The following is a 56,192-nucleotide window of genomic DNA, read 5'->3' on the forward strand; positions in this document are numbered from 1 at the left end:
GTGATGCATCGGCTGTAGTTGGTGTGCCAGGATCGCTTACCGTTACGGCAACAGCAAGTCTTACAGCGCTCTCACAATTTGTCGCCGGATCTAAGATCGAAGCATAATAGGTAGTAGTTATTAAAGCTGTTGTAGAAGCTATTGGAGCTCCTCCTGCAGCTGCAGTGTACCAAACGATACTTCCTGTAGCTGGTGTATCGATCTGGATATCGGCAACAGTAGGCGCATTAACTAAACAGAACTCTTGTGAAGCGTCTGCTGTAGTTGGTGTGCCCGGATCGTTTACCAATACGGCAACGGCCAATCTTGTATCGCTTTCACAGCCAGTAGCGGCATTTAAAAGAGCAGCATAATAAGTAGTGCTGCTAAGTGCGGTAGTCGACGCAACGGCGCTTCCGCCTGTCGCTGCTGTATACCAAACAATAGTGTTTCCGGCAATCGGTGCATCTACCTGGATGCTGGCAATAGTCGGTGCATCTTCTAAACAGAATTCTTGTGAAGCATCGGCTGTAGTCGGAGTGCCCGGATCGCTTACCGTTACGGCAACAGCCAGTCTTGTATCACTCTCACAACCTGTAGCAGCATTTAAGAATGCGGCATAATAGGTAGTGGTGCTAAGTGCGGCAGTGCTTGGAACTGCGGCTCCTCCTGTCGCTGCGGTATACCATACAATGGTGTTTCCGGCTGATGGTGCATCAACCTGGATATCGGCAATTGTTGGTGCATTCACTAAACAGAAGTCTTGTGATGCATCGGCTGTAGTTGGTGTGCCAGGATCGCTTACCGTTACGGCAACAGCCAGTCTTACACTACTTTCACAACCTGTAACAGCATCCGTAGCTGCTCCATAATACGTGTTAGTTGTTAAAGCTGTCGTTGAAGCTATTGGCGTTCCTCCTGTAGAAGCACTATACCAAACGACACCGCTTTCATTTACCTGGATATCGGCAATAGTTGGTGCATTAACTAAACAGAAGTCCTGGGAAGCATCTGTAGTAGTTGGTGTATTTGGATCGCTGATGATAATAACGGCATCTTGTAAGGTTCCTGCAAGATTTTCACAGGTAGTATCACTTGAAACGGCAACATAATAAGTAATCGGGCTCATCGCTTTTGTTAATCCAACTGCTGTTAAAACACCAGCGGCATCAATTGTATAAGTAACTCCCCCTATAACTGAACCATCTGTAATTGGCTGGGTTTTAGCGGCATCTAAATACCAGGTAAATACCCCATTCGTTAAAGTTGGTGCTGTTGGTGTTAATGAAGCCGGAACACTATGACAAACAGTCAAATCGTCAACCAAAATATCATTTACATTCGAAGGCGGCAGTATTGTAAAGGTTATCTGTTTTCTGTCTGCTTCAGCAGTTTCACAAAACTGATCACCACTAACTCCTGCATAATAGGTGTAAGTTCCGGGAGTTAGTCCACTTATAATTAATTCAGAAGTAGTTTCTCCCGGAATTAAGTCACTTGTAGTTCCATTAAAACTATACCAGTAGTAAACCGGATTTGTTAAAACCGGTGTTCCGCTTAAGCTGGTAGCTAACGTTACGGTTCCTGAAGGAGAACAAATTGATGTATCTGCTCCTCCATTTAAGGTAATATCAGTTAAAGTATTTATCGGAGAGGATGCTTTTACTTCGACAGTTACTTCTCCTCTTGTAAAAGTTTCACAGCCGTAACGTACTGGCTGGACATAGTATTTATAAGTTCCTGCTGCAAGGTTTGCCGGAATTGTGTAAGTAAGTCCTGTAGCAAGGGCTGTTCCACCAGTTAAGGCATCGTACCAAATATAGGTTGAACAGGCTTCTTCAGGGATCTGAAGCGTGATATCTGTTCCAGGACAGACTGTTATTTTGTTATCCAGATCAGCTCCTACGACCGTTGTATTGGCTACTCGTTCTACAGTATGTACACGCAGGAATTCCAAAACTCCTGCTACTCCTCCAAAACGAATTCTCACTCTGTCATATACTTCCGTTGGTGAAGAAACTAAAACCATTGCCATTGTATTCCCCGGCAATAATCTCAGACTTAACAATGTACTTGTATTTTGAATTGGAGCACCAACTGCAACACTTCCTAAATAGCGCTGAATTGTAAATCCTGTTAGCACATTAACATCTAAAAGAGTTCCCGGTTTTGAAACCACGATTCTCAAAGTATCACTTACTACAGATGGTGTTTTAAATTCTACTGTCAGGTCTGCGGCAGCAGCTACTCCTGCCCCGCTGTACATGGTAGCAAAAGTCGTGATATCATTATCTGCAATATGCCATGGCTCACTTACCCCTACGGCTGCAGTAACAGCTCCAACCGGAAGTCCTACATCTGTAGCTCCGTAGAAAATATCACGAATATCTCCCGGAGTACAGGCAACACTCGAAACAGTTTTGTTATAATGAGCATCAAATACTTTAGTATTCTGAGCAACACTTACAACTGAAGCTGACTGAATACGAATTCCGTCATAATCCTGCGGACCTGAAGCATCTGAAGGTACAAAAGTAAATTCATACGTATTGTCTCCGGAAATTAAATTCAATAGTGAACCTGATACGGACTGCATAGCTCCTATAGGAGTACCTCCCATCATACCTACTACTGATAAATTCTGGCCTACTGCCAATAAACTGTACTCTGATCCAAGTTTAATCGTAACCGGCGTTCCTTTAGTAATTGGTGCTGACCAGGTTAAATCCTGCCAGGTTGTCCCTACTCCTAAAAGTCCTACACCAGTTTCAATGGTAGAATACGTCTGTGGATTTCCATCTATTGCATTGGGTCCGTCTGCTACATTTCCTGTAATAATTCTCCCGAAGGTCTGTGCATCTGCATACACTCTTTCTGTTAGAGACTGACAGCTGCTAAGATCTATTACATTAATTACTTTGACAGCTGTAGCTGTACAGATTCCATTACTCGCTACGGCTGTATATGTATAAACGCCCGGAGTGTTTAATACTCCTGTTGATGCACCTGGTAAAAGATTCCCCTGCGGATCATACCAGGTTACTGTTCCGTTTGAAACAGCCGCTAAAGTTACACTCAAACCCACATTTACTGATTCCTGCGGGTTAGTTATAGTCAACGTTGGTAAGGCATTAATATTTACTGTTATATTTTGTCTTGCCGAAGTACAGGTGTCTCCATTTTCAAGAGCTTCAACTGAATAAACGCCGCTCACCGTGATATTGGCTGCAGCATCTGCTGTTATCACATTGTTGGAAGGATCATAGAAGGTATAGGTTGTATTTCCGCTGGAATCAAAATTAGTAATACCATTTCTTAAATTCGCACTTCCGCAAGCTTCTAAAGTGCCAGGGATTACCGTTACCACTGTAGTTGCCGGAAAATTAACGGTTACTTCTTTTAAATCTCCGCTTACATTTTCGCAGGTACCTCCATTCAAAATAGATACAAAATAAGTATAAGGGGTTCCTGAGGCACTTAAACCAGTTATTGTCAAAGCTCCGGTACCGGCATCTTTTGTAAAACTTACTCCCGGCTGACCAGGTAAATTAGTTCCGGTAATTATTTCCTGAGCTTTAGTATCGCTTGTGTAATATTTAAACTGAGCTCCTGTAATAGTCGATGTAGGAGCTATAACAGCAGTTCCGGCACAAGTGGCCTGAATAGGTGTTGTTACTATAACATCATTTTCAGTAGGAATTGGCAGTACTGTAACTGTTACCGCCTGACGTAAACTATTAATACAGGTACCTCGTGCACTTTCTAAATAGAAAGTTGTAGTCGAAGTTAAAGGAGCTGTTGGATTAACAGCTGCGATCGCTCCTCCTGTTGGAGCGTCATACCATGTAAAAGTTTCTGTTCCTGTAGAAGAAGCTGTAAGCGAAGCGGTCTGTCCCACACAAATTGGATCTGACGCTCCTGCTATAACTGCATTTGGAAATCTATAGGCTGCCTGATAAACATATAGACTAGTCAATAATGAAACTCCTGCATTATATCTTACCTCTATCCTGTCAAATGGAGCTGTCGCTGTAAAACTTGCTTTAAACTTATTCCCGGACAACAGCTGAATATTCAATAAATTATTATTGATTGCTTTTCTGTCGCCGTTATAAGTTCCTCCATTATAAGTTGCGAGACTGATATACGATAAAGCGTCAATATCAAGAAGCCCGCCCGGAACTTCTAATTCGACATCAATAATATCTCCTGTCTCACCTGGATTAGCAAAAATTAATTGCTGCTGAATATAACCTCCAATTCCAACTGGTACTACAAACTCTGAGTAAGTATCAATATCACCGTCAACCGAATCATTTTGATTATTAACAATACACCCAATACATAATGATACCGGTACAGTAGGATCATAAGATGTTATCTGGGTACCTGCCTGTAAACAAGTACTTGTATTAGCTATAACGGTAACATTTATTATCCCTCTTACCGGATTGGTACAGTCCGTTAAAATATCTACAGCTTCTACATAATACGTTTTGTTAGCTGTTAAAACCGGACTAGGTGTATAAGAGGTCGCATCAAAAGCTATTGAAGCACCGCCTGTTGGTACATCATACCAATTGTATCGTACTCCTGTTACCGGATTCAAAACTGACAATGTGATCGTCTGTCCCGATTGTATCATAACATCAGATGAAGCAAATGTAGGAGTAGCCGGCAGTGCATTTACGATAAGATTTACCGCCGCACGTGTTGGAGTAGAACAACTTCCAATTACAGCTTCAACGTAATAATTTGTATTAGTAGTTAAGACTGGTGTCGTATATGATGTTCCTGTAAATACTAAATTTCCGCCGGATGCGGCATCGTACCAATTATAAGTAGTCCCTGCAACAGGAGACTGAACTGTTAAAGTTGTTGACTGTCCGCTGCAAATAGTACTTGGTGATGATGCTACTGTTGGAAGTACAGGATCATTGACAAAAATCTCAACCGGATTTCTTTCACTATTAACACAGCCATTTCTTGTTATTTCTACATAATAAGTAGTGTCTGCTGTTAATGCCGGAGTTGTAAATGCCGCCGTAGCAGCTAATGAAGGCCCTCCTGATGCAGCACTATACCAATTAGCAGTTTCACCAACAGCAAGAGAAGCTGTCAATGTGGTAGCTGAACCGCTGCAAATGGTTTTATTTCCAGTAACTATCGGAACTTTATATCGATAAGCTGCCTGATAAATATCGACACTAGTAAGAACTGTTGCCAAACCTCCTAATCGAATTTCTACACGATCAAAATTAGCTCCGGCTACCACACTCGCTCTAAAACGATCTCCTGCTAATACTTGTAAAGTAATTAAAGGATTGTTTACAGATACTCTGTCATTATTATAAGTAGCTCCATTATAAGTAGCCAGACTAACAGCTCCCAATAATGAAAGATCTGCCAAACCTCCAGGCAGTTCTAAATCAACATCAACAATATCACCCGCTTTTCCCGGATTAGTAAACTGCAGAGTCTGTTGAATCCATCCGTTAATTAATCCAACAGGAACAGTAAGCCGGGCTGCTGTTGCCGGATTTCCATCAACAGAATTATTTGGACTTGTTGTGCTGCATAATAAACACAAACCATTCTGAGTTGTCAGCTGGCTGCTTGCTTCAAGACAACCTCCTAAAGCTGCCGGCTGAACTGTTACTGTTACCGGAACTCTCGAATTACTTACACAGCTTCCATTTGGACTCTGAGCTTCTACATAGTAAGTTTTTGTAGCTGTTAAAATAGGAGTAGTATAGGTAGTAGTGTTGACTGCGAGAGCGGTTCCGCCCGTTGGCACATCATACCAGTTTAATTGTACTCCCAATTCAGAAGATGCTGCACTTAAGGTAGCATTCTGTCCTGATTGTATGGTAACACTTTGGGTTAATATTGTTGGTGCAGCCGGAACAGCTGTAGAAACAACGTTAACCTGTGTACGGGTTGGACTTATACAACTCCCTATTACACCTTCAACATAAAAAGTTGTTGTACCTAAAGGAACTGTTGGAGAATACGTTGTACCTGTTGCCAGAGCTGTCCCTCCTGATGATGAGGAATACCAGGAGTATATTGTTCCCGGTATTGGATTTAAAAGTGATAACGTAGTCTGCTGAGTGGCTCCTGTAGAACAAATAGAAGTTCCTGAATTATTAACCGCCGGAGCTACAGGATTAGAAACGTTTAAAACCACTGGTACGCGAACATTTCCTTCACAGCCTGCGGCTCTGGAAATTCCTATATAATAAGTAGTAGTTGCTGTTAAAGCAGGTGTCGTATAAGTATTTCCTGTTGCTAAAGGAGTGGTCGACCCTATAGAACTATACCATGCCAATGTAGTTCCTGCAGCAGGCGCTGCAGTTAGAGTAGCCGCCGAGCCGGAACAAACTGTCTGTGACAAACCATTTGTTACGACAGGCTGCGCAAATTCTAAGCGAACGTCATAAACTCTTAAGCTTACGAGTAAACTTACAAGGCCGCCAACCTGAATCTGAATCTGGTTAGCATCTGCCGGCAGCGTATATTTCACAACTGCAACGGTATTACCAGATAATAAATTAAGGTTCAGCAGCGGACTATTCAGAGCCACACTGGAACCTACATTTGTGCCTGACATTTTAGCCTGGATAGAAGCATTGGATAATAATCCAAGATCCAATAAACCATTCCCGGTGCCAAAATAAACAGCAATCTGATCTCCGGCCCTCGCCGTCTGATTTAAGGTCATTGTTTCTTCAACGAAACAACCCACCCCAACAGCGTTTGTCAGAGTAGCATAGGTCGTTAAGCCAGCGCTGTCATAAGCATTGGCAGGGCTATCAACATTTAATCCTACACACAATAACCCACCCTGACTATTGGTTTGAGACACAGGTCTGCAAATAGTCTGCGAAAATGCATTATTGTATAATAAGAATAAAAACAATAGTCCAAATAATCTCTTCTGAAGAAGGAGATCATAAAAAGTAAAATTTTTTTTCATAATTTGGAAGATTAGAAAATGGACAATAAAATACCTCTTGCGATAAGTACGTATACTTAGGCAATTAAAAAAACGCTAAAAATCAATTAGTTAAACCCTTAAAAAAAATCCTTAGTTCATAAAGACTGTAATTTAAATTTGTATAAAAAAATCCTGATATTTATGTGTACGCATATCCCAAACAGGTAGGTCCCATTCGTTTCGCTAAAGCAAAAAGAGGCCTGAACCTATTAGGAAATACAAGTCTGAACCTGACTTCCAAACGGAGTTGATCTGATAAATTTTCGCAGTGAAAATTTTTAGTATAGGGAAAATTCTAAGCTTACAATATCTAATCTGTTTACTATCTTAAAAGAAAGTTGATTAGTCTTTCTTACTGAATTTTACTTTTCGGCATTAGGCTTACTCGCACCATTAAATTCAAAATAGTAAACGCATTAAATTAGTCTGACTGTATTACAAAAATTGTAAACAGAAAAAAAACACCAAAGTCAACAATGATATCGACTAAATTTTAGATATTGAAAATTGGGTAACAAAGACTTTAGAAAAAAGTCTGTAATAAAAGAAAGAAAATCAAAAGGGAGAAGAAGTTTAGTTTTCTTCAGAATAATAAAAAATAAAGCTAAAATATGAATACTTAATGTAAACTTGATAATAAGAGTAACTGTCAGTTCCATAAGCAGGCGATTTAAGTTATTATTTAAATTCCTATTAGTTAGTGCAAAAAATGTTTTTGGAAAAGTTAAAAAGCTTCTGTGTTTTTTACACCATCAAGTTTGTTTAACTTTTGTATTCTAAAATTAGAAAAAAGAAAACAATAAAACAAGTATAAAATTCTTATTTTTTTGAAATAAAAAATAAAAAGCAAATCAATAAAGAAGCTTCAACTTAAGAAAAAACAATACTTTTCAAATAAAAAAGCCCAGTTTACGGAGCTTCATAGAACAATTCCTTTTATATTAAATCTATCAAAATAAAAGAAAATTACTACAAAATATTCATTTCAAACGATTGAAATTTAACATAATAAAGCACTGGAATCTAATAACTTACTATTTTTACCTAAAATCTTAAAATTTTAAACATTCTAAAAAAAACACGTAGAAATACGGGTAAAAAAAGACAAAGAAGTTTAAACAAAAGTTAAAAAAAACAAAAAAGGGTAAACAATTTAACACCATCGTTTACCCAATTACTAAATATTTGAAAATGAATTAATTAAATCTTAAGATTTCAGAATTGAATTAATCTGAACAAACAACTGCCCGTCACTTAAGAAAGCCCCCTGCCTGATCAGTTCAAATACAGACGCATTCCGTTCCTCTGTAAACACTTTTTTCCCCACCTTCATTTCAATATTCTCTGTAAACATATTATCACTAAGCCACTGCAAACCTTCTGTTGTTAAAAAATCGGTATCGGAGACCAGCGATTTCAAAACTATTGATTCTACATAAGTATCAAAACACTGAAACAAAAAGATATGATTCTTTGAAAAATGCTCCAAAAATTCTGCTCTACCTAAAACCCCTTCCCAAATTAAATCTGAAAACACATCCAGCTCTTGTTCTGCCACTTCCGGCTTATTCTCTTTAAGCTCTTCCCATTCTTTCCTGTCTATTGCCTGAGCTGCTAAAAAACTGGCAAATTCAGCATGTAATTCATCAAACTGTTCTTTTGTTAATCTGGCGTATTTCATTTCTTTTTAAGCTTTATACTTTTCTCTGGAAGCTTTAAACAAAATGCTCAAGCTATCAGCTGCAAGTCTAATTATTACTATCTAAAATTTCTTTAAACAAAAAAATCCCGATTTTCATCGGGATTCCTGTATCGTGTATAAAACTATTACTTTTCAGCAATAATTTCGTATGGTAAATCAACGATAACATCTCTGTGCAAACGGATAGTTGCGTTGTATTTTCCAATTCTTTTAACAATACCGCTAGTGATGAATTTTCTATCGATCGCATTTCCTGATTTCTCAAGAGCTTCCGCAATATCGATGTTAGTGATAGAACCAAAAAGTTTCTCTCCACCAGCTTTTGCAGTAATTTTAATTTCAAGAGCTTTGATAGTTTCAGCTAAAGCTTTAGCATCAGCAACAATCTTAGCTTCTTTGTGTGCTCTTTGTTTTAGGTTTTCAGCTAAAACTTTTTTAGCAGAAGGAGTTGCTAATACAGCAAATCCCTGAGGAATTAAAAAGTTACGTCCGTAACCTGGTTTTACAGATACTACATCATCTTTAAATCCTAAGTTTTGTACGTCTTGTTTTAAAATAAGTTCCATGTTGTTGTCCTTATAATTTTAGAAGTTAGGTTCTGAGTTAACAGAAACCAGCGACTAGAGTTTTTAATTATTTTAATAAATCGGCCACGTATGGCAATAAAGCTAAGTGACGAGCTCTTTTTACAGCTACAGAAACTTTTCTTTGGTATTTTAATGAAGTACCTGTTAAACGACGAGGAAGAATTTTCCCTTGCTCGTTAACAAATTTCAATAAGAAATCAGCATCTTTATAATCGATATATTTGATTCCAGATTTTTTGAAACGGCAATACTTTTTAGTTTTGTTAGTTTCAATGTTTAAAGGCGTTAAATATCTGATATCTCCGTCTTTTTTTCCTTTTGCAGATTGCTCAATTGTAGACATAATAATTACGCTTTAGTAGATTTTAATTTTGCTCTTCTTCTTTCAGCCCATGAGATAGCATGTTTATCTAAACTTACAGTTAAGAAACGCATCACTCTTTCGTCACGTCTAAATTCAGTTTCAAAAGCCAAAAGAACTTCTCCAGCTACTTTGAATTCGAATAAATGGTAAAAACCACTTTTTTTGTTTTGGATTTCGTAAGCCATTTTTTTAAGACCCCAATCCTCTTTCGATACCATTTCAGCTCCTCTACTAGTAAGAAATTCTTCAAATTTCGTTACTGTTTCCTTTACCTGAACTTCAGATAAAACGGGATTTAAAATGAAAACAGTTTCATAATGATTCATAATAAAAACTTTATTTGTTAAAATTGGGTGCAAAAGTAATTATTATTTTTAAATATACAACACAAAATCTCTATTATTCGTTGTAACGCAAAAAATGTGTAATGTTTTTAGTTTTTTTTACAAAAAAATAATACATTTACTACTGCTATCCTGAATTTATTCTAAATTTAAAGTTATGAAACTAAACTGTGTTGTTGTAGATGATAGTTCTATACAAAGGACCATTATTGCAAAATTAGTTAATAATCACCCAGGCTTGCATTTAATTGGGGATTTTTCTAATGCAATAGAAGCAAAAAGTTGTATCTCATTGAATAATATTGACTTAATATTTCTTGACATAGAAATGCCTGTTATTAACGGCTTTGACTTTCTTGATGGTTTAAAATCTAAACCTCAGATAATATTTATTACTTCTAAAGCTGAATATGCTTTAAAAGCTTTTGATTATGACGCTACGGATTACCTGCAGAAACCAATCGCTGTAGACCGTTTTAATGCTTCTGTAAAAAGAGCCATTGATATGCATTTACTTAAAAAAGAAGTAAAAGAAGAAGAAGGTGAACATATTTTCATTAAAAGCAACCTTAAGAAGCTTAAAATTTTTACCGCAAAAATCAAATGGATTGAGGCTTTTGGAGACTATGTAAGAGTAGTTACCGAAGACGACAGCAATTTGGTTCTTTCAACCATGAAATCTTTTGAAAATGACCTGTCAAAAGACAAATTCATTCGTGTTCACAAATCCTATATCATTAATATTGATAAAGTAGAACGCTTTAACAGTAAATTTGCCGAAATCGGAATTACTAAAATTCCGCTCAGCCGAAACAAAAAAGAAGACCTGGTAAAAGCGTTATCAACACCGTCTTAACTTTTTTAATAAAAATCGACGTTTACCACCACCTTAATAGCTCTGTACTGAGCCACAGCCTCAAAACTATTCAACATTTTCTGAATAGTTTTTTTTGTGTTTCCTAAATGCAGGTTTTGCGGAATTTTAATGAGTATAGTTCGTATATATTCATTCCGTATCCTGCTGATTCCCGGTTCTTCAGGCCCCAGAACCGGCATAGCCAGATTCTGACTTAAAACCTTATACAGCCACATAGATCCTTCTTTAAGTTTATCGTAATCACGATGCTTCAAAGTCAGCTTTATAATCCTGAAATAAGGCGGGTATCTGTAAATCTGGCGGTCATACAACTGTTCTTTATACATACCTATATAATTATGGTCTGTAACCTGCTGAATCGTATTATGATTGGGATTATAAGTCTGAATCACAACTTTTCCCTGTTTCTGGGATCTTCCAGCCCTCCCTGCCACCTGTGTCATCATTTGATAACTGCGCTCAAAAGCCCTGAAATCCGGATGATGCAGCATATTATCCGCATTCATAATTCCAACCAGGTTTACATTATCAAAGTCCAGACCTTTGGCCAGCATCTGTGTACCTACCAAAACATCTATTTCTCTGTTTTTAAACTTATCAATCAGTTTCTCAAAACCAAATTTACCTCTTGTGGTATCCTGATCCATACGGGCCGTTTTTGCTTTAGGAAAAAGTGCCGTCAGCTCCTGTTCTATCTGCTCTGTACCAAAACCTTTTGTAGTCAGATCTACACTGGAACAGTTATGGCAATTAGTAGGCTTGGCAATGGCATAACCACAATAATGACAACGAAGCTGATTTTTATGTTTATGAAATGTCAGACTCACATCGCACTGCTGGCAATGAGGTACGTGTCCGCAGGTCATGCATTCAATTATCGGAGAATACCCTCTTCTGTTTTGAAACAAAATCACCTGTTCCCCCAAAGACAAAGCCTCTGCAATTTCTTCAATCAGCAGATCGCTGAAATGCCCTGTCATTCTTTTCCTGAAATACTTATCTTTTAGATCCACTAAAACAATTTCCGGCAGACGCACATTTTTATAGCGTTCGGTAAGTGTTACTAAACCGTACTTGTCTGTCTGTGTATTAAAATAAGTCTCAATACTTGGTGTTGCAGATCCAAGCAGTACTTTGGCATTATGAAAATTGGCAAGAACAATAGCTGCATCACGCGCATGGTATCGGGGTGCCGGATCTGATTGTTTAAAAGTCTGCTCGTGTTCCTCGTCTACAATTAAGAGTCCTAAATCATTAAAAGGCAGAAACAAGGCTGATCTCGCCCCTATCACAATTTGTGCTTTCTCTGAATTTTCAAGTGTTTGTTTCCAGACTTCTACTCTTTCATTGTTATTGTATTTCGAATGAAAAACAGCTACTTTATCACCAAAATGAAGGCGCAGACGGGAAACTAACTGCGTTGTTAGCGCAATTTCAGGCAGCAGATACAATACCTGCTTTCCGGTTTCCAGATATTCTTCAATTAATTTAATGTAAATTTCTGTTTTCCCACTGGAAGTAACACCATAAAGCAGACACACTTCTTTGTCCTGAAAACGCTCTTTTATGCCTTCAAAAGCTTTTCCCTGAGCTTCACTTAACTGAAGCTCTCTGCCTGATTTTTCGCCGTTAAATAAAACTCTGTCCTGCTGTAAATAATACTCTTCAAAAATTTCTTTTTCTATTAAAGATTTTACAGCTGCTGAACCGGCATTTGAGGCCTCAACAAGCGTTTTTACAGTTACAGGTTTCTTTTCTGCGGCAATAATCTGAAAATATGCCAGAACAATTTCCTTTTGTTTTGCGGCATTTTTTAAAACGGCAAGCAATTCTTCCAGCCCTTTATCTGATTCGTATTTTGAATGCAGTTTTACATATCGGACCAGTTTAGGCTTATAACTCTCTTTTATTTCTTCTTCCAGAAAAATAACATCCCGCGCAATAAGCTTTTGAAGAACAGGAAGTATATTTTTTTTATTTAATATAGCTGCAATTTCCTGAACTTTAAGTGAACTCTGATGCTGCAGGGCTTCATAAATTAAAAACTCGTCATCTGAAAGTTCGGAATCATTAACAATAACATCCGGTTTATGCGAAACAACCGTCTCACTTTCCAGTAATAATCCGCTCGGAAAAGCCCCTCGATAAACATCGCCTATACCACACATATAATAATGAGCGATCCAAAGCCAGTGCTTTAGCTGTATTTCGGTTGCAATAGGCTTTTCATCCAAAATCTCATGAATATCTTTAGCTTCATACAAAGTCGGGGCATTCTCATGCACCTCCAGCACCAGTCCGGTATAAATTTTACTTTTACCAAAAGGCACCGCCACCCGCATCCCTTTTTTAATAAAATGGAATTCAGCCTCAGAAACCCGGTAAGTAAACGTTTTTGCTAAGGAAAGCGGTAAAATAACTTCGATAAAAAACATGTAATTATATAATAGGAGCAGATTGTTATTTTTTGTTTACAGATTTAGCCAGATACTCATTAATCATTGTCTGAGTATGATTTAAAGATTCTATATTGATCCAGTCATCATGTCCCGGAATAATATAAACCGGATTTTTAAATCGGTCCTTTACCTTTTTAATAGATTTTTTCCATTCTTTTACATCGGCATCCCCTAAATATCCCAAATTTTCAGCATCGGCACTTTTTATAAAACAAGCCCCGTAAAGTATTTTTTCTTTAGCGAACCAAACCACAATATTGTCAGGTGCGTGACCTTTTCCGGGATAATAAACTTCAAAAGTATGCTGTCCAACCGTAAAGGTAGTATCATTTGGAATAATAAACGCTGCCCTCCCCTCTTTGTTCTTTTTGAGAATATCATCTGTTAACTGAATTGAATAGGTTTTGATTCCTTTTTTGCTGTAAAAATCAAATCCTCCTGCACGGTCATCATGTGAATGTGTTGCAAAAAGCATCACAACGTCTTTATTATGCCTTGCTTTTATACTATCCAGCAAAGGCTGAAATTGTGTTTTATCCCAGGGAGAATCAAATAAAACCACTCCTTTATCAGTTACCAGATATAGGGCATTGGCAGAAATTTTACTTCCATTATACTCATTAAAAGTCCTGTAAACATAAAAGTCACCCGTAAGATGACTTATTTGTAATGGCGAATTCTCAGACTGTCCAAAACTATTTGAAATGAGGCCTAAGAATAAAATAAACGATACTACTCTTCGCATTTAGCTTTTAAAAATTAATTTTTTACTCTTGCCCAATACTGTGTTCTTCCCATTAAAGAGATTCCCACATAACCTCTGAGCTTCAATTTATCGGCAGACTCCAGAGAAATATAACATTTGTATTTTTTACCGCTGGTAGGATCTAAAATAGTACCGCCGTTATATTCATCACCATCTTTCTTTAGGCCGTTTATGATTACCATTCCCAGAATAGGTTTATTTTTTTCTGCTCCTTCACATTTTACACATACGTCTTTTTTATGACTGTCTCTAAGAATATCTACGATCTTACCATAGATTTTTCCTGATTTCTCATAAATCTCTACTATAGATTTTGCTTCTCCAGTTTCGTCATCAATAGTTTTCCATTTTCCAATTACACCCTGGCTTTGCATGGTCAGCGCAAAGAAAAACACTCCGATAGTCAGCATCAATTTTTTCATACTATTTATTTTTTTTTTGTTTTAATTTTCTGATAGAAGCATTCAATTCGAACCCTAAAAGCAGAATCATACAGTTTATCCAAATGTAAAACATTAGAATCAATAATGTCCCAATTGAACCATAAAGTTCGTTATATTTTGAGAATTTTATAACCCAAATCCCAAAAAAAAACGAAGATATAACAATTAAGACCGTAGTAAAAACAGAACCAATGCTTATAAAAGGCACTTTATTGTACTGCTTTGTACCATAACGTAATAATATTGAAGATGTTATCAAAATCATCAGAATAACAAACAAATACCGTCCTAAAATAATTAACGGTATACGGTCACTTAGCACATCCTGGATGATTGTTTTTTGAATAAAAACCTCAAAAACAACAATTGTAGCCACTGTAACAAACAAGATCACAGTCATGAGCAGCGATATAGCCAGCGCTACCAGATACTGTCTGAAAAAACCGCGTTTATCAAAAACATGTTTAGACGATTCAAAACCACTCAAAATTCCATTAATACCATTGGCCATTAAAAAAATAGAAAGTAAAAAACCCGATGACAATAAACCGGAATGACTATTATTCAGGATATCGCTGATAATTTTACTAATGGCATCAAAAGTGTTAGGAGGCACACTCTGCTGTACAAACTGCAGAAAATCTTCCTGAAAATTATCTATCGGAATAAACGGAATTAAATTCAGAATAAACAGTGCAAAAGGAAACAAAGCCATAAAAAAGCTAAAAGAAACCGCACTGGCATGATAGGAAAATGCACCTTCCAGAATTCCTAAAGTGTACATTTCAAGTAAATCATATAGTGAAAAACCTTCTAACCAGGGAAGCTTTATTCTTTTTAAAAGTCGGGCTGCATTGCGAATTACAGGCAGTTTTTCAATCCGATCTTCTATCTCTTGCGACATATCTTTTTGATTTTAGATTTTAGTCCCGAAGTCTCGGGATAGATTTTTAGATTTACACCTAAACTGAATATGTTTCAGAACCAAACTCATAACTTATAACTCATCCCGAAACTTCGGGACATAACTCCCTAAAAAGCTTTTAAACTCAAATCCATATTGTAAACCGAATGGGTCAAAGCTCCCGAAGAAATATAATTAACACCGCATAACGCATATTCACGGATCGTTTTTTCATTGATATTTCCTGAAGACTCTGTCTGGCATTTCGAACCAATCAAATGGACTGCCGTTTTGGTGTCTTCGTAATTAAAATTATCAATCAGGATTCTGTGAACACCATTACTCTGCAGAATTTCCCTGATTTCATCTAAACTGCGGGCTTCCACAATTATCTTCAAATCAAGATTATTTTCTTTTAAATACTCTTTGGTCTTAGAAATAGCACGGGTAATTCCTCCCGCAAAATCAATATGATTATCTTTCAGCATTACCATATCATACAAGGCAAAACGATGATTTTCTCCTCCCCCAATTTTCACTGCCCATTTTTCAGCCACTCTAAAATTTGGCGTCGTTTTTCGGGTATCCAGAATTTTTGCTCCGGTTCCTTCTAAAAGCTGTGTATATTGATTGGTTTTAGTTGCAATAGCAGACATTCTCTGCATGGTATTTAAAACCACTCTTTCGGCTTTCAGAATAGACTGCGAACTCCCCGAAACCTCAAAAACAACTTCACCGTACTCTACATGTGTTCCGTCTTCAATATAAGTTTTTACTTTTAGTTTCGGGTCAACATGTTCAAATATCATTTTAGCAAGTTCAACACCGGCAATAATGCCCTGGTCTTTTACCAATAATTTTGCCTGTCCGTGAGCCGTATCCGGAATGCAGGCCAGTGAACTGTAATCTCCTGTCCCCACATCCTCTCTGATGGCATTACGTATTAAAAGTTGTAATTCTTCCTGAAATTGAGCTTCGCTTATCATTTTCTTATTTTTAATAATACGCTAAATTAGGACATATTTTATGGAATTAAAAGTTTACTTTTTGCGAAAAATTACTTAAAACATTAAATATCTCTCTTTAACCCCTTAAGATCGCATAAAAAATAAAGTTACAATTCTTAACAAAACTTATCCTCTTAATAAGAAATCAATTAAATATCTTTGAGGTTTATTCAAACAAAAATCATGGGATTAATTAAAGATATTTACTCGGTTTCTTTTTACGAAAATTTCAGCAAAGCTGTCGCTGAAGTCCATCCGGCATTCGAAAAACAAAAATTCATTGATGCCATTTTCGATGGCCGTTTTGCTCAAAAAGAATGGAAAGAAAGAATGAAACACACTACTGTGGTTTTTCATCAGTTTATACCTCAAAATTTTCCTGAAGCCGCTGCTTTAATCGATAAAATCATAGAAAACTTAAGAAAAAACAATTTTGCAGACAGCAATCTGGCTTTCATTTTCTTTGCCGATTATATCGAAATGTACGGTTTAGACGATTTTGAAACTTCAAAGAAAGCCTTTGTTTCGATAACCCAGTTTATAAGCTGTGAATTTGCCGTTCGTCCTTTCATTTTAAAATACAAAGAACAAATGATTGATGAAATGATTAAATGGTCACTGCATGAAAATCATCATGTACGACGTTTGGCAAGCGAAGGTTCACGTCCAAGATTACCATGGGCCATGGCGATTCCGTTTCTCAAAAAAGATCCCTCTTCTATTCTTCCTATTTTAGAAAATCTAAAAAACGATCCTTCAGAATATGTTCGAAGAAGCGTTGCCAATAATTTAAATGATATTGCCAAAGATAATCCGCAGATTGTACTTGAAATTGCTTCGAAATGGAAAGGTCACAGCAATGAAACAGACGGAATTATCAAACACGGATGCCGGACTTTATTAAAACAAGGACATCCCGAAATCCTGAGTCATTATGGTTTAGAAAGCAGTAATATCGAACTTTCTTCTTTCGAAATCAAAACACCAACAGTAAAAATTGGGGATTATCTTCAGTTTCAATTTCATTTAAACAATACAAACGAAGAACCAAAAACCGTTCGTTTAGAATACGCTGTGCATTACAAAAAAGCAAAAGGTCATTTGGCTAAAAAAGTCTTTAAAATCAGTGAAAAGGTCTATCATCCGAATCAATTAACTAAGATTGAAAGAAATCAGTCTTTTAAATTGATTACTACCCGAGTTTTTTACACCGGAATGCATCAATTGTCGATTATTATTAATGGAACAGAGAGTGAGGTTTTGGAATTTGAATTGATTGATTAAAATACAAATTTTACAAATTATTATGATTTAACCGTCGAGTTTGTCATTTCGACGAAGGAGAAATCTCCACAAGTAGCTCCGCAACGAGAATCCAATCTCTGTAGAGTTTCTTACGAAGATTTCTCCTTCGTCGAAATGACAAAAAAAAAAAAGTAAAAACATAAAAATCAACCATTTGAATTATCCTACATTTTCCCTACTTTTATAGCTAACACAAAAAACAAGCTTTCTTAATCTAAATTAAGTTACAGATTTCTATCACCACTGTAATTTTGTTTTCAAATCAAATAATACCACATGTCAAATATCAGTTTAATTATCGAAGAACGTGCTGCCAATATTGGTAATTTTATGGTAGGTCGTTTGCTGCCTTTCCGTGAAAAAAGAGCTGTCGGACCATTTGTTTTTATCGATCATATGGGGCCTGCACATTTAAGTGACCACGAAAATATGGATGTTCCTCCGCATCCGCATATCGGACTTTCAACGCTTACTTTTTTGTTTGAAGGAAGTATTATGCACCGCGACAGTTTAGGAACCGAATTGGAAATAAAACCAGGCGCCGTAAACTGGATGACAGCCGGAAAAGGAATCGTTCATTCTGAGAGAACTCCTGAATATTTAAGACATTCAGATAAAATGCTTCACGGATTACAAATCTGGGTGGCACTTCCAAAAGAATTAGAGCAAATGGATCCAAATTTCACCCATGTTGAAGCAGATGATATTCCGGCTTGGGAGGAAGATGGCGTTTCATACAAATTAATTGCCGGTGAAGCTTTTGGGAAAAAATCTCCAGTTCCAGTTTATAGTCCGTTGTATTTTATTGAAATCAAAAGTAAAGAAGCTAAAAAAATCAATATCGGAAGTCATTTATTTGGTGAAAGCGGTTTGTACATTTTGGAAGGAAGTATCAAAAATGGCGAACATGTTTATGATCCGAAACAAATTTTAATTACAACCGAAGCTTCTCTTTGCGAATTTGAAATTGCCGAAAATTCAACTGTATATCTTTTTGGTGGAGAGCCGTTCCCAGAAGAACATTTTATCTTTTGGAACTTCGTTTCATCAGACAAAAACCTCATCGAAAAAGCAAAAAAAGACTGGACAGAACAGACTTTCCCAAAAGTTCCGGGAGAAACTGAATTTGTGCCATTACCTGAACCAAGAATCAAATAATTTATGGATACGATCTCAGCAAAAATAGATACACGTTTGTATCGTACAGAAATAAAATCTGCCAGCGATAATGTTTTAATTTCTGATGAACCTCAGGAATTGGGCGGAAAAAATCTAGGCTTAAATCCAACAGAACTTTTAGCGGCTTCATTGGCTTCCTGCACCGTTATCACTTTACGAATGTACATTAATCGTAAGCAATGGAATGTTGAAGAAATCGATGTCAAAATTGATTTCGAAAGAGATTCTGAAAGAGGTGTATCAGTATTTACAAGAAAAATCGAAGTAATTGGCGACGTTGACGAAACACAAAGACAAAGATTAGAAACAATTGCTAACAGCTGCCCGATTCATAAAACATTGACTCATTCAATTGAAATCAAAACCACACTAATATAACAATCATGGAAATTCAACAAATAAACGATATAAGAAAAGGCTATTTTGAAGCAGTAGAAGACGGAAAAGAAGCTGGAAAAATGACCTATACGTGGGCAGGCGATTCAAAATTCATCATTGATCATACAGAAGTAAGCCCGGAATTCAACGGAAAAGGTGTTGGAAAAAAGTTAGTGATGGCTTCTGTAGAATATGCCAGAAATAACAATCTGAAAATTATCCCGCTTTGTCCTTTTGCAAAAAGTGTTTTTGATAAAGTTGAGGAAATACGTGATGTACTTTTTTCTTAAAGGTGCTGAGATACTAAGATGCTAAGGTTCTAAGATTTTTTAACCGCAAAGTTCGCAAAGAATTACGCAAAGTTCGCAAAGTTTTTTTAGACAAAGCTTTGCGAACTTTTGCGTTTATATTAAGTTAGCTTGGAACAAAACCTTGCGTTCTTTGCTGTAAAAATCAACAACTGCAAAAAATAAAATTAACCGCAAAGCACGCAAAGAATTAAGCAAAGTTCGCAAAGTTTTTTTTAGACAAAGCTTTGCGAACTTTTGCGTTTCTATTAAGTTATGCTTAGAACAAAACCTTGCGCTCTTTGCGGTAAAAAAACACCTCAACAAAATTCAGTTTTCAAATTTTCGCAGAAAGTCGTATATTTGCGCGTAATTTAATCTTAGAGTATGACAAGGATAATTACGCTTTTCTGTATTTTAATAGCGCAAATCGGCTTTTCTCAATCGGCTGCCAGTTATTTAGAAAAAATCAGAAATAATGAAGCCCTCTTAACCGCTTTCTTTCAACAAATGCCAAAAGGAGGCGATTTACACCATCATTTTTCAGGATCCGTTTATGCAGAACCGCTTTTAGAAAGAGCGATTGCAGAAGACTTTTATCTGAATCTGAAAACTATGGCCGTTTCTAAAACCAAACCCGCAGACGGAAACTGGGAAACTTTCTCCTCTATTCGAAACAAAGGGAAATTAGACTATTACGAACAGCAGATTATGCAGACCTGGTCGGTTAAAGATTATAATGGTTCTGTTCCTTCTGACGATCAGTTTTTTGATTCTTTTATGAAATTTGAACCTACCATTCAGGGGCATTTTGCAGAAGGAATGCTGGAATTAAAAAAACGTGCGATTGCCGAAAATGTCCTTTATATCGAAACACAATTATCTACGATTCCGTGTGATATGAATGTTTCTGATTTAGCTGATTTCAATACAAATCTACGCCAGGCTGCCAGTCAGAAAGACGAAAAAGCGGTTCTGAAACTTTTGGATGAATTGTATAAATCACTTCAGAAAAAAGAGGCTAAAAAGTACGCTGATGATTTCAATACTAATTTCATAGCAAAACTGCACAAAGACCTAAAAATGGATGACGAAAAATTTACCATGCGTTATCAAAACTTTGTACTGCGTTTTATGGAACCGGTAGATTTATTCAAAAACCTGGTGATTGCTTTTATTTCCTCAAGCGAAAGTAAATTGACAGCTGGTGTAAATATCGTTTCTCCGGAGCACGGACAAACTTCTATGAAAGATTACTGGCTTCATATGGTTATGTTTAAATATTGTCATTCTAAGTTTCCAGACGTAAAATATACGCTTCACGCAGGCGAATTGACTTTAGGTTTAGTCCAGCCGGAAGAATTAACATGGCACATCAATGATGCTATTCATGTTGCAGGCGCTAACAGAATTGGACACGGAGTGGATATGGCTTATGAAGCTAATTCGTATGATTTATTGAAATACATGTCTCAAAAAAATATTCCGATTGAAATCAATTTAGCAAGCAATGAATTCATTTTAAAAGTAAAAGAAAACAGGCATCCGTTTACACTTTATAAAGATTTTAATGTACCAATTGTTATCAGTACAGACGATGCCGGAATTTTAAGAAGCAATATGACGGAGCAATATGTTTTATTGGCAAAAAGATATCCTGATGTAAATTATGAAACGATCAAAAAGTACGTTTACAATAGTATTAATTACAGTTTCATTCAGGATGAATCGGTTAAAAAACAATTAATCAAAGATTTAGATAATCGTTTTAAAGCTTTTGAAACGAAATTTTCTAAAAACTAAAACTCTCAAATCTATGCGAAGTTTCACGCAGATTTTAAACAGATTTAAGCTGATTAACGCAGATTTTTTTCTAAAATATTAAAAATAAAATCTGTTGAATCTGCGAGAGTATATTTTTTTTCCGCAGATTTAGCAGATAAAGCTGATAAAAATTAAAAAACTAATCGGTGTGAGATTGCACGCAGATTTTAAACAGATTTAAGCTGATTAGCGCAGATTCTTTATTGTTCAAAATATTATAAAAATAAAATCTGCTGAATCTGCGAGAGTATATTTTTCTCCCACAGATTTGGCAGATAAAGCAGATAAAAATTAAAAAACTAATCTGTTTGGGATTGCACGCAGATATTAAACAGATTTAAGCTGATTAGTGCAGATCCTTTATTGTTCAAAATATTATAAAAATAAAATCTGCTGAATCTGCGAGAGTATAATTTCTCCCGCAGATTTGGCAGATAAAATTAAAAAACTAATCTGTGTGGGATTGCACGCAGATTTTAAACAGATTTAAGCTGATTAGCGCAGATTCTTTTACCAAACTGTTAAAAATAAAATCTGCGTGAAAAAAAAAAATAAAATATGATTCTAGAAGCAGCATTCCTTTTCGTTAAACCAGAATTAGCCAATCAATTTGAAGCTGATTTCACTAAAGCAAGCCAATACATTTCCTCAATTGATGGTTATTTAGGACATCGTTTGGAAAAGTGTCTCGAAGTCGAAAATAAATATCTTTTGTTGGTAGACTGGAATACACTTGAAGATCATACTGTAGGTTTCAGAACTTCTGAAGCATATTTGGAATGGAAAAATATTTTACATCATTATTACGAGCCGTTTCCAATTGTAGAACATTTTGAAACGGTTTTTGAAAATAAAAAATAATAGCTATGCTTTGTCTTAAAAAATTAAACACATAGAAACATAGACATCATTGTTTCTGTTTAAGATTACAAAAAAAGCAAGCTTTAACACATAGCTATGTGTATTACAATAAGTGAAACGCCTTTTACAGAACAAGAGAAACTATGTCTCTATGTGTTTAAATTAAATTCGTGGCAATTAGTGCAATTTGTGGCTAAAAAAACAATCTAATGAACATCAAACTCATCGCCATAGGCAAAACAGATAATAAATCGCTTCAGACTCTGATTGACGATTACACCAAACGTTTGTCATTTTACATCAAATTTGAATTAGAGATTATTCCCGATATTAAAAACGTAAAAAACTTATCCGAAAGTCAGCAAAAGGAAAAAGAAGGCGAATTGATATTATCCAAACTTTCTCCAACCGATCAGTTGATTTTATTGGATGAAAACGGAAAAACATTCTCCAGTGTTGGTTTTTCCGAAGAATTACAAAAGAAAATGAATTCCGGCGTTAAAACTTTGGTTTATGTAATTGGCGGTCCTTACGGCTTTTCTGAAACCGTTTATAAAAAAGCACAGGGAAAAGTTTCGCTTTCGCTAATGACGTTTTCACATCAGATGGTTCGCTTGTTTTTCATCGAACAATTGTACCGCGGATTTACGATTTTACGAAATGAACCTTATCATCATCAGTAGAAAATAGTGTTCAGTTCTAGAAGATGAATTCTTCGTTTGTTAAGTTCATTTCTGGAATAGGAAGTTTTAAAGTTCCTATGAAAATCATGTTTTTTATATAAGCATCGTAATTCATGTTTTTATCAAAACAAAACATATACTTATTCGGTTTATCACTATCCAAACTGTCTAAATAATTCTGCAATTCTTCTCTTTTTACCGGTATACCTTTTACCAAAATCGAATTGTCCTTTTTAAAATAAACCTCAACTCCAAACTTTGGTTTTTCCATTTGATAAAACACTTTCGTGAAGGGCAGAAAAGCTAAATTCTTTCCAATAGAATCCGCATAAGAATAATAGTTTTCAGATTCTTCATTCTGATGCATTTTTTCATTACGCTTTTTATCCTGCATTTTCACTACTTGCGGAATCACTAATTTTAAAGGAAGGCGTTTGTCTATATTCAAAATCCAATTGGTCGAAATGATGGCGCTTTTTCGGTTTAAATCGGCGATTGTGTCTCTTCCTTCTGTTTTAAAAAAGATATAAATTGGCGAATGATCCTGAACATCTTTTACAATTGTAACGTTTGATTTTGGCAATAAAACGTCTTGTTTTTTCCCGCAGGAGAAAAGAAGGAAAACAATAATTAGAGTGAAATATTTCATAGTTTTTAATTCATTTTATATAAAACTGGCGATTATGAATTTAATTTACCAAACAAAGTGACACATTCCACAGCCTCTTTCACATCATGCACACGCAGAATTTTAGCACCTTTCATCAAAGCAATTGTATTTAGAAAAGTGGTTCCGTTTAAGGCTTCCTGCGGCGTAATATCAAGTGTTTTATAAATCATGGACTTTCTTGAAATTCCGGCTAAAACAGGTAATTCTAAAAGATTAAAAAGCTCCATTTTCTGCATTACTTCATAATTTTGGTCAGTCGTTTTAGCAAACCCAAAACCGGGGTCCAAAATCAGATCGTTGATTCCTAAACTTCTTGCTTGCTGCACTTTTTCAGAAAAATAAAAAAGTATTTCTTTTACAATATCGTCATATTGCGTCAGACTCTGCATCGTCTGCGGATTGCCCCGCATGTGCATCATAATGTACGGAACGTTGTACTGGGCAATTACTTCAAACATTCTATCGTCCAATTCGCCGGCTGCAATATCATTTATTATGGCAGCACCGCTTTCTATACTCGCTTTAGCAACTTCAGCTCTAAAAGTATCAATGGATAATAATGCTTCTGGAAAATGCTTTAAAATCAATTCTATAGCAGGAACAATTCGGTCGATTTCTTCTTGTTCTGACACAAATTCAGCACTTGGTTTACTGGAATAGGCGCCAATATCGATAAATGCCGCACCTTCTGAAAGCATTTTACCAACTTGTGAAATAATTTCGTCTTCGTTTTTATATTTTCCTCCGTCAAAGAAAGAATTTGGCGTTACATTCAAAATTCCCATTACTTTCGGAATCGTTAAATCTATAAGCTCACCTTTACAGTTAATAAACATTTGGTTTCAAGTTTTATTTGTTTAAAGTTTCAGGTTGATGCAGATTATGCAAGTTTGCGAACCTGAAACATTTTTTTAGTTTCAAATTTTCAGCGTTAACAATTTGTTTAGAAAAAACTTGAAACAAAGAAAACCTGAAACTTGAAACTCTTAAAAAATTATCCTTATTTTTGAAGAAATTTTAGCAAATATACAGCATATAAATGAAGAATACTTCCCAAGAGTTTGATAATGTTATCGCGGTCTGCCGTACGTTGTTTATCAATAAAATGACAGATTACGGCAGTGCATGGAGAATTTTGAGATTACCATCATTAACCGACCAGATTTTCATAAAAGCACAGCGAATCAGAAGTTTACAGGAAAACGAAGTCCGTAAAGTAGATGAAGATGAAAAAGGAGAATTTATCGGAATCATCAATTATTCTATTATGGCGTTGATTCAGCTGGAATTAGGTGTTGTAGACCAGCCCGATCTTGACGTTGAAAAAGCAACCGAATTATATGATGCTAAAGTAAAACTGACGAAAGATTTAATGGAAGCTAAAAATCACGATTACGGAGAAGCCTGGCGTGATATGCGTGTAAGCTCTTTAACAGATTTAATTTTGCAGAAGTTACTCCGTGTAAAACAAATCGAAGACAACAAAGGAAAAACAATAGTATCAGAAGGAATCGATGCCAACTATCAGGATATGATTAATTATTCTGTTTTTGCGCTGATCTTAAACCCAATAAACAAATAAATTTCAATAAATAATCCCGAAGTTTCGGGGCCAAATCCCAGATTTAGAATTGGATTTTGGAATTTCTGTATTGAAAATTAAAAATTTAATTATTTGCCATGAAAAACATTATTACCCAATTTTCCCGATTATTTGTCGGTGTTTTATTTATCATTTCCGGACTAATAAAACTGAACGATCCTGTTGGTTTTTCTTACAAACTTACAGAGTATTTCAGCGAACCGGTTTTTAATATGCCTTTTTTAGAACCATTGACATTAGGAATGGCTGTTTTTCTGGTTATCCTTGAAGTCGTTTTAGGAGTAATGCTGTTAGTAGGCTACAGAGCCACAATGACCATATGGGCTTTATTGCTTTTAATTGTTTTCTTTACCTTCCTTACCTTCTACTCTGCTTATTTTGATGTAGTCAAAGATTGCGGCTGTTTTGGTGATGCGTTACATTTAACTCCATGGCAGTCTTTCACCAAAGACGTTGTTTTATTGTTCTTTATCCTGATTTTATTCTTTAACCAAAAACTGATCAAACCCTTATTTTCAACACCAAAAACTAATTTTGCAGTTTATGTTAGCGTTGTTTTATGTTCACTTATGGCTGTGTGGGTTTTAAATCATAACCCGATCAAAGATTTCCGTCCGTATAAAGTAGGAACAAACATCGAGAAAGGAATGGAAATTCCGGAAGGAGCGCCAAAGTCAGTTGTAGAAATGATTTTTATTTACAAAGTAAACGGCGTTGACAAAGAATTTACCGAGAAAGATTTAATGAATATCCCTGAAGGTGCCATTTTTGTTGACCGTAAAGACAAAGTGATCACAGAAGGTTATATCCCGCCAATTCATGATTTTACGATGACCAAAGAGGATTCTGATTATAAAGAAGAATTATTAAAAGAACCTAAGTTATTAGTTTTTGTAACGTATGATTTAAGTAAATCAGAACCGGCCGGAATGAAAAAACTGGCTAAAATTACAGCCGATGCCAAAGCAAAAGGATACAAAGTAATTGCCATGACAGCATCGGGCGCTGATGAAATTGCAAAAGCTAAAAAAGAATATGCATTAGATGTAGATTTTTACTTCTGTGATGCAACCACTTTAAAAACTATTGAAAGAGCTAATCCAAGCATTGTAGTAATTCAAAAAGGAACTATAGTTCAAAAATTACATTACAATGATGCTGATGATCTGAAACTGTCAGATGTTGCTTATAGTCTGTAAAAAATACCGGACATACATAAAAAAAACGTCAATATTCTGTATATTGGCGTTTTTTTTTTATCCTTTTCTAACTACAGTAAAAACTTCCTTAATTTAAATAATAATCAAAAAAAGAAACCTTTTTTATGCTGTACACCCAAAGATTATTTGTCACTTTTTTTATTACCATCCTTACTGTTTTTACATCCTTTGGCCAGGAGAAACCATCAAAAGAAAACCAAAGGTATATTTTCTTTCTGCACAATAAATTTATTGAAGAAAATGATTTAAACACTCCACATCCGGAATACGGAAAAGCGGAATACAGTGAAATCTTAGCAGCATTTAGAAAAGATCATTTTACCGTTTTCAGCGAAATCAGAAAGAAAAACACCAATGCTGCTGAATATGCCCAAAAGATCGTAAATCAAATAAAAGATTTACTAAAAAAAGGCATCTCTCCCAACAAAATAACCGTTATAGGAACTTCAAAAGGCGGTTACATTGCTCAATATGTTTCAACTTATCTGGCGAATCCAAACGTGAATTTTGTTTTTATTGGATGTTTTAGAGCTATTGATATTGAAGAAATTCCGGACATTAACTTCTGCGGCAATATTTTAACTATTTATGAAAAATCAGATATTTTTGGTGTTTCAGCTGTTAAACGAAAAGAAACCTCAAAACTACCGGTACACCATTTTAAGGAAATTGAACTCAACACCAATTTAAAACACGGCTTTTTGTTTAAGGCTTTAGACGAATGGATTGTTCCCTCTAAAAAATGGGCAGAGGAAAATTATGAGTTAAACTAGTCGCTGTTTAATAAAGAATTATACATCAGGAATCTTACGATTTTAAAAATAAAGAGGCTTTACTTTAAGCCTCTTTATTTACAATCCGGCTTCTTCAAAATTCAAAAATCCGACGTTTTTTTCCTTAATTTTTTATTATCAGACAAAAAAAAATCCTTTATTTTTTATTCTGTAAAAATACGGTCTGAACAAATACTGAATTTTAGTGCCAACTATTACGATTTCAGTCAGCTTTTTTCAACCAAAAATAACTCTTTTGTTACAAAATAAACGACTCTTCAAATTTTGTTAATCTACATTTCGCTTTCAAATTGTTTGATTAACTTTGTTCGCATTCATTTTAAAAATGACTGCAGAATATAATCTGAAAAGAGGAAGCTTTAATTTCCGCTTACCATAATTTTGATACCTCTATGAAACAAATTGCTTTAGTTGTAATAGCATTTATTACTTTTTCATGTTCGCAAGCTCAAAAAACAGCTTTTTCTAAAGAAGCTTTATCTGAAAAATTATTAGGAACTGATGACAGTCAGACCGCTTTTAAAAACATCTTAAAAAAATACAAAGGAAAAACAGTAGTAATTGAAGTATGGGCTTCATGGTGCGGCGACTGTGTAAAAGCAATGCCAAAAGTAAAAGAACTTCAGGCAAATAATCCTGACGTTTCTTACTTGTTTATTTCTGCTGACAAAACTGCTGACAAGTGGAAAGCCGGTATCGAAAAACATGAATTAAAAGGGGATCACTATATGATGAACGATGGTATGAAAGGTCTTTTTGGAAAAGCAATCGACCTGGACTGGATTCCGAGATATATTATTGTTGATAAAACCGGAAAAATTGTTTTATATCGTGCCATAGAAACTGATTTTGATAAAATCAATGAAACCTTACAAGGATTGAAATAATTTTCAATAGCAATAACAATGTCACAACTCAGTTTTGACATTACTTCATTCAAACAAAAAAATTACAAAGAATAACAAAAACTACCAAAATGAGAAAAACGATTGTTGCAGGAAACTGGAAAATGCATAAAAATGCAGCGCAGACTGAAGAATTATTAAACGAATTAATTGCTAAAATTCCAGCAAAAACAAATGCACAAGTTATTGTTGCGCCAACATTTGTAAACTTACAGGCGGCTGCTTCAAAATTAAAAAATACCACTATCAGTGTTTCTGCTCAAAACGTTCACCAGGCTGAAGGCGGTGCCTTTACAGGTGAAATTTCGGCTGACATGTTAACAAGCATTGGTGTTAATACCGTAATTCTGGGCCACTCTGAACGCAGAGCTATTTTTCACGAATCAGATGCTTTAATCGCAAGCAAAGTAGATACGGCTTTAAAACACGATATGACTGTCATTTTCTGCTTTGGAGAAGAATTAAAAGACCGTCAGTCCGGAAATCATTTTAACATAGTGGAAAACCAGTTACGCGACGGAGTATTCCATATTGCAAAAGAATCCTGGTCTAAAGTTGTTTTAGCTTATGAGCCGGTTTGGGCTATTGGAACCGGAGAAACCGCTTCGCCGGAACAGGCACAGGAAATGCACGAATTCATCAGAGAAACGATCCGTAAAGCTTTTGGAGCTGAAATAGCTGATGAAGTTTCTATTTTATACGGAGGTTCTGTAAAACCTGAAAACGCAAAAGAAATCTTCTCTAAACCAGACGTAGACGGTGGTTTAATTGGAGGTGCTGCTTTAAAAGCAGATGATTTCTTAGCTATTGTTACGGCTATCTAAATCTATTTTTTTCAGCCACAGATTAAAAGGATTCACACAGATTTCTTAAAAAAAAATCCTTTTAATCTTTTTAATCTGTGACTGAACGATATAAAGCGATGTATTAAACATCGCTTTTTTTATGCTTTAAATTATTCTTAAATTATCAATGTTCTTATAGATTTTCAAAGAACTTTTACTTTGTATTCTTACCTTTGCAAAAATTTTTATTTATGTCAAACATCTATTTAGGATATCATTTTACAATTGAACCAAAAGAACTGGGTTCGGAAATTTTAGTGGCCGAACTGGGCGAAAAAGCGTTTGAGAGTTTTACTGAAACAGAAAACGGAATTTCGGCTTTTGTGAAGAAAGATTTATGGGACGAGCATATTCTGGATGATATTTATATTTTACAATCGGAGGAGTTTAAAATTGAATATACCATTGAGGAAATCGACCAGGTAAACTGGAACGAAGAATGGGAAAAAAACTTTGAGCCTATTGATGTAGACGGAAAGTGCCATGTTCGTGCTCCTTTTCATGAAAAAACGGATGCCGAATTTGATATTGTAATTGAACCCAAAATGAGTTTTGGAACGGGGCATCACGAAACAACTCACATGATGATCCAGCATTTACTGGAAATGGACGTAAAAGGACTTAAAACCCTGGATATGGGATGCGGAACTGCTATTCTGGCTATATTAGCTGAAATGAAAGGGGCAGAACCAATTGACGCCATTGATATTGACAACTGGTGTTATTTAAATTCGATTGAAAATGCTGAACGCAATAATTGTAAACATATTTCCGTTTATGAGGGCGATGCTGCTTTACTGGCCGGAAAGAAATACGATTTGATTATTGCCAACATTAACAGAAACATTCTTTTGAACGATATGCAGGCTTATGTTGACAGTTTAAACCCTAAAGGGATTATATTGTTCAGCGGATTTTATGAAGAAGATATTCCGTTTATCGATGCTTCCTGCACTGAAAAAGGGCTAACGTATGTTAAAAAGATACAAAGAAACAACTGGGTTTCATTAAAATACGTAAATTAGTTAGTTAGTAATTACAACAGTACAAAAATTAAAAAAGATGAGTACTAAAGAAAAAGTAAGAGAAAGAGTCCGCGAAAAAGAGGCGATCGTATTCAATAACGAGATCATTGTGTACAACGACGACGTAAACACTTTTGACCACGTAATTGATACGCTGATGCGAGTATGTGACCACACATCTGAACAAGCAGAACAATGTTCCTTAATTGTACATTACAACGGAAAATGCACTGTAAAAACAGGGCCTATCGAAAAATTAAAACCTCAATGTACGCAACTTCTGGAAGCTGGTCTTAGCGCCGAAATTGTTTAATTGACCCATAATTTAAAAAACATTCTAATTTATTTTATATTTGAAATAAATTAGAATGTTTTTTTATGGAAGAATATGGAAAAATATTGATTATTGCAATGCCTGTTTTTTTAGTTCTGATTGTAATTGAAAAACTATACGGCATATACAAAAAAAATGATACTGCTCCTCTAATTGATAGTGTTTCCAGTATTAGTTCCGGCATTACCAACTCTGTTAAAGATGTCCTTGGACTTAGTGTTACTTTCCTCTCCTATGAATGGATGGTTTCTAAAATTGCCCTTTTTCAACAGGAAGCCGGAATCCTTTCCTACATTATTGCCTTTATTGTCATTGACTTTTACGGATACTGGAGTCACAGGCTGGCACACCAAATCAATTTTTTCTGGAACAAACACGCTATTCACCATAGCAGTGAAGAATTTAATCTCGCCTGTGCGCTTCGTCAGCCTGTTGCCAGTTTAGTCAACTTATTTACTTTTCTTCTTATCCCTGCCGCCTTACTTGGTGTTCCTGCTTCTGTTATTGCCATTACCCTCCCGCTCCATTTATTTTTACAGTTTTGGTACCACACCAAACACATTAAAAAAATGGGTTTTATAGAAAATATCTTAGTTACTCCTTCCCATCATCGCGTCCACCATGCTATCAATCCGGAATATTTAGATAAAAACCACTCCCAGATTTTTATTTTCTGGGACAAACTTTTTGGTACTTTTCAGGAAGAACTGGATCATGTTCCTCCTGTTTTTGGAATCACCAGACCAGCACAAACCTGGAATCCCATAAAAATTAACTTTCAGCATTTAAGCCTTTTAATTAAAGATGCCTGGCGTGCTGAAAACTGGAAAGACAAGCTCACCATTTGGTTTAAACCTACCGGATGGAGACCGGAAAATTTTGAAGAAAAATATCCCGTTAACAAGATCGAAAATGTATATGATTTTGAAAAATACGGTACTCAAAATTCTCAGAAACTTATTTACTGGTCGGTTACCCAAATTCTTATTACCCTTTTGTTTGTAAGTTATCTTTTTGATAATATTGCTAAAATTGGCCTGCCTGCTATTTTTGTCTACGGCTTTTTTATTTTCATAACCATTTACAGCAATTCTGAGCTGATGGACAAGAACCCGACTGCCATTTTCTGGGAAGGATTCCGTTTAATGGCTGCAGCAGCAATTATAACATTATATGGTGACTGGTTTGGCTTAAACACTGTTTTTTCATTTAGCAATTATATCATTCTAGGCTATTTAAGCGTTTCTTTTTTAATTACGGTCTACTTTGTAACCATTGACTTCAAAACCTATCAAAACCAAACCATATAATGAAAAATACTCTGTTCTTAAAGATTTATCTGGCGTTCTGCCTTATTTATCTGCTGCTTTTGTATTTAGGATACGAAAGCCTCGACTGTTTTTTAAAACCTGTTTTAATTCCCCTTTTAATCTTGGGAGTTTATTTTTCGGGTACTTTCTCAACAAAAAATCTTCTTTTAACTGCGCTTGTGTTTTCCTGGATCGGAGATGTAGTTTTACTTTTTGCTGATATATCCGAAATCTATTTTATTCTGGGACTGGTTTCTTTTTTGATTTCACACCTCCTTTATTGTATCCTCTTCAACCGACAGATTAAAGGAAAAATGAAAAGAAATGCCATTGTATTTTTAGTCGGGAGTATCGGTATTGCTCTTTATTTAACGGGAATGCTTTTTGTTTTATTTCCTGTTCTGGGTGATTTAAAAATTCCGGTAACGGTTTATGCCAGTGTAATTTCGGTCATGCTTTTATTTGCTTATAACGGGCTGCTGATATGGAAAAAACCAGCGAATCAATATGTTTTTTCGGGGGCTCTTTTTTTTGTGATTTCCGATAGTGTTCTGGCTCTTAACAAGTTTCATACAAAAATTGAAAAAAGCGCACTGATTATTATGCTTACCTACCTTGTGGCACAATATCTGATTGTAATTGGTATTTTAAAACTGAACTCAAAAAAAGAAGTCAAATGATGCGCTGATGCTGCAGCTAAACAAATTACTACAGAATTATTTTCGATTCTTTTCTTTTTGATTTCAAAATTGGTACTAAAAACCTTTTACATTTGTATGACCAAAACAAACCTCAACCATGAAAAAAACAGTTCTTTTCATTATTCTCTTACTAGCCGTAACTTCTTGTATAAGCACTAAATCAACTTTAAAAAATGTCGATAATAATGCTCCTGATTTAGTATTGGGCAAAAACAATACATTTGTAATTTCTTTATTCAGTAAAGACAAAAAGTACGGTTACGACCCTGATTATCCTGTTAATATATTTTTTAGAAATACCCGTGACGAAGCGGCAAACGAAGTTCGTTTTCTGAATGCTCTGGCCGGACCAAACGGAGAAAAAATTACTTATAAACGTCTGGAAACCTGCTGCCCTTTTCCCACCAAAAGAAGCGATATGGGAGCCGGATTTTTAAATGTATATGAATTGACCTGGGAAGGACAAAAAAAACCCGTAACACTGTATTTAAATATTTACGAAAAAGGAATTTTAATGGTTCCGATGGGACTAACCCTCAAAAAGGATTAATATGTTTCAAAAAATATTTATTGGCTTTCTGACACTGTTACTTTTCTGTTCAGGACTTTTTATCTGGGGTTTGTATTTAATGGAAATTGAAGATCATTACGGAGATTTACAGGAGATTTATTTTGAATCTCAAGATGGAGATTTGATCCTGAATAAACAAACCCGAAAATTTGGTATAATTTCTAAAGACTGGAGAAGAGCCAATGTCATCACCAAACAAAATGACACTTTAGACTTGTATGATTTGGTTCGTCAGAATCAATATGAAGTTCTTAGAAGTCAAAAGGATTTTAACCTGAAGGACCTGAGCTTTGAAAAAATTATGGAATTAAAAAGCCAAAAGTCGGTCAAATCCATTATTACCAATTAAAAACAGGCCGTCTCAGGGAATCTGATAACAAAATGACATGATTAAAACCCAATCTGTTTTTATAGTAGTACTGCTTTTATGCTTATTTATTTTCCCTTATCAAATTGTTATTCTGTACCTCAATTCTGACACGGTGTTATCAACGATACCAGGCTGGAGCACTACTATTATTCCGGGGCAGGTTTTTCTTAATTCCGTTAAGTTTCTTACTCTTCTCGGCACTACAATTTGCTCATGGAAACTCTTCAGAATTAAGGATCAGATCATTTTAAAGTCTTTTCTGTTTTATCTTTTACTCACAATTCCTGCACTTATTGCAGGTAGAATTAGTCTTTATGAATTCATTCCGGTTGTCTCTTTAACTTCCGAAAACATCATCAATCGCATTCGGATAATCATTTTTATAAATATCTGTTTCAACATTTTGTTCTTTGTTGGGCAGATCTATTTTTGGAAGCTTTATATTCAATCCAAAAGATCTTTTGATATAAACGATTTAACTTAAATTTTCTTAATTCGATTAAAGACCTCCATTTATTAATAAAAGTGACCAGTATAACAAAAACATGATAAATATCATTTACTACTTTCTTTTGATGTCCTAATATTGCTGCCCACTAGTCAACTATGATTTTAGATCAATTTTCGTAATTCCACTAAAGCCCAGCCCTGATAGAAGCGGAAATCATTTTTTGAGAAAACCTATTTTTTCTGGTCCTTGCAGAGCGGCCAAAGGAAGCTCCTGCAAGGACCAAGAAAAAAAGGATTTGGAGAAAAATATTGAAGCGGATAGCAGGAATAGCTTCATAAAAATTTCTTAAATCTTCATCTCAAACTCATAAATCATGACTACCTTTGCAGTGCAAAAAAATAATTTTATGAACTTACAACATATTCCACAAATTAAGCATACTGACAGCGGAAATTTCTTTTTATTAGCGGGACCCTGCGCTATTGAAGGAGAAGAAATGGCGCTGAGAATTGCTGAAAAATTAGTTGGTATTACCGACAATCTTCAGATCCCTTATGTATTTAAAGGATCTTTTAAAAAAGCAAACCGTTCCCGAATTGACAGTTTCTCCGGAATTGGTGATGAAAAAGCTTTAAAAATTTTAAGAAAAGTATCTGAAACTTTTCATATTCCAACTGTTACCGATATTCATACTAATGAGGATGCTGAAAAAGCGGCTCAATATGTAGACGTTTTGCAGATTCCTGCTTTCTTAGTTCGCCAGACAGATCTTGTTGTAGCTGCCGCTAATACCGGAAAAACAGTAAACCTGAAAAAAGGGCAGTTTATTAGCCCTGAAAGTATGAAACATGCTGTACAAAAAGTACTGGACTGTAATAACGAAAATGTTATGGTTACGGATCGCGGTACTATGTTTGGTTACCAGGATATGATTGTTGACTTTAGAGGGATTCCTACTATGCAGCAATATGCTTCAACGGTTTTAGACGTAACACACTCTTTACAACAGCCCAACCAGACAGCCGGAGTTACAGGCGGAAGACCGGACATGATTGAAACCGTTGCCAAAGCAGGTATTGCTGTAGGTGTTGACGGTATTTTTATTGAAACACATTTTGATCCTGCTAATGCCAAAAGTGATGGTGCTAACATGTTACACTTAGACTATTTTGAAGGTCTAATGAACAAGTTAGTTGCTATTAGAAAAACAATTAACGCATTTTAATTTTATAATACTTAAGTTCTTTGAAAACAAAAATTTTATTTTTCTTACTGATCTGTGTTTCTTTAAACACATTTGCTCAGGAAGAAATACCTGTACAAAAGTATGCCGCTCACAACAAAGGAAAATTCTTTGTAATGTGGGGTGGTAACAGAGAAAGTTACTCAAAATCTGATGTAAATTTCAGAGGTAAAGGTTACAACTTTACGGTTGAAGATATGAGAGCTCATGACAAACCAAAAGGCTGGCATGTAGATTATATCAATCCGGCCAATATGACCATTCCTCAGACTAATTTGAGATTGGGTTATTTTTTTAGTGATCATTACAGCGTTACAATTGGTGTTGACCATATGAAATACGTAATGTCACAGAATCAAATTGCAAAGGTTACCGGAAAAATCGACCTGCCTGAGAATGATCCGGGCTCTATTTACAATGGAGATTACAATAACACTCCTGTAGATATGTCTTTAAATGGAGCTATAGAGGGTGGTTATGACAAAGGTGTAACGAATCCAAATGGTCCTGCTTTTTTAATGTATGAACATACAGATGGTCTGAATTACATTAATACTGAAGTTTCCAGATTTGATGATGTTTCCAAATGGTTTGGTTTGCCTAATATCGATAAAGTACAGATTAACTTAACCGAAGGATTGGGCGCTGGTCTGTTGTATCCAAAAACCAATACGACTCTTTTAGGAAAGGAACGTCATGATGATTTTCATATTTCGGGTTACGGTGTTTCTGCAAAAGCAGGTCTTAACATTACTTTTTTCAAACACTTCTATCTTCAGGGAGAGTTAAAAGGTGGTTACATCAACATGCAGGATATTAAAACAACTGTAAGCAACGACGATAAAGCTTCTCAGCATTTTTATTTCTTTCAGAGAATTATTGCTGTAGGCGGGATCTTTAGAATCTAATACAAGCTCAGAAAATAAGAGTAAAAATAGTTATCATTAATTTGGTAACTATTTTTTTTATCATTTACTTTGCGTCTCAAAGTACTTTAATACTCATTTTATGAAAGGTAAAAAGTTTCTATTTCCGTTAATCACATTCCTCATCAGTTTTGGATGTGCGCTGTTTATTAGTCTGAAGGTTTTTCCTAACAATCCGTTTACCGGAAATAAAGAGGAAAAAGCTATTTTGAGCAAGTATAAAGATGGCGATATTATTTTTCAGACTTCTCAGTCACCTCAATGTGAAGCGGTACGTATTGCCACAAGTTCTAAGTTTTCGCATTGCGGAATCATTTACGATATTAATGGAAAATGGTTTGTTTTTGAGGCGGTTCAGCCCGTAAAACTGACTCCGCTTGAAGATTGGATCAAACATGGAAAAGACAGCAGATATGTGGTTAAAAGACTTAAAAATGATACAGTTCTAAAACCGGAAGTTTTGCAGAAAATGAAAGAATACAGTCAGCAGTTTGATGGTAAAGAATATGATGCTTATTTTGAATGGACAGACGATAGAATTTACTGCTCTGAATTGGTTTGGAAAATCTATAAAAACGCTGCCGGTATTGAAATATCAAAACTTAGAGAAATGAAAGAGTTTAATTTAGAAGATCCAAGGGTTCAAAAAATACTGAAAGAGCGTTATGGAAATGATATTCCGTTAGAAGAAAAAGTCGTTGCTCCTTCTGATCTTGCCGATTCTGATTTATTAAAAACTGTTATAGACACTTACTAAATCACAAAAAGCTGGCGGTATTATTTCCGGCTTTTTTATTTATTAACTTACTTTGAATTTCAAAGAACTTTTTAAAATATAATTTATGAGAAATTATTTGATTGAGAAACTTTATGAATTTTCTAAAAAACCCTATCAGAAATATTTCAGAAAAAATGAACCCTGGAAAATTGAAAAAGCACAATTACTTGATTTCCCGGAAAACAGTTTAGGTTATGGTTTAGGAAATTTTCTATATAAAAATCATTTCGATATTCAGGAAAAACTGGAAGATCACGATATTATTCATGTGCTTACCAATACAGGAGTTTCTGTTTATGAAGAAATCGGAATGCAGTATTATCTGTTTGGAAACGGAAAGAGAAGTTTGTATTTGTATATGGTTATTTTAACGGGAACTCTCTTTTATCTCAAACAATTTTCTTATTTCATACAGCAGTATAAAAGAGGCCGACAAGCGTTTCCGTTTTATTATCTGGACTTTTCTAAAATGCTTTCAATTTCCATTCATTCTATTCAGACAACTTTTAAAATACAACCTTATGAAAACACTATATAATGAACCTTTTGAAGAAAAACAATCCATTGAACTGGCCGTTGGTTCTTTTATTATTACGACAGTCCTCTTCATTTTATACATCATCTCGAATGAAAGTCCTAACGTACTCGTTATTGCATGGCCGTTTGCTTTATCTGCAATACTTGTAAACCTCATCATGTTTGTTCATTTGAGCGATAGATTCATTCATTTACCAAAACAGCGAAAAGAAATTGGAATCAAGATTTTATTATTGCTTTCTAATATTCCAATTACGTTTTTGTATTATTTAATTGTGATGAAGCTTTAAGGACAAATGATGAATTGGTCATTTAATTATCTTAAAATATATGTCGTCCCTCTGGGGCTTTATTAAAACGTGATTATTAAATCCTATAAATATTTCATCCCTCCGGGATTCTTATTTGAAAATAAAAAGACAGTCACAGACAATTTTATAAAGGCATTTTGCTTCAGAGAAGCATAATATTTATAGAATGAGAAATACACAAAATCAAAAAGCTCCAGCGGAGCGACATAATTGTTTTTTGCTTATTTATTTTATTCCTCTAAGATTATTTCTATAAAAAAAATAGGCTGTCACAAAATGACAGCCTATTTTCTATATCGATTTTAAAAATCTTAGTTTGCTTTTGGCAATTCGATTCCGTTTTGGTCAATTAAATACATCAAAGAAGTCATGGTTGCAGCGCCCAATTCTAATTCTCTTTTGTTAATTGCATCAAATTTATCATTTGCTGCGTGGTGGTAATCAAAGTAACGTTGTGAATCCGGTTTTAAACCTGCTTTCACAATTGCCTTAGAAGTTAAATGACTAATATCTGAACCTGCATGGCCAATGGTAAAACTGTGTACTAAATAAGGCTCAAAAAAGTCTTTAAATCCTTGTATTTTTTTCAGATTGGCATCATCTGCTTCAATTGAAAATCCTCTTGGAGAAAATCCTCCCGAATCACTTTCTAAAGCAAAAATATGGTTCTCGTTCTTTTGTTTGGAAACTTCTTCGTATTTAGCACCTCCGCGTCCTCCGTTTTCTTCATTCATAAACAATACAACACGAATTGTATTTTTAGGTTTGTAGTTTAAGTTTTTCAAAATACGGATGGCTTCCATACTCTGCACTACTCCTGCGCCGTCGTCATGAGAACCATCAGCCAAGTCCCAGGAATCTAAGTGACCGCCTACTACCATAATATTTTCCGGTGTTACCGTTCCGGTAAGTTCACCAACTACGTTGTATGACAAAGCATCCGGCAGCGTTTCACAGGATTGTTTAAAATAGAATTTTAAAGCTGGATTTCTTCTCAACGATTTACTTAACAATTCTGCACCATTTGTACTGATTGCTGCTGTTGGGATATATTGTTCTTTTGGTAAATCACCATAACTCTGATTTCCTGTATGCGGGAAATCGTCTAAGCGAAGGTTCATAGAACGTACAATAGTTCCAACTGCTCCTAACTTTGCGGCTTCTTTTGCACCGGCATATCTTTGGTCAACACAGGCACCGTAAGAAGTAAAGGTTTCAATATTTTCAGGATCCATTGGTCGGTTATAAAACACAATTTTTCCTTTTACTTTATCCGCTCCAAGTTCATTAAGTTCTTTTATTCCCTTAACTTCGATTACTTCAGCCGTAAGGCCTGTTTTTGGAGTGGCAACAGAAGCTCCTAAAGCGCAGATCGGCACTGTTGTTTTTACTTTTCCGTCTAAAATATAAGCAGTTTCTTTTTCGCCGCGAACCCAGTGAGGTACCATTACTTCCTGCAAATACACTTTGTCAAGACCTATATTTTCTAATTGTCTTTTCGTATACTCTACTGCTTCTGCAGCACCTTTTGAACCGGATAAACGAGGTCCGATATCATTGGACAAGTATTCTAACCATGAATAACACTTTGCTTCGGTCAGGGCCTTTTTATAGAATAATTTAATGTTTTTTTCATCATTTGTCTGAGCAAAAGATGCGGTCAATCCGTTTATAACTAGGGCAGTTAAAAGAATCGTCTTTTTCATAATTTTAATACCTTTTTGGGTTATGCTTTTTTGGGCTTATCTCACAAAGAAACAAAAAATCTGTAGAAATGTCAGGTTTTTTCCTCAGCCTTTTTATGAAAAAAGCCCTAATTACAAATTCTTCAATTTGCAGTCAGGGCTTTTGTAAATTCAGTAATTAAAAATTACTTTACTTCGATAATCTTATTTTTTAAACCGATTCCGTTTTCGTTAAAGGCTTCAATTGTAAAATAATACTTTGTTCCTTTATCGAGACCTCTGAAATCATATGTATTTTCTCCGTAAACCATAATACTGTTATAAAGTTTATCAGGAGCAATTCCGTAATAAATAGTATATCCTGCGGCATCACTTTGTTTTTTCCATGAAATCATAGCATTTCGGGAATCCGCTTTGTTCCGGTCTACTTTAAAAGAAGAAACCGCTTTTGGTTTTTCGGCCAGTCCGTTTCCAAAAACCCTGAAATCTGAAATCGCAAATAATCCGGATGCATTGTGGATATTTTCCATTTTGATATAACGGGCTTTAAACGGTTTTGCAAGCTCAACATAGTCATGCGGAGCGTCTTTATCGTTTTTAGATTTATCTACAACCAGCGTCCAGTTTTGGGCATCATCTGACATATAAATTTTGTACTGATAATAAATATCCATGGCTTTATTGTACTGTGTGGCTTTATGATCGGCATAATTAATCTGTAAGGCCTTTATTTCCATCGGTCTTCCTAAATCCATCTGAAGCCATTCTCCCGGATTACTGGTTTTAGCCGACCAGTAAGTCTGAATGTTTTCATCGGTTAAATTTTCAGGTCCGTAACAGAATTTCTCGTATACTTTTTTTCCGCCATTGTCCATTCGGTGTGTTTCCACTTCCATACAGTCTTCAGACGAAGAAACCGTAACAGGTTTTTTGTACGAAAGCAGCATCCAGCCTGCAGAAGCTCCTTTAGTCTGGTCACGCTGGCCTGTTGGCAGTACAATTGGAAAATCGCCGTAAGACGTAATCGAATACATCACATCATCTTTATCAAATCCCGCAGGAAACATATCAATACGGCGTTCAAAACGGTCTTTAATAGAGATTTTACAGGTTCCGGTGTTCCAGTAATTGCCATAATTATCGGCAAAAGTATTTCCGTGTCCGGCTCCAATTACAAACCCTCCCGGTTTATAGGACATTGGATTGTGCTTTTGATAAATAAACGGCCCTAATGGATTATCTCCCACATGAACACCATTGGCATATCCTTTAAATTCAGTTGCCGGTGCACCGTACTGCATATAGTATTTTCCGTTGTGTTTGGTCATCCAGGCGCCTTCAATAAAGTTTCCCCAGGGCGCAGGCTCCATATCATTATTAGGCCCAAACCGTTCCCAGCCATGAGCTGAAGGTTCAAGAATGGCAACTTCTTTGATCTGTCCGTAAGTTTTTTGAATATCTTCAACTTCTGTTGCTTTGTATAAAGCAGCATAATCCGCCTGATTTCCTTTTGGAAGCCAGGTATTATAATCCACCTCAACACCTACCAAAGGCAGTTTTCCGCTGGAACCGTAATACATGTATACCTTTTTATCATCGTCCTGAAAAATAGCCGGATCCCAGGTTGGCAGCATGGCTTTGTCTACATGGCGTGTCCATCTTCCTGATTTTGGATCGGCAGTTTTCCAGATCGGGTGGTCTCTTTTCCAGGTTGAACCTACGTAAAACAAAGTGTCGTTTACTACCCATGCCGCAGGCGCACACTGATCATCGTCGCCCGGCTGCCTTTGAAAACTTCCGTATACAAAATTCCAGTCTGACATATCTTTACTCCAAAAAAATCCGGCCTGATTGGTCGCAAATAAATAGTACTCGCCTTTGTAAGTAATGATTACCGGATCGGCACTGGAACGGCGCGATTCCGGAATTCCGTTATGATTGTGGGTCGTATAATTGTAGCCAATATTGATTGGGTTACAATAGGTCGTGGCCGGTCTGGCAGGATCAAACCATTCTGTTTTACCTGAATTGGCTTTGTTTTGTGCCTCAATGCTGCTGCAGAGTGCAGTGCATAGAATAACCGGCAGCATGAGCTGTTTATATAATTTTTTCATGATAAAAGAGTATTAGATAAAGTCGAAAAAGGTTATTTTTTAATTTGTACTCTTTCGCTTAAAAGTTCGGGTTCGTTTGTAGTGATATAATTGAATTTATGTTCTATAATCCAGTCCATATCTGAAGCTTCGTTTACTGTCCAGGCATTCAAAATAACCTTGTTTTCCTTTGCTTCTTTAATCCATTCCGGGTGTTTTTTAAAAACGGAATAATGATAATCAACTCCGTTGATCTGATCGTTTTTTACTTCCTTCGGCGATTTATTGCCTTCCAGATACTGCAGAGAAGTTTTAGAATCTATTGTTCTGATTTGTTTTAAAATCTCATAATCAAAACTGATATAACAGGTATTTTTATCGGCTTTCAGTTTCTTAATCATCTCGACAGCCATTACAGCGGTCTTTTTCCCTCGGTCCTTACTGATTTCCGAAGGTTTGATTTCGCAGACCAAAAGCGTTTGTTTGTTTTTTTTTTTGCCTTCTGTAATATATTCGTGTAAAGTAGGCAGTTTCTCTCCGTTTGAAAGTTTGAATTTTATTAAATCAGCATAAGCAGTTTCTTCAATAAGCAGCTTGTTATAATGTGCATCGTGATTAATGATAAGCGAATCATCGGCAGTTCTCCAAACGTCAAATTCAGAACCAGGCAATTTTAAATCAATAGCATGTCTTAATGATGCGATAGAATTTTCGGGCAGATTATTCTTTTCCCACGCACCTCTGTGGGCTACAATTGCATTTTGTTTTGTACAGCAGGAAGAGAAAAGAATAACAGCCGGCAAAAAGCTGATAAGGCGGTATATTTTAGAAATATTCATAATAAACGTAATTACAAAGAGGCTTCTTAGTTTAAAAAAAAGCCCTCCATACGAAGGGCTTTTAACTAATCAATAAACCAACTATTTAGTTAACTCAAAACTAACTTTCTTGTCGGCAGCTGAATTTCCTCCAACGAAAATATCAAACTGTCCAGGCTCTGCTGCAAATTGTAAATCAGAGTTATAAAATTTTAAATCTTCAACCGTAATGTCAAAAGTTACGGTTTGTTTTTCACCTTTTTTAAGTGTTATTTTCTGAAAACCTTTTAATTCTCTAACTGGTCTTGTTACTGAACCAACTACATCTCTAATGTATAACTGAACTGTTTCTTTTCCGTCAAAATCTCCGGTATTGGCTACATCAACTGTTACTTTCAATTTTCCGCTGAAGTTCATTTTATCAGCAGAAATTTTCAAATTTGAATAATCAAAAGCGGTATAACTTAAACCGAATCCAAATGGGAATAAAGGTTCATTTCTTTCATCAATATAATTTGATCTGAATTTTTCGAATTTACCTTCGGTATTAGAAAGCGGTCTTCCTGTATTTTTATGTGCGTAGTAAATTGGTAACTGTCCAACACTTCTTGGGAAAGTTGATGTTAATTTTCCTGAAGGGTTTACATCTCCAAATAAAACATCTGCAATGGCATATCCTGCTTCTGTTCCGGCAAACCAGGCATTTAAAATGGCCGGAACTGTTTTTTCTTCTTCTGTAATTACTAACGGACGACCGTCAAATAATACTACAACAACCGGTTTTCCTGTTTTTAACAATGCATTTAAAAGATCTTTTTGTGCCTGAGGAATTTCTAAGTTGGTACGACTGCTGGATTCACCGCTCATTTCAGCTGATTCTCCAAGAGCTGCTACAATTACATCTGACTGCTGGGCCACTTTTAATGCTTCTGCCAGTAATTCTTCTTTTGAACGTGAATCACGGTGTAATGTTTTTCCAAACATGGTAGCATTGGTTTCAAAAGTTTCATCGTAATCTAAATTACTTCCTTTAGCATACAATACTTTTGTTGAAGCTCCTGCTACTTCTTTGATTCCGGCTAATAAAGACACGGCATTTTCCATTTTAGTAGCTACACTCCAGGTTCCCGGCATGTTTTCTTTGGCATCAGCTAATGGCCCGATAAGCGCAATAGTTCCTGATTTTTTAAGAGGTAAAAGCTGGTTTTGGTTTTTTAACAATACTAAAGACTGTGCAGCAATCTGACGAGCTTCTTTTCGGCTGTCTGCTGTAAAAATTTCTGTTTTTGCTCTTTTTTCATCGCAGTATTTGTAAGGGTCCTGGAATAAGCCTAAATCGTATTTGGCTTCCAGAATAAGTCTTACGGCATTGTCAATCGTTTCGATTGTAACTCTTTTCTCTTCTAAAGATTTTTTCAAAGTGCCTAAGAAACCTTCTCCAACCATATCCATTTCAACCCCGGCATTTAAAGCTAAAGCCGAAACGTCCTGAAGATTCCCCATTCCGTGTTCGATCATTTCAGGAATTCCGGTATAATCTGTCACTACAAATCCTTTGAAACCCCATTGTTTTCTTAATACATCGGTCATTAACCATTTACTTCCGGTTGCCGGGATTCCGTCAACTTCATTAAAAGATGCCATTACAGAACCTACTCCGGCATCAACTGCCGCTTTGTAAGGAGGGAAATAATCATTAAACATTCTGATATGACTCATGTCTACTGTGTTGTAATCACGGCCTGCTTCAGGAGCACCGTATAATGCAAAATGTTTTACACAGGCTAAAATGGAGTTGTTTTTTGAAAGGTCGTGCTGCTGGTACCCGTTAACCATTGCTTTTGCAATCTGGCTTCCCAAATACGGATCTTCTCCTGAACCTTCAGAAACTCTTCCCCAGCGAGGATCACGGGAAACGTCAACCATTGGCGAAAAAGTCCAGTTGATTCCGTCTGCACTGGCTTCTTTTGCTGCAATTTGTGCACTTCTTTCAATTAAAGCCATGTCCCATGTACAGGATAATCCTAACGGAATTGGAAAGGTTGTTTCGTAACCGTGGATAACGTCCATACCAAAGAGCAGCGGAATTTTTAAACGGCTCTTTTCAACGGCAATTTTTTGTACTTCTTTAATTTTTTGTACTGATTTTATATTGAATAAACCGCCTACTTTTCCTTCTGCAATATTTTTTGCCACATTAGAGCTGTTTCCCTGCCCTGTTGTAATATCACCGGATGTTGGTAAATTTAACTGTCCTAATTTCTCGTCTAATGTCATTTTTGACATCAATTCTGCTACAAACTCCGACTTAGGTTTAATCTTTACTGTACTCTTTGTGCTCTTTTTTTGAGCGTAACCCAAAACAGCACATCCTAAAAAAAGTAAGACTAATTTGTTTTTCATTCTAATTTGATTTTATTTATTTGTTCGTATTTGATTTGATCTGTTTAAACATCCAGTCATAAATTTCCGGGTTATCGTAAACCCTTGTCCAGCTGTCATGTCCCGCATCATCAAAAATGGTCAGCTTTACATCTTTAGCATTACATTTTTTTAATTCCCTGTATACGTTTACGGCATAATCTACACTAACTACATCATCTTGTAAACCGTGAAAAATCCGGGTTGGAATGGCTGCAATTTTGCACACACTTTCTAACTGAATTAAATCGACAAAACCTGAAATTGGAACAATTGCCGCAAATTTATCAGGATACGAAAGTGCCAGATTCCAGGCTGCCCATCCACCGGAACTTAAACCAGTAACGTATATTCTGTCCGGATCAATTTTGTTTTCTTTCTGAACTTTTAAAATGAGTTCATAAATCGATTCAATACTCCAGTTTTCATCTTCCTTACACTGCGGGGCTACAACATAAGCATCTAATGTATGTGTCTTAAGATATTTTAAAGGTCCATGAATTTTTACTTTTTCAATATCTGTTCCCTTTTCGCCATCACCGGAAATAAAAACGATTAAAGGTTTTTTCTCTTTTGTATTAGCCGGTTTATGCAATGAGTAGCCTAATTCATAATTAGTTACAATAACTGTCTTTATTTTCCCGTTTATTTCGCTTTGCGCAAAACCAAAAAACGATGTAAGCAGTACCAGTAAAGCTAATTTATACCTGATCATAACCGTATCTTAAATCCCGTATTTACCTGATTTAAATCCAAGTTTTGTTAATCCTTGTTTCACCTCAGGCGCATTCATAAATAATTTCCATAATAAACCTGTACGGTAATTTTCGAGCATCACTGCTTCCGGTCCCTGATCAATAGCCAGATAGCGTTTTGCGACCCAGTTATTCCCTAAACTCAAAGCATCGTAAAAACCGGCATAACCCCAGGTTTCTACTTTATGATTTTCATAAAGGTTCCTCATTAAAGCAATTGATTCTTTCGGTGTATATACTATAGAACTGATTGCTGCCGTTGGCGAAATTACGCCCTGGTCATTGCTTGGCATGTGTGCATTGTAACCTATCGAACCGTCCTCGTTTCTGGAATAAGAGGCCGTTAATCCCCAATAATCTTTCCCGTAGTCTTTATATTTCTTTGGATTTTTTACACAATACTCATAATTGATTTTAGTCTGGTTTACATTCAGATCCCAGTAATTGGCATATTTATCACTTAATTGATTCGGATCTAAACCTACATAAGAATAATGCGCCCAGAATAAAGGCCCGCCAAAATCTTCGGCTCCATTGTGTTTTAAGATCAGTGGAATATTGTATTGGGTTTTAGATGAAACTATACCGCCGCTTCTGGCCCAGCCTTCATGATAAGCCTTAGCATCGATTGTATGTGTTGGTGAAGAAGCTGCCATGACATAGGTAATCAGACATTCGTTGTAACCTTGTAATGGAAAATTCATTTCCCAGGCATAATTAGGTGACCAGTGCCAGTACAGAACATTTTTATTGTTGGTGTACCACTGCCAGTCTACCCCTTTCCAAAGTGCATCGTATTTTTGAGCCACTGCTTTTTCTTTTTCAGAGCCGTCTTTAAGATATTCACGAACGGTAATCATTCCTGCAACCAAAAATGAGGTTTCGACTAAATCGCCTCCGTTATCCTTGGTTCCAAAAGGTTTTACCTTTCCTGTATTTCCGTCAATCCAATGTGACCATGCTCCATGAAAACGATCTGCTTTGTCTAAAAAATCTGCTATTTTGTTAAGTCTTTCAACACCTTGTTCTTTTGTAATATAACCTTGCGACATTCCTGAAACAAGGGCCATTAACCCAAATCCTGAACCTCCTGTAGTAACAATATTAGAATCGTTTTCAGGATAATTCCCGTCTGGATGGTAACGTTCTCTTGCTAATCCGGAATTAGGTTCTGCATAATCCCAGAAGTATTTAAAAGTTTGTTTCTGAACAGCATCAATAAGCTGTTCGTCTGTTAATGCAGCCGGTGTAGTATTATTTTCCTGTGCATCCTTTGATTTGTCTGCATTGGAGCCACAGCTAAAAACAGCAAAAGCTAAAAATAAAACTGAAATTCGAATCATTATAAAAAATTAAATATTGAAAAAAGAATCACTTCCCTCAGAAACCTGAAGGAAGTGATTTTAAGTTTTTGATTAATAACCAGGGTTTTGATCTGATAAACCATCAGCCTGAAGAATGAATGATGCCGGAATAGGGAATAATTCATTTTTACCTTCTGTAAACACTTTTCCGTCTGCTTCAAAAGCGGCTTTAGCCTGTCCTGTTCTTACCAGGTCAAAGAATCTGTCGAACTCAAAAGCTAGTTCTACTCTTCTTTCTTTCCAGATTGCTGTTCTAACATCTGCCTGAGAAACTGCAGGAGTATCACCTAATCCAGCTCTGTGTCTGATTTGGTTTAATAACGGAATAGCTTCTGAAGTTTGTCCTAATTCATTTAAAGCTTCCGCTTTCATTAAAAGTACTTCACCATATCTTAAATATTTGATATTGGCATCGGTTTCCCATGCATCAGTGTATGAAGAAGAATAAGCTTTAAAATTATACATTGGGTTTTCAACTGTTTCAGGTACAACTCTTCCATCGTATAAAGTCGAATTTCTAAAAATAATGGTAGCGTCTTTTCTAACATCTCCAGTTTCGTATGCATTTAATAAACTTTGTGACGGAACATTGAATCCCCATCCCCATCCTCCGGCACCACGAGCACCCTGAGTGTTTGAGTATCCTGCAATTCCTTTAGTCGGTACTGCACCGTTTCCGTTTATTTCGAAAATAGATTCCACATCGTTTTCACCTTCCAGTCTAAACATTTTAGCATAACTTGGATTAAGGCTGTAACCTGTAATTAAATTACAATTGTCCACCACTTTCTGCCAGTTTTTCTGATACAGGTTTACTTTTGCTAACAATGCATAAGCAGCTCCTTTTGATGCTCTTGCTTTTTCATCAGCAGCATAAGCTGATCTGTTTGGTAAAACAGCAATGGCTTCTTCTAAATCTTTTTCAATAAAAGCATATACCTCTGCAGCAGTTCTTCGGGTCAAAAGCATCTTTTTATCTTCTTCAGATGTTGGATTTTGTAAACGATCTACAATAGGTACTCCTCCGTAACATTTTACCAGAGTAAAATACATGAAAGCTCTTAAAAATTTAGCTTCTCCCATTAATCTTTCTCTTAATGCCGAATTCGCTTTATCCAATTTTGGAATCATCTCCAAAGCCTGGTTACATCTGTTAATACCGTCATACTGAGCGACAAAAGTACTCTCAGCAGATGGATTTGATGCGTTATAGGTTAAGGCATCCAAAACATCTTTGTCTGTTCCGGTATCTCCGGGAGAAGAACCTTTATCAGCATCATCTGAAGTAATACTGGCTAAACCAATCCAGCCAAATGAACTCATATCCCAATCCAGAAATTTACTGTAAATTGAAGTAACAAATGTTTTAGCCCCACTATCGGTATTGTATAACTCAACGTCTGATGTTGGAATAGCTTGTGTTGAATCAACATCTAAAAAATCATCTGCGCATCCTGTAAAGAATAATGCTGACAGAGCAAACATTGATATATATATCTTTTTCATAATATTAAAATTTTAAATTAGCACCAAAAACGAAAGATCTTAATGTTGGATAAGCATCAAGCTCAACCCCCTGAGTTCCGTAAGGATTACCGTCTCCATTTAATTCAGGTGAAAAACCTGAGAATTTCTGCGTAATAAATGGATTAATTGCATTTACATACAATCTGCAGTAGCTGATAAAACCATTCTCGTTTAAAGGAAGTTTGTATCCTAAAGTGATGTTATTGATTCTAAAGAAATCTCCTGATTCCATATAATAGGTTGAAGCAACCGGTACTTCGTTAAATGGTGCCGGATTTGAAGCTGTCGTGTTTGATGCCGTCCAGTAGTTGTTTGTTAAAGAAGCTTCAATGTTTTCACCTGTAAAACGCTGTGCTTTTTTACCGTTATAAACTTTAGCACCGCCAGTACCATAACCGTCAACAGAAAAATCAATGTTTTTGTAATTCAATCCTAAAGTAACTCCATAGTTGTTTTTTGGTAAAATTGAACCCACATATTTTTTGTCTGTAGTTGCATCCAGTAAATTCTGAGTCACTTTTTCTCCTGCAGCATTGTAGTACAGCATTTTACCATTAGCCGGATCTATACCCGCGTATTCGTATAAGTAAAAACTTCCTAATGGCTGGCCAACTGATGTCTTGTTAAGCATTTTGGTGTCTTGTCCATTTCCAAGATTACCTCCAATAACTGGTGAAATATCAAAATCTTTTAATCCTGAAAGTTCATTTTTATTGTGAGAGAAGTTTCCTCCAACCCAGTAACTCAAATTATCTGAAATTTTATCTTCCCAGCGTAAAGCAATCTCAAAACCTTTATTAGAAACTTCACCTACGTGTGCAGGAGTTGAAATTGTCATACCTGATGTTACATATGGTTTTGTATTTAAAATAACATTGTTGGTATTTTTGTCGTATACATCAAAGGCTCCTGTTAATCTGTTATCTAATAATTCAAAATCAATACCTGCAGAAGTTTCTTCTGTAACCTCCCACGATAAACTTGGATCAATTTGAGAGCTGATTGTTGTTCCCTGATATAAAATAGAACCTCCTAAGTAAGCATTAAGACCAGAAGCATAAGCCTGAGTATTTAAAGGAACATTCTGATTTCCTAATTTACCCCAGCTTCCTCTTAATTTAATTAAGTTAATTCCCTTAACATCAGACAAGAAACTTTCTTTGGTAAGCACCCATCCTAAACCAAACGACGGGAAAGTTCCCCAGCGGTAATCTTTAGCAAAATTTGAAGATCCGTCACGTCTGATAGTTCCGGTAAATAAATACTTGTCCATTAATTTATACTGGAAACGTCCAAAATAAGAAGCTAATCTGCTTTCGTTATATTTTATGTCATATAAACTAGTGATATCCGCTACATATTCAACACCTTTTGCATCTTTAGCATTGTATAAAGACCAATAGTTTGAATTTTCACTTACATTTTTTCTTGCAATTGTTAAAGTTTCTTTTGGTCCTTTTACAGAAACCTCCATACCTGCAGTTACCTCAATATCGTGTATGTCTGCAAAAACTTTATTGTATGTAAAATAATTAGATAAGTTCCAGTTAAAGTACTGTTCTCTTCCTCTTGTTAATAAATTAACCGGGTCTGATGCGTGAGTCGCAACATAGTCTGCCTCTGTAGTATTAGGGTTTGCAGCCATCCAGATCCCCTGTTTATCTTCGAAATTATATTGATTCCATGTATAATATTCTCCATTAAACTGAGAAGTAAATTTTAATCCTTTGATAATTTCGTAATCTAATTTTAATCCTCCCTGAAGAGTAATACTTTTTTGTCGCTCATCATAAAAATCTAATTGAGCAACAGGATTTCCAACATTGTTAAATGATGATCCAACAGGAGCAGCAACACCGTTTGCATCTACACGGGAAACCCCGTATTGTCCATCTGCAAAACGAACTGGTACGATAGGAGACTGCTTATAAGCATTTGTAAAAGCTCCCAAAGGTTTTGGAGTAGAATTAGCTGAAGTAAAACTAAAGTTCTGGCTTAGTGTTACTTTTTTAGACAATTTAAACTCATTGTTATTTCTAAAAGTAGTACGTCCATAATCCAGACCATTTAAAATTGCTTTCTCTTCATAATTTCCAGCACTAAAGAAATACTTAATATTTTCTGAAGCTCCTGAAATCGAAATATTATTCTGAGTATACGATCCTGTTCTTGTAATTTCATCTAACCAGTTTGTATTTACGGACTGATTAGCAGCAAACGTGTTAGTTCCTAATGCAGCATTTGAATAAGCAGCATATTGGTTTCCGTTTGCCATTTTTACCTTTTTAAGCGGCTGTCTAAAACCGGCAAAACTTTCAATCTCAACAGATACTTTATCACCTTTACCTTTTTTAGTAGTAATAATAATTACCCCATTAGCAGCTCTTGTACCGTAAATAGCTAATGCTGAAGCATCTTTTAAAATTTCATAAGAAGTAATATCGTTTGTATTAATATTGTTGATGTTCTCTGTTGGCATACCATCTACAATATATAAAGGACTTCTTCCTCCTAAAGCCGTACCCAAACCTCTGATTACTACAGAAGGTGTACTTCCGGGAGCATCAGAAGAAGATACCTGAACCCCGGCTGCTTTACCCTGGATAGCCTGAGAGGCATTCATTACTTTTGTTTTGGTAACATCTTCAGATCGTAAAGAAGTGATCGCTGAAGTATTGTCTACTTTTTTTCTTGTTCCGTACCCAATAACAACTACTTCTTTTAAAGCAGTATCACCTGCTTCTTTTAAGGTAATAGTCATTGGTGCGGCCGTTGCCGGTACAGAAACTGCATCAAAACCTAACATAGAGACTTTTAAAATGTCTCCCGGTTTTGCGTTGATCGTAAAGTTTCCGTCGAAATCTGCATCAGCAGTTGCTCTGGCGTCAGATGAAGAGATTATAGCACCCGGAATCCCCATTCCGCTGCTGTCTACTACTTTTCCTTTAATTGCCTGTGCCTGTCCAGACATATAGGCTGGCAGCATTAAGAGCACAAATAAGCTAAAAATAAAATTTTTCATACAGTTTGTAATCGTTTAAGTTAGTGGAGCCAAATTACACAATTACAACGTTGTAGTACATCAAATACCACTACAACACAGCTACATCATTATGTTAAAATTAACGTATAGACTAATGATAATCAATAAATTAAATGTTAAAGAATTTTCCTTAACATATCATTATGATGTAGTAATGATGTATTAGAATTCTATAAAAAATAATATCTAAAAATATAAGATCCGTAAAAAATAAAATCAAATCTTACAGACTTAATAAAAACTTTGACAGGTTTTCGTCCTGAGTGAGGTTTAATTTCTTTCTTAAGCGATATCTGTGCAGTTCTACACCTCTAAATGAGATGTTCATCATAGGTGCAATTTCTTTGGAAGAAAGGTTCATTTTAAGATAAACACAAAGTTTTATATCCTTAGGGGTTAAATGTGGGTATTTTTTAGAAAGATTTATGATAAACTCATTATGAATCTGATTCAAATTTGTCTCAAATATTTCCCATTCGTGTTTGTTTACTTCGTTTATTTTGATCGCCTTTTTGATTTCGCTTTTCAGTTTGTTGAAATCTTTTTCAGAATCGAGGATATTTTGAATATTCTCAATCATTTCACTTTGTTTGGCAATCGAAAGCGATTTTCCTGCTACTTCTGAAGATTTAGCCTGCAGTTCGAGTTCTAAAATATGCTTTTCGTATTCCTGAATATTCAGTTCGTTTTCTTTTTTTAATTCCATTTCCAGAATTTCACGCTGGTGTTTTAATTCTTCGGCCTGTAATTTTAATTTTTGCGTATAGCGGAGTTTATTCCATTTGTAATAAAAGAATAAAACAGCAGCTATTATTAGTAAATAAAGGAAAATCATCCAGAAAGAGAAATACCAGGGCTGCGCCACTTTAAAATCAAAACTGGAAACTTTATCGTAATTGGCTCCGTCGTGTTTAAAAATGACAATAGAATGGGAACCGCTGCTCAGGTTATTTAAAACAATCGCTCCGTTTGAAATGGGGATGTAATTTTTGCCTTTATTAATCTGATAAAACAAATTGGGTTTACTGGCTCCATAGATTCCGGAAATAACATTGATACGAAGTTCTGTATTGTGTTTTATCTTTCCTTCGCTGGCAAGCAGCTCATTGTCGTTATAAGCTTCGACTTTAACACCTTTATTTTGTTTGTTCTCGTATCCTAACTGAAGTGAAATAAAACCATCGTCGAGATTCAGTAAATAATGATTCTGGCTTCTGAAAATACGCAGGTTTTCATTGATTAATTTGCCTTTATAATATTTCTCCTGAATAATATTCCATACAAACTTACTGTCGTGCGAATAAATATGATACAGAATCCCTTCCTGAAGTACCATAAAATGGTCTTTGTCTATAGCCACAACATCTGAGATGTTTTTAAAATTGGAATTGAACAATTCGTTTTCTTCCAGTCTGCCAGAAATAGAATTAAAAGTATACCAGACGCCGTTAATCAGAAAAAGTACCTCATCCCGAAATTCGAAAATCTTAACCCCAAAATCATTTTTGATTTTGCTCTGCTGCGTAATGTTTTCAACTTTTTGGGTTTTGAAGTTATCATCAAAAAGTACTCTGTATAAACCACGGTAATTATCGGCAGCCCAGATCTCATTTTTTTTATTCTGGGCTACATATTTTATTGGTTTTGAAATATCATTGATTTTTTTACTCTGTTTAAGGTCTGCCGCCTTATCGTATACCAGAATTCCGCTGTAAGTAGATTGAAAATAAGTGTCATTAATAATACTCTTTGATAAATTCCAGCCTCCGCTTACATTATTTATTTTCGTCAGTGTACCATTTTCATAACAAAATGTTCCGTCGTTATGTCCAATAATATACTTATCGCCAATTTTGGTGATATTCCAGCCCTGTCCCTGTGTATTGGGAAGCATTTTAAAATTTCCGGAATCAAACTCAAAAATTCCGTGATTGGATGCAATCAAATAGCCTTTTTTAGTTGTGGCGACGGAATAAACAGAACCTAGTATACCAGAATTGTCATAAAAAAATGAAATGGGCGAATTAACCTCAACATGAGCAATTCCGTTGTCAAGTCCCAGCCATAAATCCTCTTCTTTATCAAAACCAATGCTTAAAACCGAATTGTTCATCAGGACATTGTTACGGTCGATATTTTTATAGGTATTATTGGTAAAATCATAAATAAAAACACCTTTATTTCCTGTACCTACAACTAATTTATTGTTCCGTATAAATTTAGCCACATTGATTCCGTTTGATTTCAAAGTCTCATTCAACGGATTGTTCCAGGGTCTTAAGCCCTTATTTTCGACTATAAAAATTCCTTTTTTATGGGTAAAAATATAGGTTTCGCCTTTGTATTTTTCGATGGCATGTACAACGGTATTTTTTAGAATGTTCCAGCCTTTTGGATTGGCAATCCGCGAACCATTCATTTTAAAAAGTCCTTTTTCTACTGAAGCTACGTACAGATTGTCATCAACAACAAAACAATAGGATATTAAGAAAGGGAATTTTATTTTTTTGATGGTTTTCCCGTCATAAATGAAAACATCGTTAAAGGACTGAAAATACAACGCGCCTTTAAATCTGAATATTTTCCAAATTTCTTCGTTATCTTTTTCATCAAAAAGACGAAGGTTTTTGGTAATCGACACATAACGCATTTTACCATTTTCTCTGTACCAGTAACCAAATTCTTTATAAGAACCTGAGTAAATACGGTCGTCTTCTATTAAAATAGAACGAATGATAGTTTTATTGGGTAAGGAATATTTTTCCCAGATAACGCCGTCGTACCGCAGCAAATAATGGTTATTGGCAAAATACATGGCCTTGTCCCTGCCCTGTGCCACGTTCCAGATTTGATTATCTCCCTGATAATCTGATTTATTATAGTTTTCTACGAAAGGAAGTAATTCTTGTGCCTGTATTTGAAAAGCAACGAAAAAGAAGAAAAATGATTTTAAAAGTATCGTTTTCAATATATTCGGTTTTAATCCCAAAGATACTGACAAATATTGAATTTCCGAACGGAAATGAAGGGAGTGCTTTTACGCTGTAACGATTATTAAAAAGGTTAGAATACTGATTATAAGACATAATGGAGCAAAAAAACGGGTGTCATTTTGCCCGAATCTGGTATTCTTTATTTTCTTGAAAAATCCCAGATAATAGAAATCTCCTACGGCTCTTAAAAGAAATAACCCGGTCAAAATCCATAAACCGTATTTATGAAGCCATAACGGAATTTCTGTATCCAGAAATCCTGTTTTTATCAGATAAAAAATACCAAATGCCAATAATACAATGGCAACAATTATAGTAGCAGCTGCTCCTGGTTTTCCTGCAGGAACAGCATCATTCTTTGTGGGGAAAACTCCCTGCGTTCCCCATTTACCTCCAAAAGCCCAGTAAAAATGAACTAAGGATAGTAATAGAAATACCAAAAACAAGATCAGTGCTATAATTTTTGCCATTGTAAGATATATTCTAAAAATAGAAAAAAACCTAATTTTCTAATAATTGATAAACCTGATTTGCAATTTCAAATTCTTCGTCAGTAGGAACTACCAAAACTTTTACAATCGAATGAGCTGAGTTTATTTCCCTTACTTCTTTAGAACGGATCTGATTCTTCTCATTATCAATTTCAATTCCGAAATAATCCATATCCGTACAGATTAATTTTCTCATATATGAAGAATTTTCTCCAATTCCGGCGGTAAATACAATGGCATCTAAACCATTTAAAGCCGCTGCATAAGCTCCAATTGTTTTTTTTATTCGATAAGCATTCAGCAGTAAAGCCAGCTGACAGTCTTTGTTTCCTTCCTGTGCTTTTGCTTCAATATCGCGAAGATCGCTGTACCCGGTAAGTCCGAGCATTCCGCTTTGTTTTAGCAAAATCGAATTGACTTCATCCGGAGTATACCCCAGATTTTTGACCATATAAAAAATAACGGACTGATCAATATCTCCGGCACGGGTTCCCATAACCAGACCGTTTGCCGGTGAGAATCCCATGGTAGTATCGATACTTTTTCCGTTTTTTACCGCGGTCATACTACAGCCGTTTCCTAAGTGAATGGTAATAATATTATCGTTTTTCTGCAGATAACTGATGGCTTTTTCTGAAACATATTTGTGACTGGTTCCGTGAAAACCGTACACACGAACTTTATGTTCTGTGAGCAGGTAATTAGGAATGGCATATTTATGAGCTTCTACTGGAATGGTCTGGTGAAAAGCCGTATCAAAAACAGCCACTTGTTTTGCCGAAGCAAAGATTTCTTCAGCCACGTTTATACCAACTAAATGTGCCGGATTATGAAGCGGAGCCAGTTCGGAAAGTTCTTTTATTTTATCTTTTACTTCTTCGGTAATGACCGTTGTATCTGAGAAATAACTTCCTCCGTGCACCACCCTGTGTCCTACTGCCGCAATTTCTGAGGTTGATTTTATAACTCCTTTCTCCGGATCCAGAAGCATATCGGCTACTTTCTGTAAACCTACTTTATGCGTTAAAATAGGCAGAATCTCTTCATGGGCAGCTGTCTGGGTTTTAAAAGTAACATTTGAGGTTTCTAAACCAATCCTGTCAATCATTCCGGTACAAATTACTTCATTTGCCGGCATTACCATTAATTGGTATTTAATAGAGGAACTTCCTGAGTTTATTATTAGTATTTTCATTTTTTATGTTTTTGCCACGAAGGCGCTAAGTCACTAAGTTTTTTTTATTGCTGACACTGGCACGCGGATGAAACGGATTTTTTATTCTCTCAAAAATAAAATCTGTCTAAATCTGCGTTTTCGCAATAGCAAATCTCTCTCAACCGCACTTCATTTTTTTAATTTTTAATTCTCAATTTTTAATTATTGTTATTGTTAGGATCAGAACGCGGATGAAGCGGATTTACTTCGTAAAGACGCGGATCAAAACGGATTTTTTATTCT

At 35.7% G+C, this 56,192-nt stretch carries 47 protein-coding genes; 24 read left to right on the top strand and 23 right to left on the bottom strand.

What is annotated here, in order from left to right:
* From ACODST_RS24365 to rpsF, 5 genes are all read right to left on the bottom strand, one after another.
* Nucleotides 1–6,958 (bottom strand): Ig-like domain-containing protein (locus ACODST_RS24365; RefSeq protein ID WP_488934698.1); only part of this gene is annotated, 6,958 nt, incomplete at its 3' end.
* A 1,228-nt stretch (nucleotides 6,959–8,186) separates the two neighbouring features.
* Complete coding sequence (locus ACODST_RS24370) at nucleotides 8,187–8,660, bottom strand: DUF6495 family protein (RefSeq protein ID WP_488934699.1); 474 nt, start codon at nucleotides 8,658–8,660, stop codon at nucleotides 8,187–8,189.
* 146 nt (nucleotides 8,661–8,806) lie between these two features.
* On the bottom strand, nucleotides 8,807–9,247 hold the full coding sequence (rplI, locus tag ACODST_RS24375) for a 50S ribosomal protein L9 (RefSeq protein ID WP_488934700.1): 441 nt from the start codon (nucleotides 9,245–9,247) through the stop codon (nucleotides 8,807–8,809).
* A 67-nt stretch (nucleotides 9,248–9,314) separates the two neighbouring features.
* A complete protein-coding gene (gene rpsR, locus ACODST_RS24380) occupies nucleotides 9,315–9,611 on the bottom strand; it encodes a 30S ribosomal protein S18 (RefSeq protein WP_135220366.1) in 297 nt (98 codons plus the stop codon).
* A 5-nt stretch (nucleotides 9,612–9,616) separates the two neighbouring features.
* Nucleotides 9,617–9,958: a 30S ribosomal protein S6 gene (gene rpsF / locus ACODST_RS24385; RefSeq protein ID WP_068842999.1), complete on the bottom strand. Its 342-nt coding sequence runs from the start codon at nucleotides 9,956–9,958 to the stop codon at nucleotides 9,617–9,619.
* A gap of 175 nt (nucleotides 9,959–10,133) precedes the next feature.
* Between rpsF and ACODST_RS24390 the strand changes: the two genes are divergently transcribed.
* The gene (locus ACODST_RS24390; RefSeq protein WP_343697676.1) at nucleotides 10,134–10,832 is read left to right on the top strand and encodes a LytR/AlgR family response regulator transcription factor; all 699 of its coding nucleotides are present in this window, start codon (nucleotides 10,134–10,136) and stop codon (nucleotides 10,830–10,832) included.
* Between the two features lie 5 nt (nucleotides 10,833–10,837).
* Here ACODST_RS24390 and priA read toward each other — a convergent pair whose 3' ends face one another.
* The 5 genes from priA to nadC form a co-directional block, all read right to left on the bottom strand.
* Nucleotides 10,838–13,288, bottom strand: coding sequence for a replication restart helicase PriA (gene priA, locus ACODST_RS24395; RefSeq protein WP_488934701.1), 2,451 nt, complete (start codon nucleotides 13,286–13,288; stop codon nucleotides 10,838–10,840).
* 25 nt (nucleotides 13,289–13,313) lie between these two features.
* Nucleotides 13,314–14,057, bottom strand: a complete 744-nt coding sequence (bla-B1-FLAV, locus tag ACODST_RS24400) for a subclass B1 metallo-beta-lactamase (protein ID WP_488934702.1) — start codon at nucleotides 14,055–14,057, stop codon at nucleotides 13,314–13,316.
* 14 nt (nucleotides 14,058–14,071) lie between these two features.
* A complete protein-coding gene (locus tag ACODST_RS24405; RefSeq protein WP_488934703.1) occupies nucleotides 14,072–14,500 on the bottom strand; it encodes a DUF2147 domain-containing protein in 429 nt (142 codons plus the stop codon).
* A 1-nt stretch (nucleotide 14,501) separates the two neighbouring features.
* Entirely contained in the window at nucleotides 14,502–15,425 is a 924-nt protein-coding gene (locus tag ACODST_RS24410; protein ID WP_488934704.1) for a YihY/virulence factor BrkB family protein, read from the bottom strand.
* A 128-nt stretch (nucleotides 15,426–15,553) separates the two neighbouring features.
* Nucleotides 15,554–16,411: a carboxylating nicotinate-nucleotide diphosphorylase gene (gene nadC, locus ACODST_RS24415; RefSeq protein ID WP_488934705.1), complete on the bottom strand. Its 858-nt coding sequence runs from the start codon at nucleotides 16,409–16,411 to the stop codon at nucleotides 15,554–15,556.
* A 204-nt stretch (nucleotides 16,412–16,615) separates the two neighbouring features.
* Between nadC and ACODST_RS24420 the strand changes: the two genes are divergently transcribed.
* From ACODST_RS24420 to rlmH, 7 genes are all read left to right on the top strand, one after another.
* Complete coding sequence (locus tag ACODST_RS24420; protein WP_488934706.1) at nucleotides 16,616–17,716, top strand: DNA alkylation repair protein; 1,101 nt, start codon at nucleotides 16,616–16,618, stop codon at nucleotides 17,714–17,716.
* A 297-nt stretch (nucleotides 17,717–18,013) separates the two neighbouring features.
* Entirely contained in the window at nucleotides 18,014–18,895 is an 882-nt protein-coding gene (locus ACODST_RS24425) for a pirin family protein (RefSeq protein WP_488934707.1), read from the top strand.
* A 3-nt stretch (nucleotides 18,896–18,898) separates the two neighbouring features.
* The gene (locus tag ACODST_RS24430; RefSeq protein ID WP_488934708.1) at nucleotides 18,899–19,294 is read left to right on the top strand and encodes an OsmC family protein; all 396 of its coding nucleotides are present in this window, start codon (nucleotides 18,899–18,901) and stop codon (nucleotides 19,292–19,294) included.
* A 5-nt stretch (nucleotides 19,295–19,299) separates the two neighbouring features.
* A complete protein-coding gene (locus tag ACODST_RS24435) occupies nucleotides 19,300–19,584 on the top strand; it encodes a GNAT family N-acetyltransferase (protein WP_488934709.1) in 285 nt (94 codons plus the stop codon).
* Between the two features lie 384 nt (nucleotides 19,585–19,968).
* Nucleotides 19,969–21,384: an amidohydrolase family protein gene (locus tag ACODST_RS24440; protein ID WP_488934710.1), complete on the top strand. Its 1,416-nt coding sequence runs from the start codon at nucleotides 19,969–19,971 to the stop codon at nucleotides 21,382–21,384.
* Between the two features lie 579 nt (nucleotides 21,385–21,963).
* Nucleotides 21,964–22,266, top strand: coding sequence for an antibiotic biosynthesis monooxygenase family protein (locus ACODST_RS24445; protein WP_488934711.1), 303 nt, complete (start codon nucleotides 21,964–21,966; stop codon nucleotides 22,264–22,266).
* 209 nt (nucleotides 22,267–22,475) lie between these two features.
* Nucleotides 22,476–22,949 carry a 23S rRNA (pseudouridine(1915)-N(3))-methyltransferase RlmH gene (gene rlmH / locus ACODST_RS24450; protein WP_354592408.1) on the top strand — a complete coding sequence of 158 codons (474 nt, stop codon included), beginning with the start codon at nucleotides 22,476–22,478 and terminating at the stop codon, nucleotides 22,947–22,949.
* A gap of 16 nt (nucleotides 22,950–22,965) precedes the next feature.
* Here the strand turns inward: rlmH and ACODST_RS24455 are convergent, their stop codons facing one another.
* Nucleotides 22,966–23,598 (bottom strand): hypothetical protein, encoded by a 633-nt coding sequence (locus tag ACODST_RS24455; protein ID WP_488934712.1) that lies wholly within the window; start codon nucleotides 23,596–23,598, stop codon nucleotides 22,966–22,968.
* A gap of 32 nt (nucleotides 23,599–23,630) precedes the next feature.
* Nucleotides 23,631–24,455 carry a dihydropteroate synthase gene (gene folP, locus ACODST_RS24460; RefSeq protein WP_488934713.1) on the bottom strand — a complete coding sequence of 275 codons (825 nt, stop codon included), beginning with the start codon at nucleotides 24,453–24,455 and terminating at the stop codon, nucleotides 23,631–23,633.
* 203 nt (nucleotides 24,456–24,658) lie between these two features.
* Between folP and ACODST_RS24465 the strand changes: the two genes are divergently transcribed.
* The 16 genes from ACODST_RS24465 to ACODST_RS24540 all read left to right on the top strand — a co-directional run bounded on the left by ACODST_RS24465 (nucleotide 24,659) and on the right by ACODST_RS24540 (nucleotide 37,522).
* Nucleotides 24,659–25,201, top strand: coding sequence for a DUF1599 domain-containing protein (locus tag ACODST_RS24465; protein ID WP_488934714.1), 543 nt, complete (start codon nucleotides 24,659–24,661; stop codon nucleotides 25,199–25,201).
* 98 nt (nucleotides 25,202–25,299) lie between these two features.
* A complete protein-coding gene (locus ACODST_RS24470) occupies nucleotides 25,300–26,421 on the top strand; it encodes a BT_3928 family protein (protein ID WP_488934715.1) in 1,122 nt (373 codons plus the stop codon).
* 125 nt (nucleotides 26,422–26,546) lie between these two features.
* Nucleotides 26,547–27,215, top strand: coding sequence for an alpha/beta hydrolase (locus ACODST_RS24475; RefSeq protein WP_488934716.1), 669 nt, complete (start codon nucleotides 26,547–26,549; stop codon nucleotides 27,213–27,215).
* Between the two features lie 413 nt (nucleotides 27,216–27,628).
* Nucleotides 27,629–28,123 (top strand): TlpA family protein disulfide reductase, encoded by a 495-nt coding sequence (locus ACODST_RS24480; RefSeq protein WP_488934717.1) that lies wholly within the window; start codon nucleotides 27,629–27,631, stop codon nucleotides 28,121–28,123.
* An 89-nt stretch (nucleotides 28,124–28,212) separates the two neighbouring features.
* On the top strand, nucleotides 28,213–28,965 hold the full coding sequence (gene tpiA / locus ACODST_RS24485; protein ID WP_488934718.1) for a triose-phosphate isomerase: 753 nt from the start codon (nucleotides 28,213–28,215) through the stop codon (nucleotides 28,963–28,965).
* A 212-nt stretch (nucleotides 28,966–29,177) separates the two neighbouring features.
* Nucleotides 29,178–30,011, top strand: a complete 834-nt coding sequence (prmA, locus tag ACODST_RS24490) for a 50S ribosomal protein L11 methyltransferase (protein WP_488934719.1) — start codon at nucleotides 29,178–29,180, stop codon at nucleotides 30,009–30,011.
* 37 nt (nucleotides 30,012–30,048) lie between these two features.
* Nucleotides 30,049–30,324, top strand: a complete 276-nt coding sequence (locus tag ACODST_RS24495) for an ATP-dependent Clp protease adaptor ClpS (RefSeq protein ID WP_488934720.1) — start codon at nucleotides 30,049–30,051, stop codon at nucleotides 30,322–30,324.
* 65 nt (nucleotides 30,325–30,389) lie between these two features.
* Nucleotides 30,390–31,655: a sterol desaturase family protein gene (locus ACODST_RS24500; protein ID WP_488934721.1), complete on the top strand. Its 1,266-nt coding sequence runs from the start codon at nucleotides 30,390–30,392 to the stop codon at nucleotides 31,653–31,655.
* Nucleotides 31,655–32,335 (top strand): lysoplasmalogenase, encoded by a 681-nt coding sequence (locus ACODST_RS24505; protein WP_488934722.1) that lies wholly within the window; start codon nucleotides 31,655–31,657, stop codon nucleotides 32,333–32,335. Before ACODST_RS24500 ends, ACODST_RS24505 begins: the two co-directional genes overlap by 1 nt.
* A 118-nt stretch (nucleotides 32,336–32,453) precedes the next feature.
* The gene (locus ACODST_RS24510; protein ID WP_488934723.1) at nucleotides 32,454–32,906 is read left to right on the top strand and encodes a 2-dehydro-3-deoxyphosphooctonate aldolase; all 453 of its coding nucleotides are present in this window, start codon (nucleotides 32,454–32,456) and stop codon (nucleotides 32,904–32,906) included.
* A 1-nt stretch (nucleotide 32,907) separates the two neighbouring features.
* On the top strand, nucleotides 32,908–33,276 hold the full coding sequence (locus ACODST_RS24515; protein WP_488934724.1) for a hypothetical protein: 369 nt from the start codon (nucleotides 32,908–32,910) through the stop codon (nucleotides 33,274–33,276).
* 878 nt (nucleotides 33,277–34,154) lie between these two features.
* Complete coding sequence (gene kdsA / locus ACODST_RS24520) at nucleotides 34,155–34,973, top strand: 3-deoxy-8-phosphooctulonate synthase (protein WP_488934725.1); 819 nt, start codon at nucleotides 34,155–34,157, stop codon at nucleotides 34,971–34,973.
* Nucleotides 34,974–34,993: 20 nt separating this feature from the next.
* Nucleotides 34,994–35,899, top strand: coding sequence for a hypothetical protein (locus tag ACODST_RS24525; protein ID WP_488934726.1), 906 nt, complete (start codon nucleotides 34,994–34,996; stop codon nucleotides 35,897–35,899).
* A 100-nt stretch (nucleotides 35,900–35,999) separates the two neighbouring features.
* The gene (locus tag ACODST_RS24530; RefSeq protein WP_488934727.1) at nucleotides 36,000–36,674 is read left to right on the top strand and encodes a YiiX family permuted papain-like enzyme; all 675 of its coding nucleotides are present in this window, start codon (nucleotides 36,000–36,002) and stop codon (nucleotides 36,672–36,674) included.
* 85 nt (nucleotides 36,675–36,759) lie between these two features.
* A complete protein-coding gene (locus ACODST_RS24535) occupies nucleotides 36,760–37,233 on the top strand; it encodes a hypothetical protein (RefSeq protein ID WP_488934728.1) in 474 nt (157 codons plus the stop codon).
* Nucleotides 37,217–37,522 (top strand): hypothetical protein, encoded by a 306-nt coding sequence (locus ACODST_RS24540; protein ID WP_488934729.1) that lies wholly within the window; start codon nucleotides 37,217–37,219, stop codon nucleotides 37,520–37,522. Before ACODST_RS24535 ends, ACODST_RS24540 begins: the two co-directional genes overlap by 17 nt.
* Before the next feature lie 332 nt (nucleotides 37,523–37,854).
* On the opposite strand, the gene ACODST_RS24545 is transcribed toward ACODST_RS24540, so the two are convergent.
* From ACODST_RS24545 to ACODST_RS24595, 11 genes are all read right to left on the bottom strand, one after another.
* The gene (locus ACODST_RS24545; protein WP_488934730.1) at nucleotides 37,855–39,249 is read right to left on the bottom strand and encodes a M20/M25/M40 family metallo-hydrolase; all 1,395 of its coding nucleotides are present in this window, start codon (nucleotides 39,247–39,249) and stop codon (nucleotides 37,855–37,857) included.
* Nucleotides 39,250–39,413: 164 nt separating this feature from the next.
* The gene (locus ACODST_RS24550) at nucleotides 39,414–41,342 is read right to left on the bottom strand and encodes a discoidin domain-containing protein (protein ID WP_488934731.1); all 1,929 of its coding nucleotides are present in this window, start codon (nucleotides 41,340–41,342) and stop codon (nucleotides 39,414–39,416) included.
* A 32-nt stretch (nucleotides 41,343–41,374) separates the two neighbouring features.
* Nucleotides 41,375–42,160, bottom strand: a complete 786-nt coding sequence (locus ACODST_RS24555) for a glycerophosphodiester phosphodiesterase family protein (RefSeq protein ID WP_488934732.1) — start codon at nucleotides 42,158–42,160, stop codon at nucleotides 41,375–41,377.
* Nucleotides 42,161–42,241: 81 nt separating this feature from the next.
* A complete protein-coding gene (bglX, locus tag ACODST_RS24560) occupies nucleotides 42,242–44,542 on the bottom strand; it encodes a beta-glucosidase BglX (RefSeq protein WP_488934733.1) in 2,301 nt (766 codons plus the stop codon).
* Between the two features lie 16 nt (nucleotides 44,543–44,558).
* The gene (locus tag ACODST_RS24565) at nucleotides 44,559–45,275 is read right to left on the bottom strand and encodes a carboxylesterase family protein (RefSeq protein WP_488934734.1); all 717 of its coding nucleotides are present in this window, start codon (nucleotides 45,273–45,275) and stop codon (nucleotides 44,559–44,561) included.
* A 9-nt stretch (nucleotides 45,276–45,284) separates the two neighbouring features.
* Nucleotides 45,285–46,658, bottom strand: coding sequence for a glucoamylase family protein (locus tag ACODST_RS24570; protein WP_488934735.1), 1,374 nt, complete (start codon nucleotides 46,656–46,658; stop codon nucleotides 45,285–45,287).
* Between the two features lie 72 nt (nucleotides 46,659–46,730).
* Nucleotides 46,731–48,185 (bottom strand): RagB/SusD family nutrient uptake outer membrane protein, encoded by a 1,455-nt coding sequence (locus ACODST_RS24575; RefSeq protein ID WP_488934736.1) that lies wholly within the window; start codon nucleotides 48,183–48,185, stop codon nucleotides 46,731–46,733.
* 4 nt (nucleotides 48,186–48,189) lie between these two features.
* Nucleotides 48,190–51,228: a SusC/RagA family TonB-linked outer membrane protein gene (locus ACODST_RS24580; RefSeq protein ID WP_488934737.1), complete on the bottom strand. Its 3,039-nt coding sequence runs from the start codon at nucleotides 51,226–51,228 to the stop codon at nucleotides 48,190–48,192.
* Between the two features lie 244 nt (nucleotides 51,229–51,472).
* The gene (locus ACODST_RS24585) at nucleotides 51,473–54,217 is read right to left on the bottom strand and encodes a LuxR C-terminal-related transcriptional regulator (RefSeq protein ID WP_488934738.1); all 2,745 of its coding nucleotides are present in this window, start codon (nucleotides 54,215–54,217) and stop codon (nucleotides 51,473–51,475) included.
* A gap of 69 nt (nucleotides 54,218–54,286) precedes the next feature.
* The gene (locus tag ACODST_RS24590) at nucleotides 54,287–54,712 is read right to left on the bottom strand and encodes a DUF3995 domain-containing protein (protein WP_488934739.1); all 426 of its coding nucleotides are present in this window, start codon (nucleotides 54,710–54,712) and stop codon (nucleotides 54,287–54,289) included.
* Between the two features lie 31 nt (nucleotides 54,713–54,743).
* Nucleotides 54,744–55,928, bottom strand: a complete 1,185-nt coding sequence (locus ACODST_RS24595; RefSeq protein WP_488934740.1) for an acetate/propionate family kinase — start codon at nucleotides 55,926–55,928, stop codon at nucleotides 54,744–54,746.
* Nucleotides 55,929–56,192: the final 264 nt, after the last annotated feature.

Source organism: Flavobacterium sp. FG19 (assembly GCF_057809475.1).

Bases quoted from the DNA above. Each gene is read 5' to 3' on its own strand.
- ACODST_RS24370 (WP_488934699.1), bottom strand. From the start codon at position 8,660: ATGAAATACGCCAGATTAACAAAAGAACAGTTTGATGAATTACATGCT.
- rplI (WP_488934700.1), bottom strand. From the start codon at position 9,247: ATGGAACTTATTTTAAAACAAGACGTACAAAACTTAGGATTTAAAGAT.
- rpsR (WP_135220366.1), bottom strand. From the start codon at position 9,611: ATGTCTACAATTGAGCAATCTGCAAAAGGAAAAAAAGACGGAGATATC.
- rpsF (WP_068842999.1), bottom strand. From the start codon at position 9,958: ATGAATCATTATGAAACTGTTTTCATTTTAAATCCCGTTTTATCTGAA.
- ACODST_RS24390 (WP_343697676.1), top strand. From the start codon at position 10,134: ATGAAACTAAACTGTGTTGTTGTAGATGATAGTTCTATACAAAGGACC.
- priA (WP_488934701.1), bottom strand. From the start codon at position 13,288: ATGTTTTTTATCGAAGTTATTTTACCGCTTTCCTTAGCAAAAACGTTT.
- bla-B1-FLAV (WP_488934702.1), bottom strand. From the start codon at position 14,057: ATGCGAAGAGTAGTATCGTTTATTTTATTCTTAGGCCTCATTTCAAAT.
- ACODST_RS24405 (WP_488934703.1), bottom strand. From the start codon at position 14,500: ATGAAAAAATTGATGCTGACTATCGGAGTGTTTTTCTTTGCGCTGACC.
- ACODST_RS24410 (WP_488934704.1), bottom strand. From the start codon at position 15,425: ATGTCGCAAGAGATAGAAGATCGGATTGAAAAACTGCCTGTAATTCGC.
- nadC (WP_488934705.1), bottom strand. From the start codon at position 16,411: ATGATAAGCGAAGCTCAATTTCAGGAAGAATTACAACTTTTAATACGT.
- ACODST_RS24420 (WP_488934706.1), top strand. From the start codon at position 16,616: ATGGGATTAATTAAAGATATTTACTCGGTTTCTTTTTACGAAAATTTC.
- ACODST_RS24425 (WP_488934707.1), top strand. From the start codon at position 18,014: ATGTCAAATATCAGTTTAATTATCGAAGAACGTGCTGCCAATATTGGT.
- ACODST_RS24430 (WP_488934708.1), top strand. From the start codon at position 18,899: ATGGATACGATCTCAGCAAAAATAGATACACGTTTGTATCGTACAGAA.
- ACODST_RS24435 (WP_488934709.1), top strand. From the start codon at position 19,300: ATGGAAATTCAACAAATAAACGATATAAGAAAAGGCTATTTTGAAGCA.
- ACODST_RS24440 (WP_488934710.1), top strand. From the start codon at position 19,969: ATGACAAGGATAATTACGCTTTTCTGTATTTTAATAGCGCAAATCGGC.
- ACODST_RS24445 (WP_488934711.1), top strand. From the start codon at position 21,964: ATGATTCTAGAAGCAGCATTCCTTTTCGTTAAACCAGAATTAGCCAAT.
- rlmH (WP_354592408.1), top strand. From the start codon at position 22,476: ATGAACATCAAACTCATCGCCATAGGCAAAACAGATAATAAATCGCTT.
- ACODST_RS24455 (WP_488934712.1), bottom strand. From the start codon at position 23,598: ATGAAATATTTCACTCTAATTATTGTTTTCCTTCTTTTCTCCTGCGGG.
- folP (WP_488934713.1), bottom strand. From the start codon at position 24,455: ATGTTTATTAACTGTAAAGGTGAGCTTATAGATTTAACGATTCCGAAA.
- ACODST_RS24465 (WP_488934714.1), top strand. From the start codon at position 24,659: ATGAAGAATACTTCCCAAGAGTTTGATAATGTTATCGCGGTCTGCCGT.
- ACODST_RS24470 (WP_488934715.1), top strand. From the start codon at position 25,300: ATGAAAAACATTATTACCCAATTTTCCCGATTATTTGTCGGTGTTTTA.
- ACODST_RS24475 (WP_488934716.1), top strand. From the start codon at position 26,547: ATGCTGTACACCCAAAGATTATTTGTCACTTTTTTTATTACCATCCTT.
- ACODST_RS24480 (WP_488934717.1), top strand. From the start codon at position 27,629: ATGAAACAAATTGCTTTAGTTGTAATAGCATTTATTACTTTTTCATGT.
- tpiA (WP_488934718.1), top strand. From the start codon at position 28,213: ATGAGAAAAACGATTGTTGCAGGAAACTGGAAAATGCATAAAAATGCA.
- prmA (WP_488934719.1), top strand. From the start codon at position 29,178: ATGTCAAACATCTATTTAGGATATCATTTTACAATTGAACCAAAAGAA.
- ACODST_RS24495 (WP_488934720.1), top strand. From the start codon at position 30,049: ATGAGTACTAAAGAAAAAGTAAGAGAAAGAGTCCGCGAAAAAGAGGCG.
- ACODST_RS24500 (WP_488934721.1), top strand. From the start codon at position 30,390: ATGGAAGAATATGGAAAAATATTGATTATTGCAATGCCTGTTTTTTTA.
- ACODST_RS24505 (WP_488934722.1), top strand. From the start codon at position 31,655: ATGAAAAATACTCTGTTCTTAAAGATTTATCTGGCGTTCTGCCTTATT.
- ACODST_RS24510 (WP_488934723.1), top strand. From the start codon at position 32,454: ATGAAAAAAACAGTTCTTTTCATTATTCTCTTACTAGCCGTAACTTCT.
- ACODST_RS24515 (WP_488934724.1), top strand. From the start codon at position 32,908: ATGTTTCAAAAAATATTTATTGGCTTTCTGACACTGTTACTTTTCTGT.
- kdsA (WP_488934725.1), top strand. From the start codon at position 34,155: ATGAACTTACAACATATTCCACAAATTAAGCATACTGACAGCGGAAAT.
- ACODST_RS24530 (WP_488934727.1), top strand. From the start codon at position 36,000: ATGAAAGGTAAAAAGTTTCTATTTCCGTTAATCACATTCCTCATCAGT.
- ACODST_RS24535 (WP_488934728.1), top strand. From the start codon at position 36,760: ATGAGAAATTATTTGATTGAGAAACTTTATGAATTTTCTAAAAAACCC.
- ACODST_RS24540 (WP_488934729.1), top strand. From the start codon at position 37,217: ATGAAAACACTATATAATGAACCTTTTGAAGAAAAACAATCCATTGAA.
- ACODST_RS24545 (WP_488934730.1), bottom strand. From the start codon at position 39,249: ATGAAAAAGACGATTCTTTTAACTGCCCTAGTTATAAACGGATTGACC.
- ACODST_RS24550 (WP_488934731.1), bottom strand. From the start codon at position 41,342: ATGAAAAAATTATATAAACAGCTCATGCTGCCGGTTATTCTATGCACT.
- ACODST_RS24555 (WP_488934732.1), bottom strand. From the start codon at position 42,160: ATGAATATTTCTAAAATATACCGCCTTATCAGCTTTTTGCCGGCTGTT.
- bglX (WP_488934733.1), bottom strand. From the start codon at position 44,542: ATGAAAAACAAATTAGTCTTACTTTTTTTAGGATGTGCTGTTTTGGGT.
- ACODST_RS24565 (WP_488934734.1), bottom strand. From the start codon at position 45,275: ATGATCAGGTATAAATTAGCTTTACTGGTACTGCTTACATCGTTTTTT.
- ACODST_RS24570 (WP_488934735.1), bottom strand. From the start codon at position 46,658: ATGATTCGAATTTCAGTTTTATTTTTAGCTTTTGCTGTTTTTAGCTGT.
- ACODST_RS24575 (WP_488934736.1), bottom strand. From the start codon at position 48,185: ATGAAAAAGATATATATATCAATGTTTGCTCTGTCAGCATTATTCTTT.
- ACODST_RS24580 (WP_488934737.1), bottom strand. From the start codon at position 51,228: ATGAAAAATTTTATTTTTAGCTTATTTGTGCTCTTAATGCTGCCAGCC.
- ACODST_RS24590 (WP_488934739.1), bottom strand. From the start codon at position 54,712: ATGGCAAAAATTATAGCACTGATCTTGTTTTTGGTATTTCTATTACTA.
- ACODST_RS24595 (WP_488934740.1), bottom strand. From the start codon at position 55,928: ATGAAAATACTAATAATAAACTCAGGAAGTTCCTCTATTAAATACCAA.